A 57,671-nucleotide genomic window follows, 5' to 3' on the forward strand; every position below is an offset into this window, starting at 1 on the left:
AGTTCCTGCAGTACCTGCGGCACAGTGCCGGCAGCCCGCTGCAGGCCATCCGCGAGTCGAAGGTCCTCTCGTCGGATTCCGAGAATGCGCTGAAGACGGCGCTGGCCGAGTTCGCCGACACCTTCACCACCTCCGAGGGCACCATCCTGGGTCGCGAGGCGAAGGCGGCACAGGTACGCGTGCTGCGCCAGCGGGTGAAGTCGGTCAAGTCGACCCAGAAGATCACCAAGGCGCAGGAGATGATCGCCACCTCCCGCATCGCCAAGGCGCAGGCCAAGGTGGCGGCGGCGGCGCCGTACTCGCGGCAGATCACCGACGTGCTGACCGCGCTGGCGTCGGCCGCCACGTTGGATCACCCGCTGCTCAACGAGCGGGAACAGGCCAAGCGGGCCGGCATTCTGCTGATCACCGCCGACCGCGGTCTGTGCGGGGGCTACAACGCCGCCGCGATCAAGGCGGCCGAAGAGCTTGCCGCGCTACTGCGCTCGCAGGGCAAGGAATCGGTGCTGTACGTGATCGGCCGCAAGGGCGTCGGTTACTACACGTTCCGCAGCCGCCCGATCGAGGCGTCCTGGACCGGTTTCTCGGAGCGGCCGACCTACGCGCACGCGGAGGCGGCCACCGAGGCGATCCTGCCCGCGTTCCTGGTCGGCTCGGCCGGGCAGACGGCCGAAGGACACCCCGGGATCGACGAGATCCACCTGGTGTCGACCCATTTCGTCTCCATGATCACCCAGCGGCCGCAGGCCCGGCGGATGGCGCCGATGGAGATCGAGTACGTCGATCGGGACCCGTCGGCGACCTCGCTACTGCCGTCGTACGAGTTCGAGCCGTCGTCGGATCAACTTCTGGACGAGATGCTGCCCAAGTACCTCAAGACGCGGATCTACGCGGCGCTGCTGGACGCGGCCGCCTCGGAGTCCGCGGCACGACGGGCGGCCTGCAAGGCGGCGACCGACAACGCCAACGACATCATCAAGAAGCTGAGCCGGGAGGCCAACCAGGCCCGGCAGGCGCAGATCACCCAGGAACTGACCGAGATCGTCGGCGGCGCAGACGCTCTGGCCGCACTTGGCAACGAAGAGGACTGAGGACCTATGACAGTGGCCGAACCCACCCTCCGCGCCCCGGCGCCCGCCACCACCGGCCGCGTGGTCCGAGTCATCGGACCCGTCGTCGACGTCGAGTTCCCCCGCGGCCAGGTGCCGGCGCTGCTCAATGCCCTGCACGTCGAGGTGACCCAGGGTGGTCCCGCGCGGACGCTGACCCTGGAGATCGGGCTGCATCTGGGCGACGACATCGTGCGCTGCATCTCCATGCAACCCACCGACGGTCTGGTTCGCGGCACGTCCGTCACCGATACCGGCGCGCCGATCTCCGTGCCCGTGGGTGACGTGGTCAAGGGTCACGTGTTCAACGCGCTCGGCCGTTGCATGGACGAGCCCGGCGTCGGCGAGAACGCCGAGCACTGGCCGATCTACCGCAAGCCCCCGCCCTTCGACCAGCTCGAGGGCAGGACCACCCAGCTCGTCACCGGCATCAAGGTCATCGACCTGCTGACCCCGTACGTGCAGGGCGGCAAGATCGGCCTGTTCGGTGGCGCCGGCGTGGGCAAGACGGTGCTCATCCAGGAGATGATCACCCGGGTGGCCAAGAACTTCGGTGGCACCTCGGTGTTCGCCGGGGTGGGGGAGCGCACCCGCGAGGGCAACGACCTGTTCGTGGAAATGACCGAGTCGGGCGTTATCCACGACACCGCGCTGGTGTTCGGCCAGATGGACGAGCCGCCGGGGACCCGCATGCGGGTCGCGCTCTCCGCGCTGACGATGGCGGAGTACTTCCGGGATGTGCAGAACCAGGACGTGCTGCTGTTCATCGACAACATCTTCCGGTTCACCCAGGCCGGCTCCGAGGTCTCCACGCTGCTCGGCCGGATGCCGTCCGCGGTGGGCTACCAGCCGACCCTGGCCGACGAGATGGGCGAGCTGCAGGAGCGGATCACCTCCACCAAGGGGCGGTCCATCACCTCGCTGCAGGCCATCTACGTGCCCGCCGACGACTACACCGACCCGGCGCCGGCCACCACCTTCGCGCACCTGGACGCCACCACCGAGCTCGACCGGGCGATCACCGAGAAGGGCATCTACCCGGCGGTGAACCCGCTGTCGTCGACCTCCCGGATCCTGGACCCGCAGTTCGTCGGTGACGAGCACTACCGGGTCGCTCAGGAGGTCATCCGGATCCTGCAGAAGTACAAGGAACTGCAGGACATCATCGCCATCCTCGGCATGGACGAGCTCGGCGAGGAGGACAAGCTCCTCGTCGGCCGCGCCCGCCGGATGGAGCGGTACCTGGGCCAGAACTTCTTCGTCGCCAAGCAGTTCACCGGCATGGACGGCTCCTACGTCGAGATGGAAGAGACCATCGCCTCGTTCGACGCCATCGCCAAGGGCGAGTACGACAACGTGCCCGAGCAGGCGTTCCTCAACGTCGGTGGGATCGACGACGTGCTGGCCAAGGCCAAGACGCTGTAGTCCTGCGGTTGTGCGGCGGCGGTCGACCCGGGTGTCCGGGTCGGCCGCCGTTTCGCGTCCGTGACGACCGGGCGGACAGGCCTGCGCGGACCGGTCCTGCGGGGGTGGGTTCGGGGACGTTCGGCGCCGCCGAGAACAGCCGGGCCGGGCGATGGCCCGGCCCGGCTGCGCGGCGGCCGACCTCGGGCGGCGGGCGGTGGGTCGCCGACCTCAGGCGGCGGGAATGGACGCGATCACCGACGCGATGTCGGGTATCCGCCAGGCCTGGGAGACGTTGGTCGAACTCGACAGCACGGTGACGTCGTCGCCGTCCACGTGGACCATCAGCGATCCGTCCGGCTCGACGACGGGAACCGGCAGCCAGGTCCAGCGAGTCCCGTCGGCGGTCAGCCAGAGCACGCGGCCGGTGTACTCCACGGTGTCCAGGCGTCCGGTGGCCAGATATCCACCCGGCACCGCGGCCGTGTCCCCCAGCTGGAACGGTTCGGCCGCGCCGCCGCGCGGCGTGGCGGGTGCATCGACCACCGGCGGGTCGGCCGGCTGGAACGCGCCGGCGGCGTCGATCGTCCAGCGTCCGGTGGCGCCATCCAGATCGCCCTTGATGACCAGCCGGCCAGCCACGGTGCCGCAGTTCGAGAACGAGGACGTGACGTCCGGCCCGGTCGGCAGGGGGGAGCGCTGCCAGCGGCCGTCCTGCTCGATCCAGCCGGTCGCCGTCGAGTGGCCATCGGTCAGGTAGATCCAGCCGACCGCAACCGCGCGACCGGCCGGATCGAGGCAGACCTCGCCGATCCCGGACGAGCGGTCCCCGTCGCCGAAGTCGCCATCGGCCCGCGACCACCCGACACCGTCCGTCGAGGTCCACAGCATGGCCTGGCTCGGGCCGGCGGTGTCGCCGGCGTGACGCCCCCAGAGCACCCAGCGATCCCCGAGATGCCGCACATCGCTGAGGCTTTCGAATGCATCCGCGCCGAAACCGGCGGTCGGTTGCCACGGCTGATCGGGTGCCGAGCGGAACCATCCGGTGACCTGCTGGCTCCGGTCGTCGCCCGACATCCGGGTGGACAGCAGCACCTGCGCGGTGCCGTCGACGCCGATCTCGACATCCTGCGCCTCGGCCGCATCGGTGGGGTCCCACGGCAGGACCGCGAGCGCATCCCCGGCCAGCCCGACGAGCGCCGGTTCGTTGATCGTGCGGAAGCCGCCGTCGCGGAACGGAAGGAACTGACGCTGCCGGATGACGGCGAGCCGGCCGGACACCAGCTCGGAGAAGGTCGGCGGATCCCGGTAGGCGGCGGGCGCGACGTCGGTAGTCCAGACACCGGATGCCGCGCGGCCGACCACCGTGCCGTGTGCTCCGCCGATGGTCACCACCATTGCCCCCGGCCCGTCGGTGCCGGACGGTTGCACGATGGGCGCCACCCGGCCGAGCCGGCCGACGGCGTCGGCGACCTGGTCGGACTCCCCGACGGCGATCCACTCACCCGAGGGTTGCCGTTGGAACAACCGGGACGAGCGGCTGTTGCTGCTCCCGGCTACCGCGACGACGTAGTCGCCCGCGGCGGTCGGGACGCCCAGGGCTGCGTCCTGCTTCGACCACCGGAAGTCCTGGGGCTCGGGGACGGACTCGGCGCTCCAGGTGCCGCCGTCGGGCGAGAACCACGCCGTCATCTGCCGGCTCTGCGCCGGATCGTCCGGGATCAGATCGGTGCCGGTGACCACGAATCCGGCGGCCAGGTGCGTCACCCCCCAGGCCGTGGCCTGCTCATTCGGCGAGATGGTGACCGGCGCGGCCCAGGTGCGGCCGGCATCTGTCGACCGGAAGGCCAGCAGCGGGCCCCCCTCGGTCGGGCCCTGCCGCCCGGTCAGCAGGACGGTGTCGCCGGCGACGGCCAGGCCGTCGAGGGTGCGACGCTGACCGTCGGGTGCCGCCGGCAGGGGCGTGATCGTCGGCTCGCCGTTCGTCGTCGGATCGAGCACGATCGTGGCCGCCGCACGTTCCTCGCCCTGGGCGAGCGCGACCACCCGGCCGCCGTCGACGGCGACGCCGGTCACCGCTGCGGAGGTCAGCGACTCGGGAAGCTGGACCGGAGTCCAGGTGGCCCGGTCCGTCGAGGTCAGCAGGAACGGCCAGCTGGCGCCGGCCTCCCAGGTCCAACCGCCGATGGCGGCGACGCGGTCGCTGCCGCCCAGCCAGGCGGCCTGCGGTTCACCGGGCACGCCCGGTCCCACATCGGAAGGTCGCCAGGAGGTCCCGTCCCAGCTCGAGACCTGGAGGCGATGACGACCGTCCGGGGACGTGCGGATCATGGCGCTCAGTGCGGGCAGATTCGGCTCGCCGGCGATCACCTCGCCGCCGTCGAGGCGGTCGGCCTTGGCGACCATCTCGGCAGGGACGGTCAACGGCTGGATCGGCACCGACCGCCGCCATTGCTCGGTGGTCGGTGGGCCGGGGCTGACCTGGGCCGGAGGCTGGGTCGACCCGCCGTCCGGGGCACTGGGATCGGCCGATGGGCCCGCCGAACCAGTGCACGCGCCGAGGCCGAGGGTGACCGAGGCCAGCAGCGCCAGGAGCCGGACGCGGCGGCGGGCGGCTGCGGGCCCGGTGGCCCGGTTCGGCGAGGTCATGGGTGCAGACGGTAGTGCCCTTCGCCGACACCGACCGGCAGTTGTCCACAATCGGCTGGTCGGACGGGTAGCACCCGGCCCGGGCGGGCGGCTGTGGCGAAGATCGCTCCCGGCGCGACAGGAGGTGTCGGTCGGCTAGACTTCGGTTGTCGGGCCCGTCGAGGCCGGGCTTCATGCATCCCGCATGCGTCACTCGGGGCATGACGTCGAGCGGACACAGCAGATCGAGCGGAAGGCCGAGCGTTCGTGGCAGAGATTCAGGTCCATCTGGTCGCCGTCGAGCGGGAGCTCTGGTCGGGTCAGGCCCAACTCGTGGTGGCGCGGACCGTCGACGGCGACATCGGTGTGATGGCCGGGCATTCCCCGCTGCTGGCTCAGCTCCGCGAAGGCTACGCGGCCCGGATCGTCGAGCCGAGCGGCAACGTCCTCGGGGTGGCCGTGCACGGCGGATTCCTGTCGGTGACCAAGGAGGGCGTCTCGATCCTGGCCGAGGACGCCCAGCTGTCCGACGAGATCGATGTGACGAAGGCCCGGGCGGCCTACGAGCGGGCCCGGTCCAGCGGCGGCGATTCGGCCGACACCGAGGCCGATCTGCGCCGGGCGCAGGCGCAGCTCCTCGCCACCGGCAACGAGATCTGACCGGCGCCGATCCGGTCGAACAATCGAGATGGATCTTGCATCGCTGGCCCAGCTTCTCGGTCTGGCGGTGCTCGTTGTCGTCATCCTGTCCATCTCCGTGATCGCTCTGCGACGGTCCGTTCTCATCCGATCCGGCGCCGTCGACGTCAGCTGGCGATCGAACCTGCGGTCGGACGGCGGCGGCTGGATCCTCGGGCAGGGTCGCTACCGCGGCACCGAACTGTTGCTCTACCGGGCGTTCTCGCCGCTGCCCGGGGCCGCCAAGCGGCTGCGCCGCGAGTCGCTCAAGCTGGGTTCGCGACGCGCCGCCGTCGGCACCGAGCCGGATCTGCTGCCGCTGAACGCGGTGATCGTCCGATGTACCGACGGCGGTGGCGACATCGAGCTGGCCCTGGCCGAGGAGGCGCTGACCGGGCTACGGTCCTGGCTCGAATCGATACCGCCGGCCACTCGTTCCGTGCGCCTTTTCCACCGCGGGGTCCGCAAGCACTGACGCGAATCCGCTAGTCGCGTTGCCCGCCGGGCACCCACAGCACGTCACCATCCGGATTCGCTGCCCGGGCCAGGATGAACAGCAGGTCCGACAACCGGTTCAGGTAGGCCGCGGCGAGCGGGTTGCTGCCGTCCGGATCGACGGACCGGAGCGCCCAGGCGCTGCGTTCGGCCCGGCGCGCCACCGTCCGGGACACGTGCAGCAGGGCAGCGGCGCCGGTCCCGCCGGGCAGGATGAATGACTTGAGCGGCCGCAGGTCGGCATTGAAGGTGTCGCAGTCCCGCTCGAGACGGTCGATGTAGTCCTGGGTGATCCGCAGTTCGTGCGGCGCCGCGGGACGATCCGGGTGCATCGGGGTGGCCAGGTCGGCGCCGAGGTCGAAGAGTTCGTTCTGCACGCGGCGGACCACGGTGGCGACGGCCTCGGCCGGTTGGCCGATGGCGATCACCAGCCCGAGGGCGGCGTTCGTCTCGTCGCAATCCGCGTAGGCGACCAGCCGCGGGTCGGTCTTGGGCACCCGGCTGAAGTCAGCCAGGCCGGTGGTGCCGTCATCACCCGTTCGGGTGTAGATGCGGGTGAGGTGCACGGCCATGGGTCCACACTACGGCGGCCCGGGGCTCGGCCAGGGCGAGGCCCGGGCACGTCACTGTGCTGATGTCGGTGCAATGCCGGTCGCCCGGTTACAGTGCCTGGCGTGGAACGCTTCCTGGTGACCGGGGGATCGCGCCTGGCCGGCACGGTCCGGGTCGCCGGTGCCAAGAACAGCGTGCTCAAGCTGATGGCTGCGGCGCTGCTGGCCGAGGGCACCACCGAGATTTCCAACTGTCCGGAAATCCTCGACGTGCCCCTGATGGCCGACGTGCTGCGCGGGCTGGGCGCCGAGGTGGCGCTGCACGGCGACACCGTGGCCATCACCACCCCGGCCGATCTGTCCTTCCGGGCCGACTTTCCGGCGGTCGGCCGGCTGCGCGCGTCGGTGTGCGTGCTGGGACCGCTGATGGGGCGGTGCCGTCAGGCCCAGGTGGCGCTACCGGGTGGCGATGCCATCGGATCGCGGCCGCTGGACATGCACCAGTCTGGCCTGCGCGCGTTGGGCGCCACGATGAGCATCGAACACGGCAAGGTGGTCGGTTCCGCCGCTGAGCTGACCGGGGCGGTGATCGGTCTGGACTTTCCGAGCGTCGGGGCGACCGAGAACATCCTGATGGCGGCCGTCCTGGCCCGGGGCACGACGTTGATCGACAACGCCGCCCGGGAACCGGAGATCATCGACCTCGCCCAGCTCCTGGTGCAGATGGGCGCCCGGATCGAGGGCGCCGGCACGGCGACCATCACCATCGAGGGCGTCGACGAACTGCACCCGACGAGCCACCGCACGGTCGGGGATCGGGTGGTCGGTGGCACCTGGGCGTACGCGGCGGCCATCACCCGCGGCTCGGTGCGGGTCGAGGGGGTCGATCCCGCGTTCCTGACGGCCCCGCTGGAACGGCTGGCCAGCGCCGGCGGGCGGATCGAGACCGAGCCCGACGCGGTCACCGTGACGATGGCCGAGCGGGCCAAGGCCGTCGACTTCATCACGATGCCCTACCCCGGGTTTCCGACCGACCTGCAGCCGATGGCCCTGGCCCTGGCCGCGGTGGCCGACGGCCATTCGCTGATCACCGAGAATGTCTTCGAGGCCCGCTTCCGGTTCGTGGACGAGCTCATCAGGATGGGCGCGGATGCCCGGACCGACGGCCATCACGCGTCCCTGCGCGGACGGGATCAGCTGTCCAGTGCACCGGTGTGGGCGACCGACATCCGGGCCGGAGCGGGCCTGGTGCTGGCCGGGCTGGCCGCCGACGGCGTGACCGAGGTGCACGAGGTATTTCACATCGACCGGGGTTACCCGCATTTCGTGCAGGACATGCAACAGCTGGGTGGCCAGATCGAGCGGGTCGACTCCGAACCGGACGGCTGACCGTGCGGCTGGTGGTGGCCCGTTGCTCGGTGGACTACGTCGGTCGGTTGACGGCTCATCTGGACCCCGCGGTCCGGCTGCTGATGGTCAAGGCGGACGGTTCGGTCCTGGTGCACGCCGACGGCGGGTCGTACAAGCCGCTCAACTGGATGTCGCCGCCGTGCCGCCTTTCCGAGGCCGACGGCCGGTGGACCGTCGAGAACAAGGCCGGCGAACGGCTGTTGATCACCCTCGACGAGGTGCTGCACGATTCCTCGCACGACCTGGGGGCCGATCCGGGCCTGATCAAGGACGGGGTGGAGGCGCACCTGCAGGCGCTGCTCGCCGAGCACGTCGGCACGTTGGGTGAGGGTTGGACCCTGGTCCGCCGCGAGTACCCGACGCCGATCGGTCCGGTCGATCTGATGTGCCGGGACGGCGGTCCGACGATCGAGGTCGGGCCGGCGCCGACCGGTGACGGGTCGCCCATCGCCCGGGCCGGGTACGTCGCCGTCGAGGTCAAACGGCGGGCCTCCATCGATGCGGTGGAGCAGCTGACCCGGTACCTGGATTACCTCAACCGCGATCCACTGCTGTTTCCGGTAGCCGGCGTACTGGCCGCCCAGAACATCGCCCCGCAGGCCCGGACCCTGGCGCAGACCCGCGGGATCCGCTGCGTCGTCCTGGACTACGACCGGTTGCGCGGCATCGAGGTCGACGGCACGTTGTTCTGAATCCACTGAGCCCGGGCCGGCGGACGGGCCGCGGCTCCCTGTTCGCGGTCGGCGGACGGGGGTCGGCCGGAATCGTCGGACGACTGCACTAGCCTGAAACCAAGCCCGATCCCGGGAAACGTCCGGTGTGCGGGCGGGAGATCATCGCGACACAGCGTTGGAGGATTTGCGTGGACGTCAAGATCGGTGTCACGGACACCGGGCGCGAGCTGGTGGTCAGTTCGGCTTCCGACCCCGACGAGATCGAGACGCAGGTCGCCGAGTCGCTCAAGGATCCCAAGGGCACGCTGGTCCTGGTGGACGAGAAGGGCCGCCGGGTGATCGTCCCGTCCGCCCGGATCGGGTACGTGGAGATCGCCCCTGCGGACAGCCGCAAGGTTGGGTTCAGCTATTCGCCGTGACCGGCCGGCCCCGGCCGGGGCTGGTCGTGGGCGGGTTGGTCATGCCGGGGAAACCTGGAGATGCCCCGCCACATCAGGGTGGACAGCAACTCGACCGCCTCGGCGCGGGACACGTTCGGTGATTGCTGGATCCAGTACCGGGCGCTGACCTGGGACAGGCCGACCATGCCCGAGGCGAGCAACCGCGCGCGTTCCACGTCCACGCCGGTATCGGTCGTGATCGTCTCGGTGATGGCCGAGATGCACTTGTCGAACGCTCGCTCCACGATCCGCTCGACCTCATGCTGCCCGCGCAGATCCGACTCGAAGATCAGCCGGTACGCCTGACCGTTGTCCGCGACGAAGCTGAAGTAGGCGGCGACCGCGTTGTCCACCCGGATGTGGTTGTCACTGGACGCGCGCAACGCCTCCCGGACCAACCGCACCATCTCGTCCGCCGACTCGCCGAGCAACGCCAGGTACAGCTCCAGCTTCGACGGGAAGTGCTGGTAGAGCACCGGTTTGCTGACGCCGGCGGCCACCGCGATGTCGTCCATGGCGGCCGCGTGGTAGCCCTGGATGACAAAAACGGCCTTCGCCGCGGCCAGCAACTGCGCCCGCCGGGCGGACTTGCTCAGCCGCGGCGTCACCCTGGTCGCGTCCGTCATCGCTGTCCGCATCCTCCTCACCGGCCCGCGCTCACCCTACGCGGACAGGGGCGCAGACCGAGGCCCGCCGCCGCCGGCCGGTTCAGCGGCCCGGGCGGATCGGGACGTCCTCGTATCGGCCGACCACGATGGCGGCGGTGGCGTCGAGCGAGGCTCCGGCCAGGTAGTTGCCGCCGCTGTGGTGCAGGTGCAGGGCGTTGACCTCGTTGGTGACGAAGTCGGTGAGCCCGCCGAGCAGACCGCCGGTGTGCACCCGGACGTCGGGTGCGTTCGACGGCACGTCGATCAGGTTGGCGCCGAACTCGGCCGCGGCCGGATCAGGTCCGTACGGGGTCGGCTGCATCAGGGGGCCGAACGGGGTCACGCCGGACAGACTGCCGGCCAGCGCGTCGGTGATCCCGGTGGTGATCGGATCCAGGTCGAGGCTGTTCACCCAGACGTGCCCGGGGGTCATGCCGGGGTAGTCGGCGACCGAATCGACGTCCACGCTCGCGCCGGGCGATCCCGCCAGGATCACATCGTCGAACGCCGCCCCGCGGGCGGCGGCGGCCGAGATGACGGTGGACCCCATCGAATGGCCGTAGCCGACGATGCGGGCCCCGGTCGGCGCGAGTGACCGGAAGCCGACGAGGTCGTCGACGAGTTGCTGGCCGCCGATCCGGGCAGAGACGTCATCGACCGCGGCGATGACGTTCTCGACGGAAGCCGCCGGGCTCATGGGGGTGCCGCCGTCCACCGCCAACGGCGTCTCGTAGCCGTACCAGGAAACGACTGCCGTCCGGCCGCCCGGGTCGAGATCGGCGGTCCGGCCGGCCAGGGTCAGTGCGTCGTGCACACCGTCGCCCATCTCGACCAGCGAACTCGACACCCCCGGGGCCATGGTGACCACGGTGTCGGCACTGGTGATGTCGCCGACACTGATCGCCGCCCGGCCCTGGCTGTTCGAACCGGCCGATTCGTAGATCAGCAGCTGGGCGGTCTGCCCGTCGGCCCGGACACGCTCGAGCGCGGACTGCACTCCCTGCGCGGCGCCGCGAACGGCGTCGTCATCGGACTGCAGGTCGGCGGCCAGCCGATCGAGATTGGCCAGATCGATCGGAGGCGCCGGCGGGACCGGCGGCTGCGCTGCCACGCGGGGAAACGCCGCGGACGACGCGATCGCCGGCAGGGCGTCCACCGGCCCCGCCGGGTCGTCCCGCAACGCCGATTGCAGGGCCTGCAACGCAGCGTCGTTGCGGCTACGGAACCGCCGGACCGCGTCGGCCAGCCCGCCGACCGCGGCCGCCACCACCGGCAGCCGGCCGTTGGCGGTCGCCCAGGCGATCAGGTCCTCGCCGGGCGGCCAGCCGATCGCGAGGACGCTGTCCTCGGCGCGGGCCAGCTCGGCTTGGGCCGACATCCGGGTGGAGTCGAGGGTGCCGATGGTGTCCATGGCCGCGGCCAGGTGGCGATCGACCACGTCGCGGGCCGACAGTCCGGCCTCGCGGTGATGCCGGACGGCTTCCCGCGGAGCCGGGCTGGACCACCCTTGCGCCATCACCGGCAGCGCGTTCCCCAGCTGCTCACTGCCGTCGGACAGCGACCGGCGCACCGCGTCGGCGCAGGCGCGCCAGCTCCGCAGCGCCCCGACGTCAACCCCCGTCAGTTCGTCGACCGCCACGACCGGATCCTCGTGGCCCAGTCGCCGGGCGGCATCGGCAATGGCGGTCCTCGCGATCGACCCGGTCATTTCGCCACCGTCCCGGGCCGCCTCGCAGGCTCGGCCGTCCCGGGCCGGGTGCCGCACTGACGACGTGGTCGGGTCGCTCGGCAAGCCTCGCTCATTTGCGCCACCGTCCCGGGCCGCCTCGCAGGCTCGGCCGTCCCGGGCCGGGTGCCGCACTGACGACGTGGTCGGGTCGCTCGGTCACCCGGGCTCATCGACCCGCGCCGATCACCGAATCCACCAGATCGAACATCACCGCCGTCGTCTGCATCGCGCCGGCCATCGTGTGGCTGCGTTCGGCCAACCCGCGGGCGGCGTCCTGCGCACGGGACAGACCCTGGGCGGCCGCGGTGATCGCGGCCTGCCCGGCGGCGGACGGTCCCAGGCTGCCGCCGGCCATGGGTACCGGATCCGGCCGGCCGGACCCGCCGAACGCGGCCGCGGCCTGCTCGACCACCTCGGCCGCCCGCCTGATCGCCCCGCTGTCGACTTCGAGCGTCTGTCCGCTCACATTTCCTCCCGGTGCTCGTCCCTTCGGTCAGCCTGCCGTCGACATCCCCACGCCGGCCCGGTCGGCGCAGCAATGTGCATGAAACTCGGACATGTGAACAAACCGCAGGGCCAGTGCCGATCGACCGCTCGCCGGCGTGCCGGGGGGAGACGGCGAGGCACCATGATGAGGTGACTTCGCCCCCGTCCTGGCATGTGGCCGGACCGCCGCCCCGCGACGAGCTCGCCGCGTGGACCACCATCGAGCCGGCCGACGCCGAATTGGGCGCAGTTCCGCCGCTGTCCCGGCCGGCTCCACCCGGCCGGATCGAACTCGTGCATGGCGGTGGGGTCAACGTGCGCCGCCATCCCGGTCCGGTCAACGCCGTCCCCGCGGTGTACGTGCATGGGCTGGGCGGGGCCTCCACCGATTGGACCCGGCTCGCGGCGGTGCTCGCGCCGCACGCGACCGGGTACAGCCTGGACCTGCCGGGCAGCGGCCGATCGGACCCGCCACCCGCCGGGCGCTACTCGCCGGCGGTGGACGCTCGGGTCGTCGCCCGGACCATCGAGCAGGTCGCCGATGGCCCGATCCATCTGGTCGGCAACTCCTACGGGGGCATCGTGGCGACCCGGGTGGCGGCCGGCTGGCCGCACCTCGTGCGCACGTTGACGGTGCTGGCGCCGGCCGTGCCGGACCTGCGACCGACCGCCGACCGGGGCGCCGACCCCCGGCTGGGGGCGCTGCTGGTGCCCGGTACGGCCGCCCTGGCCTATCGCCGATTGGCCTCGATTCCACCCATGGCGCGGGCCCGAAGCATGGGGGAGCTGTGCTTCGGCCGACCCGAGGCGGTCACCGAGCGGGACTACGCGCTGGCTGCCCGGGAGCATGCCTGGCGGGCCCGCCTGCCCTGGGTGTTCGAGGCAACCGTCGGCTCCCTGCGCGGGCTGATGAACGACTACCTGCGGCCGGGGGTGCAATCGTTCGCGGCGCTGGCCGGCCGGGTGCAGGTGCCGACACTGGTGGTGTGGGGAACCCGGGACCGCCTGGTCGATGTGCGCCTGTCGCGTCGCGCCGCGGCGGCCTACCCCGACTCGCGCCTCCTGGTGCTGGCCGGCTGCGGTCACGTCCCGCAGATGGAGGAACCCGAGGCGACCGCGCGCGGGATGATCGCGCACTGGCGGGACGCGGCGGCGGAGCGACCCGGACCCGCCGGGGTCAAGATCGACCCGGGCGCGCCGCCGCAGCTGATCAGTACCCCTATGGCAACCTCGTAGCGTGACGTGGGAATCCGGCGGATACCGCCGGCCGGGAGCTGGTGAAGGTCAAGAACCGGTCGACCCTCGAACGTCGCGAGACCCCTCGGACCCGTACGGCCGCCAGTCGTCTGGCCCGTCGGATCCGCGCGGCCGTTCGACCTCCAGCCGATCCGGGCGAGGCGCCCCCGACGGCACCCGGTCCGGAACGCCACGCGGACGGCAGGATTCGGGCTCGTGGGACGTCGATCCCAATCCGGCCCTCCGTGGTCGGTCCGCATCGCTGTCGCGCTCCGCACTGTGGGACGACCGTGATTCCCCGTCGATCCACGCGGAGGCACCCCGGCGTCCGGGATCCCGGCCGGACGCCGACGGACCGGCGTCTCGCGCCCGCCGCGGCACCACGGACGGATACCGAACGCCCGCAGCGGCGTCCGGTTCCCCGCGGCGCTCCGGCGACTCGGCGCCATCGTCGCGCGGTCGGGAAGGAGCCGAACGGCCCCGCGGGGAATCCCGCGCCGGCGGCTCGTCCGCGAAGCGCTCATCGGCCTCGTCGTCCTCGCGAACGACACCCGGGCGATCCTCGACGCGCCCCGCGGCCCGGTCGCGCGAGCAACAGAGCGCGGGGGGTCGCTCCGGTGGCCGCAGTCGGTGGCGGTTGGTGTCCATCAGCGTCCTCGCGGTGCTGACCGTTCTGGTGCTGATCCAGACGGCGGGCCGGAACTCACCGGCCGAGCCCGCGGCGGCGCAGGGGGCGACGACCGGATCGACGACGCTGAACGGATCGACCGCCCGGGCGGCGGCCACCCCGGGGACGGCGGCCGCCCCCACGATCACCGACTCGGCCGCCGCGCTGCTGCCGGACCCCAACAACACCGATGCCCAGGGCCACACCGCCGCGTCGGTCGCCGCGGGCGCGTTGCCGGCCGGAGATCCGTTCACCCCGACCGGCGCCGGCACCTGGCACGTGGTGCCCGGAACCTCGCCCACCGTCGGCACCGGACAGCGCGCGCTCACCTATACCGTCGAGGTCGAGGACGGTCTCCCCGCCGACCTGGACCAGCAGTTCGCCCAGAAGGTCGACGCGACGCTGGCCGACCCGCGGTCGTGGATCGGCGACGGGCAGGTCAGCCTCACCCGGATCGACAACGGGGACCCGGACATCCGGATCTCACTGACCAGCCAGCAGACCGTCCGCGCGCCCGCCAACTGCGGCTGGGACATCCCGCTGGAGGCGTCCTGCTTCAACGGCTGGATGGACCGGGTGTTGATCAACGACGCCCGGTGGGCCCGCGGCGCGATGTCGTACAACGGTGATCTCGACGCGTACCGCGCTTACGCGGTCAACCACGAGGTGGGACATGCCCTGGGCAACCGGCATCAGCCGTGCCCGGCGAACGGGGCCCCGGCGCCGATCATGATGCAGCAGTCCTGGAGCACCTCCGACGACGACCTGGCCATGCTGGACCCGCAGACGATCCCCGCCGACGGCAACGTCTGCGCCGCCAATCCGTATCCGTTCCCGGACAACACCGCCGTCCCGGCCCAATCGCCGTCACCCGCCGGCTGACACCGCCGAGCGGGTCTGGGAAGATTCCCCGGCCGTTCGGGGTTGCCCAAGAGGCAGATTGTGGTTCGTGCGCGAGGAGAAGAACGTGACATTGCCACCGCTGGTGGAGCCGGCCGAGTCGCTGACCAAGGCCGAGGTGGAGCGGTACTCGCGCCACCTGATCATTCCCGATGTCGGAATGATCGGTCAGAAGCGACTGAAAAACGCGAAGGTGCTGGTCGTCGGCGCCGGCGGGCTGGGATCACCGGCCCTGCTCTATCTGGCTGCGGCCGGGGTCGGCACGCTGGGAATCCTGGACTTCGACACGGTCGACGAGTCGAACCTGCAGCGGCAGATCATCCACGGGCAGTCGGATGTCGGCAAGCCCAAGGCGGTGTCCGCCGCGGAGTCCATCGCGGAGGTCAACCCGTACGTCACCGTGATCCTGCACACCGAACGGCTCGACTCGGGCAACGCCCTGGAGATTTTCGAGCCGTACGACCTGATCCTCGACGGCACCGACAACTTCGCCACCCGGTACCTGGTCAACGACGCCTGCGTGCTGCTGGGCAAGCCGTACGTGTGGGGGTCCATCTTCCGGTTCGAAGGCCAGGTCAGTGTGTTCTGGGCCGAGTACGGTCCGCAGTACCGGGACCTGTATCCGGAACCGCCCCCTCCCGGCATGGTGCCGTCCTGCGCCGAGGGCGGCGTGCTCGGGGTGCTGTGCGCGTCGATCGGCTCGGTCATGGTGACCGAGGCGATCAAGTTGATCACCGGCATCGGTGAACCGTTGCTCGGCCGGCTGATGGTGTACGACGCGTTGGAGATGACGTACCGCACCGTCAAGATCCGCAAGGATCCGGCGGGCGAACCGATCACCGGGCTGATCGACTACGACGCGTTCTGCGGCACGCTGACCGACGAGGCGGCCGAGGCCGCCGCCAACCACACCATCTCGGCCCGGGACCTCAAGGCCAAGATGGATGCCGGTGACGACTTCCTGCTGGTGGACGTCCGCGAGCAGAACGAGTACGAGATCGTTTCCATCCCCGGATCGGTCCTGATCCCCAAGGGCGACATCATCTCGGGCGAGGCACTGTCCTCGCTGCCGATGGACCGGCCGCTGGTGCTGCACTGCAAGTCGGGGGCCCGGTCCGCGGAGGCGCTGGCCGTGCTGCACAAGGCCGGATTCGGCGATGCGGTGCATGTCGGCGGTGGGGTGCTCGCCTGGATCAAACAGGTGGATTCGAGCCTGCCCACGTACTGACGCGGTGACCGCCGGGCCCACGATCGGGGTAGGCAGTGGGTCCCCGACCGGCGCGCGGTGCATCGATGGACGCGGCGGGCCCGGTACGGTCGGTTGGTGACCGCACGACCGGATGAGCGGGTGGCGGGCGGTGTCGCGGCGGACGCCGACCAGCACCGTCTCGACGCGGTGCTGCCCCCAGGATCCGGCCGCCCGCCGGACCACGTGTTGACCGCATTCAACGCAGCCGGTGACGAACTCGACCGGTTGACCGGCGGGCGGGGCCGAACCTGGCGGGCCGGTAATACCGTGATCAAAGCGGTCGACGAGCCGGTCGAGGCGAGTTGGCTGGCCTCCGTCCTCGAGCAGCGTCCGGTGACCGGCGTGCGCATCGCCCGGCCGATCCGTTCGACCGACGGACGATGGGTGGTCTCCGGCTGGACGGCCCACCGTTATGTCGCCGGCCGCACCGCCCCGCGTTTCGACGAGATCCGGGTGGCCGGACAGGCGCTGCACAAGGCGATGGCCGATGTTCCCGAGCCGCGCTTCCTGCGCGAGCGCAACGACCTGGCCAGTTGGGCGGACCGGTTGGCCTGGGGTGAGGTGCTCGACACCGAGGAGCGACTCGGGCACGGGCACGGGGCGACCGTCTACCGCGAGTTGGCGGCCCTTCGCCGTCCGGTGGTCTCGCCGAGCCAGGTCGCCCACGGCGACCTGTTCGGCACGGTCCTGTTCGCCGGGGACGCCGATCCGGCCGTCGTCGACGTCAGCCCGTTCTGGCGTCCCGCCGGATGGGCCGTCGCGGTGCTCGCGATCGACGCGATCGCCCACGGCGATGCGCCGATCGAGGTGGTCGGGGACTGGGCGGACGGTGCCGACTGGCCGCAACTGGTGCGGCGAGCCGCGCTCTTCCGGCTGGCCGTCAGCCTGGCCCACCCACGGACGCCGGCCGACGATCTGGTCACCATGCTGTCGACCGTGGAGCGGGTCGACCGGTTCCTGCGTTGACCGGTCCGACGATCGCCCGGGTTCGTCAGGCCACCGCATCATCGTCGTCGTCCCGCCTGGTCGGGAATCCGCGGTCGGGAGCCGCCTCCGTCGCCGGACCGAGCCGGCCGGAGCCGTCCAGCCCGAACTCGTCCGGGCCGAAGCCGAACCCGTCCGGGCCGACGGCGTGGGGTTCGCGATCGGCCGGAACCAGCAGCTGGTCCAGCACATCGGGCGGCAGCCCGGCCGCCATGGTGTCCAGCAGGAGGTGGGTCAGCCGGTTGTCCGGTTCGGCCGCCAGGCATCGGTCCACGCTGACCTGGGCCAGCCCGCCGTCGCCGTGCCGGTAGGCGACGGTCGCCAGCACCGAGCAGAGGCCCGCGGCCAGGTCGTCGGTCGTCCACGCGGCGCAGGAGATCAGCATGGCCAACCAGATCCGGTCGAGTTCGAAAAGCCCGCGGACCAGCACACCGTCGCGCGTCGCCCGATCCAGGCAGGCGATCGCCAATTCGGCGGCAATCTTGACCTCCACCGTGCCGCTCGCCGACACCTGGGCCAGGGCGCAATCGACGAGCCGGTTCACCCGGCCGGGCAGGGGAGCGACCTTCGTCGGCGAGCGCCGGCGCTCCGGGCCGGCGCTCGATCCCCACGGTGCTCCGCCGGCCCCGTCGGTCAGGTCGGCCGGGTGCCCCGAGATCACCTCGGCGACGGCCTGGAGGGCCAGCCGACGACGATCGCCGTGCGGCCCGGCGATGGACGCGCGCAGTTGCGCACGGTCGGCCAGCACCACCCGGCCGGTCATCGCGTTCGCCGCCGCGAATGCGCGCGCCGCGGGATGGTGGTCACCCGGCACCGGCCGGCTGTCGGCGAGCCGGAGCGATCTGGGGGTGGGTGCCTCCCATACCCGCCCGGCGTGCACGACCAGCGCGGCGAGCACGTCGATTCCGGCGCGGGTCAGCGCGTCGAGGAGATCACCCAGGATGGCCGGACGCCGCCGGCGGCAGGGGTAGCAGACCAGCGCGACACGGTCGGCGTGGGTGAGGGCGGTTCCGATCAGATGGCCGACGAGGTCACGGTCGCGACCGCGTGGCAGGTCGACCCGAGCGACCGGACCGAGGGCATTCCGTTCGCCGGACATGCACATCATCACGATGCTGTCGGTCGGGTGAAACCCCAACATGTTGGGCACGGCCGCCAGCAATCCGGCTGAGCCGCTGATCTTGATGCGGGCCGGCCCGCCGAGTTCGTCCATGCCGGACACGGTTGTCGGGTCGCCGGGCCCGTTCCATGGGAAAACGCCGGCTGGGGATGGAATCCGGACATGTGCACTAAGGGCCGGGTCAGTGGCCGACGGTCAGTCCGACCAGCGGTACCGGCGCAGGTCGACCCGGCCGTCGACGGCCAGCACGCCTTCGACGCGCAGCCGGGCGAGCTGTTCGGCGGCCAGCTGGGGTGCCGGGGTGCCGTTGCTGCGCAGCACGCGGTGCCACGGGGTGGCCTCGTCGGCCAGGTTGGCCAGCACGAAACCGGCCAGCCGCGGCGAGCGGCTGCCGGCCCGGGCCGCGACATCGCCGTAGGTGGTCACCCGGCCGGACGGGACCGCTGCGACGACGTCGAGCATGCGCTGGGCCAGTTCCATGTCCATCGGGACAGTGTGACCGCACAGCGGCCGGCGCAGAGGTGGGTCCATGTCGCAGGGTGGCACTGTCGGAGGTCCGTGATGAGATCGTGAGCATGACGTCGAGCCAGCTGCTCAGCGCGCCCGAGGCGGGGTCCGGATCGGTGGACCTGCGGCTCCGGCGGCCGGTGCCGGCCGCGACGGTCCGGCCGACCGCCGAGCAGCGGTCCGTCCTCGAGAACACCGACCGACGGGTGCGGGTGCTCGCGGGACCGGGAACGGGGAAGACCGCCACGCTCGTCGAGGCGGTCGCCCAGCGCATCACCGATCGCGGCGTCCCCCCGGAGCAAGTTCTGGTGCTCACCTTCTCCCGTCGGGCGGCAGCCGAGCTGACCACTCGGATCACCCAGCGGCTCGGGGTGACCACCCGTGAGCCCATCGTGCGAACCCTGCACGGGTACGCCTTCGCCCTGCTGCGTCGGCAGGCGGCCGTCGCCGGGGATTCGGTGCCGCGGCTGCTCGCGGCCGGCGAGTCGGACCAGGTCGTACGTGAGCTGCTGGCCGGTCACCTGGCCGACGGTGGTGGCCGGTGGCCGGAGCCACTCCGGCCGGCGCTGGCCTCGCCGACCTTCGCCGCGGAACTGCGCGACCTGATGTTGCGGACGGCCGAGCGTGGCATCACCCCGGGTCGATTGGCCGAGCTCGGCCGGCGTCGGCGACGCCCCGAATGGCAGGCCGCCGCCCGCTTCGCCCGGGAGTACCAGGACGTCGCCGACCTGCGGCAGGGCACCGCCGGCCTGGGCCCGGCATTGGATCAGGCGGAGCTGACCCGGGCGGCCCTGGCCCTGCTCGCCGACGACCGGGTCCTGGCCCAGGAGCAGGGCCGGGTGCGGCGATTGTTCGTGGACGAGTACCAGGACGTCGACCCGGCCCAGGCCAGGCTGGTCGAACGACTGGCGTCCGGGGCGGACGAGCTGGTCGTCTTCGGCGACCCGGACCAGGCGATCTACGCGTTTCGGGGTTCGCAGCCGGGTGCGATGCGCCGGATCGAGGTGGATGCCACGATCTCGCTGACCGTGTCGCACCGGCTGGCGCCGGTGGTGCTGGGGGCCACCCGGCACGTCGCCGCGGCGCTCCCCGGCGGATGGCCGCACCGGGAGTTGACGGTGGCCGTCGCGCCGGTCGGCGACGCCGGCCCGGACGCGAACGGTCGCCCGACGTCCGCCGGTCATGACGAACCGGGCACCGATTCAGCGCAGGGCGTGGTCGTCCGCACCTTCCCGACGGCGGCCGGCGAAGCCGCCTTCGTCGCCGACGAACTGCGGCGGGCGCACCTGCGCGGCGGTGTCGCCTGGTCGCGGATGGCGGTGCTGGTGCGCTCGCCCGCTCGCGACCTGCCGCCGATCCGGCGGGCGCTGGCCGCGGCCGGAGTGCCCTGCGCCGCGGGCGCGGTGGACCCCTGCGCCGACGATCCGGTGGTGCGCGCGATGCTCGCCGTGCTGCAGTTCGGGCTCGAGCCCCAGCGGCTGACCGGCGAGCAGGCGGTGGCTCTGCTGACCGCCCCCGGCATCGGCCTGGACAGCGACGCCGTCCGGCGGTTGCGCCGGCGGTTGCGGGTGGCCCACGCGACCGCGGGACCGACCGCCGACCTGGTGGCCGCCGCCCTCCTCGGCGCCCCGCTGCCCGACGACCTACCCGCGGATCTGCGCGAACCGGTCCTGACCGCGCGGGCCCTGCTCGACCTCGTCGGGTCCGTGGCCGACGAGCCGGATCCTCGGGTACCGCTCTGGATGGTCTGGCAGCGGCTCGGCCTGGCCGATGAACTGCTGACCGCCAGCCTGCGTGGAGGTCGGGGTGGTCAGCGCGCCGACCGGAGCCTGGATGCGGTGATGGTGCTGTTCGACCTCGCCGGTGAGCTGGCGGAACGGTTGCCGTACGCGGGCATCCGGGCGTTCCTGGATCAGGCCGTCGACCGGCGGATCGCCGTGGACCCGACGGCCGCTGACGGCCGGCCGGTGCCGGGGGTCGCCCTGCTGTCCGCCCACGCCGCCAAGGGGCTGGAATGGGACGTCGTCTGCCTGGCCGGGGTCAGCGAGGGGTGCTGGCCGGTGCTGCGTCGGCCGCAGAGTCTGCTCGGCCTCGACGAGCTGCTCGACGCCGAGGACGACGTCACCGCCGGCCCCCCCGGCGGCGGGCCGGGGGAGTCGCTGCAGGAAGAACGCCGGTTGTTCTACGTGGCCGCCACCCGGGCGCGGGGTCGGCTGGTTGCCACCAGCGTCAGCGATCAGGACACCGTGCCCAGTCGGTTCCTGACGGAGCTGGCCGGATCCGCCGAGCTGCCGCACGGCTGGCCCGCCCGTCCCGACGGGGTGCCGCGCCGCAGCCTGCAGCTGTCCCATCTGGTCGCGGACCTGCGGCGGGCGATCACCGATCCGTCGGTGCCGGCGCCCGTCATGGAGCTGGCCGGCCGGCAGCTGGCCCGGCTGGCCGCCGCCGGCGTCGACGGCGCCCATCCGCGGGACTGGTTCGGCCTGGCCGGGCCGTCCACCACGGCACCGCCCGTGGCCGCGCACGCTCCGGTCACGCTCTCCCCGTCCGCCGTGGAGTCGGTGCTCCGGTGCCCCCTGCGGGCCGTGCTGGAACGCCGCGGCGGACGGTCGGCGACGAGCCAGCAGCAGATCGAGGGGGTCGTGATGCACGCGCTGGTCGACGGGCTGGCCCGCGGCGTCTCGCGGGCCGATCTGGAGGCCGAGATGGAGCGATTCCTGGGCCGGCCGACCGGGTTGCCGCCGTGGCTGATCGCGCGGACCCGCCGGGCGCTCCAGGCCATGCTGACGGCGGCGCAGGCGTGGATCGCGGATCTTCCCGCCGACCGCCGAGCGGTGGCCACCGAGGCGGCGCTGTCCGCATGGCTGCCCCGTGCTACCGCCCCGGCCTTCGTCGTACCCACCGCCGACCCGACCACTGCCGACCCGATCACCGCCGACCCGATCACCGCCGACCCGATCACCGCCGAACCGACCACCGCCGAACCGACCACCGCCGACCCGGCCACCGCCGACCCGGCCACCGCCGACCCGGCCGGCGCCGACCCCACCACCGCCGACCCGGCCACCGCCGACCCGCGCCGTGTCGCCCGCGCCGACCCCGGGTCGCCCACCCGCCCGGTGGGGGTGCGCGGGCGGGCCGACCGCATCGACCGCTCACCGGACGGCAGCCTGATCATCGTCGACTTCAAGACCGGCGCGACGGTGCCGTCCCGGGCCGCCGTCGAGGAGAACGCGCAGCTCGCGGTGTACCAGCTCGCCCTGCACCTGGGCGCTGGTCGCGCGCTGACCGACGACGATCCGGCCGGCGGCGGGCCCGGTGGCGCGGAACTGGTGTACCTGCGTTCCGGGACGCCGACCGTCCGGCAGCAGCCTGCCCTCGACCAGGAAGCTGCGGAATTCTGGATCCGGCAGCTTCGCGCCGCCGCCGAATTCCTGGCCGCCCCGTCGAGTGTCGCGGTGGAGAACCGGAGCTGCGAGCGGTGCCCGGTCCGTTCGAGCTGCCCGCTGCAGCCGTCCGGGCGTCAGGTGACGCGATGATCTCCGCGACCGAGTTGGCCCGCGACCTCGGACTGCCGGCCCCCACCCCCGAACAGGCCGCCGTCATCGAGGCGCCGCTGGAACCGGGTCTGGTCGTGGCCGGTGCCGGGTCCGGCAAGACCGAGACGATGGCCGGTCGTGTCGTCTATCTGGTTGCCACCGGCCAGGTGTGGCCCGAGCAGGTCCTCGGATTGACCTTCACCCGCAAGGCCGCGGCGGCTCTGTCCCAACGGATTCGACGGCGGCTGGCGATGCTGCCGTCCACGCGGCCCGGCGGGGCTGCCCCGGACGGTCGACAGACGGCCGGGGACCCCGAGGTGAGTACCTACCACGCCTTCGGCGGGCGGTTGATCGCAGACTTCGGCCCGCTGGCCGGCGTCGAACCCGCCGCTCGGGTGCTGACCCCGACCGGTGCTTGGCAGCTGGCCCGGCGGGTCGTCGGCCGGTGGGATGCGGATCTGCTCACCGACCTCGGCCCGGACCAGGTCACCGAGCGACTGCTGGCCATTTCCTCCGCACTGGCCGATCACCTCACCGACGTCGACTCACTGTCCGACGAACTGGCCACCGTCCTGGAGCGGCTGCGGTCGGCCCCGCCCGGACCGCGGCAACGTCAGGCGTTGCACAGCGGCCTGTCCGGACCGGTCAAGCGGTTGCAGGATCGACAGTGGATCTTGCCGCTGGTCCAGGCCTACGTGCGGGCCAAACGTGAGCACGGCGTGGTCGACTTCGCCGACCAGATGCAGATCGCCGCCGCCCTGGTCCGCGACCACCCGCAGATCGGCGCGGCCCTTCGCGACCGGTACCGCGTCGTCCTGCTGGACGAGTACCAGGACACCGGGCACGCGCAGCGGGTCATCCTGCGTGGCCTGTTCGGTGTGGGAACCGTCGATCAGGGGCCGGGCGGTCCGGACTCGAATGGGCGTTCGGAGAGGCGGCGCCGCGGTCATCCTGTCACCGCGGTGGGCGATCCGGTTCAGTCGATCTACTCCTGGCGCGGCGCCTCGGCCTCCAACCTGCCGCGGTTCGTCACGGATTTCCCGCTCGCGTCGGGACGGCCGTCGGGGGTGCGTCCGCTGTTGACCAGCTTCCGCAATCCGGCGGCGGTCCTGACGCTCGCCAACGAGATCTCCGCGCCGGTGCGGCACGACGGGCGGGTGGAGGTCGGCGAGCTTCGCCCGGCCCCCGGTGCGCGGGCCGGCGGGGTTCGTTACGGACTGTTCGGTACGGCGGCGCAGGAGAACGCCTGGTTGGCCGGCACGATCGCCGGCTACTGGCGGGACGCGCTGGAGGCGGCCGGGCCGTCGGCCGAGCCGCCCACCACCGCCGTCCTCGTCCGGCGACGCAGCGATATGGCCGACACGGCGGACGCGCTCCGCGCCGCGGGCCTGCCGGTGGAGGTGGTCGGCCTCGGCGGGCTCCTCGACGAGCCCGAGGTCGCGGATCTGGTCGCCACCCTGCGGGTCTTGGTGGATCCCACCGCCGGCACCGCGGCCATCCGCCTGCTGACCGGTGCCCGCTGGCGGCTGGGAGCCGCCGATCTGGAGGCGCTGGCGAACCGGGCGCGGGAGCTGGCCGGGCCGGTGGGTCAGCGGACGGGCGATTCGACCACGGGCGATCCGGCGGCCGATGCGGCCGCCACGGTGCGCGCCGCGGTCGTCGCCGCGTTGCCGGTGGAGGACATCGACACCTGGTCGCTGATCGACGCCGCCGCCGATCCCGGACCGGCGGAGGCATACTCGGGCCCGGGTTACCGCCGGCTGCAGCGGTTCGCCGGTCAGCTCGCCCGGATGCGGGCGCGAATGGCGCAGCCCCTGCCCGACCTGATTGCCGACCTGGAACGGACCTGCCTGCTGGAGGTGGAGACCCTGGTCTCGGGAACGGCGGGCCGGGCTCATCTCGACGCCTTCGCGGCGGTGGTGGCCGAGGTGGCGGCGACCGGCGCGGGCCCGGCCGAGTTGCTCGAGTATCTGGATGCCGCCGCGGAACGCGAGGACGGCCTGACCCCCGGCGAGGTTCCGCAACCGTCCGGCCGGGTCCAGGTGTTGACGGTGCACGCGGCCAAGGGCCTCGAGTGGGAGATCGTCGCCGTGCCGCACCTGACCGACGGGGTGTTCCCGATCACCCGAGGCAGCACCTGGTTGGGCGACCCGGCGCAGTTGCCCCCCCAGATCCGGGGGGACCGCGTCGACCTGCCCCAGCTGGTGCTGCCCGTCGACGGGACGCAGAAAGATCTGGCCGATGCACTGGTCGCGCATACCGCCGAGTTCGCCGACCTGCGCCTGACCGAGGAGCGGCGGCTGCTCTACGTCGCCCTGACCAGGACCGAACGCACGCTGCTGTTCTCCGGGCACCACTGGGGGCCGGGTACGGCCAAACCGGCCGGACCCAGTGAGTTCCTGCTCGAATGCGCGAAGTGGGCGCAGCCATTCGGCGCGCCCGACGAATGGGCCGACCCGCCCGATCCGCAGGACGGTCAGGTGATGGCCGCGCGGACGGCGGCGTGGCCGGTCGACCCACTGGGCGAGCGCCGCGACCTGGTGCAGGCCGGCGCCGATCGAGTGCTGGCCGCGCTGGCCGCGCTGGCCGCGCTGGCTGAGCCGGCTGAGCCGGCTGAGCCGGTCGAGCCGGTTGGCCCCGCCGGCCGGCCGCCCGGCACGCCCGGCACGCCCGCCGGCCGGCCGCCCGGCACGCCCGGCACGCTCGGACCGGTCGCGGCCGGACCGGTCGCGGCCGGGCCCCACGCGGCCGGGCCGGACGGGGCCGGGCCGGAGGCGGACCCGTTCGGCTGGGTCGCCGACGTCAGCACGCTGCTGGCCGAGCGGTCCGCCCGCTCCGGGCGGGCGCTGGACGTCGAGCTGCCCGGCACCATTTCCGTGACCTCGCTGGTCGAGTTGGCCGAGGACCCGGCCGAGCTGGCCCGGCGGCTCAGCCGTCCGGTGCCCACCGAGCCGGCCGGTCGGCTCCGCCGCGGAACGGACTTCCATGCCTGGCTCGAGCGCCGCCTCCGGGGCGACGCGCTGCTGGAACTGCGCGACCTGCCCGGCGCCGGTGACGCCTGGGTGGGCGATGACCCCGAGTTGGAGGATCTCAAGCAACGCTTCCTGACGTCGACCTGGGGCGACCGGGTGCCGGTCGACGTCGAGGTGCCGTTCGCCACCCGGATCGCCGGCATGGGGGTCCGTGGTCGGGTGGACGCCATCTTCGCCGACGACGACGGCGGCGTGACCGTCGTGGACTGGAAGACCGGCCGGCCGCCGCTTCGCGACGGGCCGGCCGCGGTCCAGCTCGCCTGCTACCGGTTGGCCATCGCCGAGTTGCTCGGCCTGCCCCTGAGCCGGGTGCGAGCCGCCTTCCACTACGTCCGGGCCGGAATCACGGTGGCCCCGGCCAACCTGCTCGATGCCGCCGGCATCGAGGGGCTCATCTCGGCGAACACCGTCGCCCCGGCCCCGCGGTCATGACGGCGCCCACGGCCGGGCGGGCCCATCCGCCGGTGGTCCTGCGCGGTCGCCCGCTGCCCGCCGAACGGGCGGCGGTCATGGCGATCATCAACCGCACCCCCGACTCGTTCTTCGATGCGGGCGCGACCTTCGCGGAGCACGCGGCCATGGACGCGGTGCGCCGGGCCGTCGACGACGGCGCGGACCTGGTGGACATCGGCGGGGTGAAGGCGGGGGTCGGCCCCGAGGTCACCGAGTCGGAGGAGATCCGACGCGTCGTGCCGTTCGTCGCGCGGGTGCGCGACAGCTTCCCCGAGCTGGCGATCAGCGTCGACACGTGGCGGTCCGGCGTCGCGGTGGCCGCCTGCGAGGCCGGGGCCGACCTGATCAACGACACCTGGGCGGGGGCCGACCCGGAGGTCGGCGAGGTGGCCGCCCGGTTCGGCGCCGGCATCGTCTGCTCGCACACCGGGGGAGCGGCCCCGCGGACCAATCCGTACCGGGTCGGCTACCCGGACGTGGTCGCCGCGGTGATCGAGCAGACCACGGCGGCCGCCCGGCGGATGATCGAGATCGGCGTGCCGCGGGCCGGCGTGCTGATCGATCCGACGCACGACTTCGGCAAGAACACCTGGCACAGCCTGGAGCTCGTGCACCGGACCGGCGAGCTCACGGCGACGGGGTGGCCGGTGCTGATGGCGTTGAGCAACAAGGACTTCGTGGGGGAGACCCTCGATCTACCGGTCGACGAGCGGCTGGAGGGGACGCTGGCCGCGACCGCGATCGCTGCCTGGCTCGGGGCCGCGGTCGTCCGTGCCCATCACGTCCGGGCGACCCGCCGAGTGGTCGAGATGGCCGCGAGCGTGGCGGGCACCCGGCCGCCGGCGGCGCCGCGCCGGGGACTGGTCTGAGCGTGTCCCGCCGGCGGCGGGGCACTGTCGGTGCGCCGTGGCACCATCGTCCCAGCGAACGACAACCGTGGGGTGCGCCCGCGGGGTGCCCCGGGAGGACGTCAGCGTGACCACGGTTCTGCAGTACCTCGTGATCGCCGCGGTGATCGGTGGAGTCATCTTCGCGATCGCGGTGTTCGTCTTCGGTCGCGGTGAGCAGATGGCCCCGCTGCCTCCGCGCACCTCGCCCACCGAGCTGCCCGACGAGGGGATCACCGGTCAGGACGTGCGGTCGGTCCGGTTCGCGATGGCGCTGCGCGGTTACCGGATGAGCGACGTGGACTGGGCTCTGGAACGGATGGCGACCGAGCTGGACGGGCTGCGGGCCCAACTGGGCGAACGGTCGGCAGCCCTCGAACCCGTCACGGTGCCGGTCGACGATCTCGCGCAGCGCCGCCAGTCGACCGCCGACCGCAGTGGTGACCAGTGGAGCGAAGGGAACGATCAGCCATGAAGGCCGTCGTCAACGCATCGGTCGAGCTACCCGGAATCGAGCCGTCCGCGGCCTTCGCGGCGATGGTCGACCTCGCCGCTCAGCAGCGATGGATGATCGCGACCAGGCTCTATCCACTGGAGGCGGACGCACCGGTGCCGCGGGTCGGGTCGCGGGTGGCGGCGTTCACCGGCGTCGGTGGGTTGGGCTTCCTGGACACCATGACGGTCACCGCCTACGAGCCGCCTCACCGCTGGGTGGTCGACAAGGACGGGCAACTGCTTCGCGGCATCGGCACGATGCAGGTGACGCCGGTCGCGGGCGGCTGCCGGGCGTCCTGGACCAACGAGCTGACGCTGCCGTTCGGCATCCTCGGTCGCCTGGCGTTCCCGGTGATCAGGCCGGTCGCCGAGCTGGCGTTGCGGGCCTGCCTGCAGCGGATGGCGCGGATGCTGCGGACCGGGGAGCTGCCCGGAGATCATCAACCGTCCGGTGACGAGCGGAAGGTGCTGCGGTGACGGCGGAGGCGCTGGAGGCCGGCGATCTGGCCGTCGGCGAGGACGGCCGCGCCCGATGCCGATGGGGGGCGAGCGCGCCCGAGTACATCGGCTACCACGACACCGAATGGGGTGTGCCGCTGCACGGCGACGACGCGCTGTACGAGCGGCTGTGCCTGGAGGCGTTCCAGTCCGGCCTGAGCTGGCTGACGATCCTGCGCAAGCGGCCGGGGTTTCGCCGGGCCTTCGCCGACTTCCGGATCGGGGCGGTGGCCGACTTCGACGAGAGTGACGTCGAACGGCTGCTCGGCGACGCGTCGATCGTGCGCAACCGGGCCAAGATCGAGGCCTCGATCCACAACGCCCGGGTGGCGGCCGAGCTGGATGGCGGGCTTGATCGGTTGCTCTGGTCGTTCGCCCCGGCGTCGCGGCCGCGCCCGGCGTCGATGGCCGATGTCGTCCCGATCACCCCCGAATCGACCGCCATGGCCAAGGATCTCAAGCGCCGCGGGTTCAAGTTCTTCGGCCCGACGACGGCTCACGCGCTGATGCAGGCCACCGGGATGGTCGACGACCACCTGGCCGGCTGCTGGCGGTCCACCACCGGCTGATGGAACCGTCGCCGACCGGACGCGAGGCCGGCCGGGGGTCAGCGACGAGTTGCGGTCATCGCTCGTTTGCCGCGCGGGCGCAGCGGCGCCGGATTCGACTCCTCGGGCGCTCCCGCCTCGGCGTCGGCCGGTCCCGCCTCGGCGTCGGGCGCTCCAGCCTCGGTTTCGGCAGATCCCGCCTCGGTCAACGAGCCGGCGACATCCGCGCCACCCGGTTCGGCCGCACCAGCTTCTGTCGCCCCGGAGTCGGCCCCGGCGGCATCCGACGGACCGGATCGAGTGCTCGGCGAGCCGGCCGGGTCGCTCTCATCCTCATCCTGTGAGTTGATGATCGCGACCCCGGAATCCAGGTCGATCCGTAAGTCACCGTCGCGGGCGTTGCCCTCCTCCTCGCGGCGTGCGGCGCGGGCCCGACGTTCCTCGAGTTCGTGGCGCATGCCGGGGTTGAACAGCGCGCCCAGTTCTCCCATCGGTCCCACCAGGCAAGGTTACGCCGGGCGGGTCCGGTCAGCGCCCGGTGAACCGCGGTGGTCGCTTCCCGACGAACGCGGCGACCGCCTCCCGGTGATCGTCGGAGGCGAAACAGGCGGTTTGCGCCCGGTCCTCGACGTCCAGCGTGGACTCCAGGCCGGCCGACGCGGCGTGTTGCAGGGAGGCCTTGATCCAGCCATAGGCCTGGGTCGGCCCGGCGGCCAGCCGGTCGGCCAGCCCCGCAACGGTGCCGGCCAGGTCGGCGTCGTCCACCACCCGATCGACCAGCCCGATGCGCAACGCCTCGGCGGCGTCGATCTTCTCGCCGAGCAGCATCATCGCCGACGCCCGCCCGTATCCGACATACCTGGGCAGTAGATACGAGGCCCCGGTATCGGCCGAGAGACCCACCCCCGCGAAGGCCATCGAGAACGTCGCGGTGGCCGCCGCCACCCGCAGATCGCAGGCAAGCGCCAGCCCGGTCCCGGCCCCGGCGGCCGGCCCGTTGACGGCGGCGATCACCGGTTTGCGAAGGCCGAGCAGCATCCGCACCACCGGGTTGTAGAACTCGCGCACCGTGCGGCCGACCCGCTCGTCATTCGCAGCCACCAGCGCGAGGTGCTCCTTCAGGTCCTGTCCGGCGCAGAACGCACGGCCGGCCCCGGTGATCACCACTGCCCGCACCGATCGATCCGCGGCCGCCTCCAGCGCGTCCAGCAGGCCGCGCTTGAGCGCCAGGTCGAAGGAGTTGAAGGCGGTCGGCCGGTTCAACGTCACCGTGCGGATGGCGCCGCGATCGGTCACCAGTACCGGCGGGTCGGCGGTCGGCTGGGTCATCGGTGTCCCTTCGGGGTCATGTCCTGGTGTGGTCCCGGGTCGAACCCGCGGGCGGGCGAGACGACCTGGATTCGGCGCACCACCGATCATGGGGGAGAATGGACCGTCCGCGAATATCGCGGAAGGTCGGCGGGCCGTGCGGTCCGACCCGGCCGCAGATTTCTGGTGAGTGTTGGAGGGAGTCGCACATGGCGGCCATGAAGCCCCGGACCGGGGATGGTCCCCTCGAAGTGACCAAGGAGGGCCGCGGGATCGTCATGCGCGTTCCGCTGGAGGGCGGCGGACGTCTGGTTGTGGAGATTTCGGCCGATGAGGCGTCGGCGCTGGGTGATGCGCTGAAGGCCGTGGTCAAGTAGCGGGTCGTTTCGCGAGCCGCCTTTGTCGGGCCGCCCGGGTTGCCATCACGGCACCCGGGCGGTCCGCTTTACCGGGATTCGAGCGGACCGACCGGACTCAGCCGGCCAGCACCCGGCGATACAGGTCCACCGTCTGCTCGGCGATCGCCGTCCAGGAGAACTCGTTGACCGCGCGGTCCCGGCCGGCCTGGCCGTAGGCCGCGGCCCGCGCAGGGTCGCGCACCAGATCGTTCACCGCGGTGGCCAGGTCGTGTTCGAAGGCCTCGCCCTGGTCGGCGTCGTAGTGCACCAGCAGGCCCGTCTCGCCGTTGTTGACCACCTCGGGGATGCCGCCGACGTCGCTGGCCACCACCGCCGCGCCGCACGCCATGGCCTCCAGGTTGACAATGCCCAGCGGTTCGTACACCGACGGGCAGACGAACACCGTCGACGCGGACAGCACCTGCTTGACCTCGGGCAGGGTCAGCATCCCGTCGAACCAGAACACCCCGGGGCGCTGTGCCTGCAGCTTGCCGATCGCCTCGGCGGTCTCGGCGGCGATCTCCGGGGTGTCGGGGGCGCCCGCGCACAGCACCAACTGCACGCCCGGGTCCAAATGGTGGGTCGCGGCGACCAGGTGCCCGACGCCCTTCTGCCGGGTGATCCGACCGACGAAGGACGCGATTGGCGCGTCGAGGTCCACGCCCTTGTCCGTCAGCAGCGACCGCTCGTCCGTCGCGCTGTAGATCTCGGTGTCGATGCCGTTGCGGATGACGTGCACCTTGGCCGGGTCGAGGGCCGGGTAGCTCTCCAGGATCCCGCCGCGCATCCCGCTGGACACCGAGATGATCGCGTCGGCGGCTTCGTAGGCGGTCTTCTCCGCCCACGAGGACAGCCGGTAGCCGCCGCCGAGTTGCTCGGCCTTCCAGGGCCGGTGCGGCTCGAGCGAGTGAGCGGTCACCACGTGCGGGATGCCGTGCAGCAGTTTGCCGATGTGTCCGGCCATGTTCGCGTACCAGGTGTGCGAGTGCAGCAACTCGACGTCACCGGTGGCCGCGACCATCGACAGGTCGACCGACAGGGTGGTCAGGGCGGCGTTCGCGCCGGCCAGGTCGGGCGCGGGTCGGTGCCCGGTCGCGCCCGGGCGGTCGTCCCCGAAGCAGTGCACATCGACATCGATGAGCTTGCGCAATTCGCGGACCAGGTACTCGACGTGGACACCGGCGCCGCCGTAGACGTCGGGGGGAAACTCGCGGGTCAGGATGGCGGTATGCACGCCCGGGAATCTACTCACGCCCACCGGTCACCGCAGGGTGGGAACACCTCTACGCCGATCGGGTGCGTCCCACGCGCGAAAGCCGCCGGCCGCGGCTAGTGTCAGCGCCATGCCCAAGCCCAAGGTTCTCGGCATCGTGTTGGCGGGTGGCGAAGGAAAACGGTTGTGGCCGTTGACGGCCGACCGGGCCAAACCGGCCGTGCCGTTCGGCGGAAACTTCCGCCTGGTTGACTTCGTCCTGTCCAATATGGTGAACGCGGGATACTTCCGGATCTGCGTGTTGACGCAGTACAAATCCCATTCCCTCGACCGGCACATCACGCAGACCTGGCGGATGAGCACCATGGTCGGGAACTACGTGACCCCGGTGCCGGCGCAGCAACGCCTCGGCCCCCGGTGGTACACCGGCAGCGCGGATGCGATCCTGCAGTCGCTGAACCTGGTGTACGACGAAAAGCCCGACTACCTGGTCGTTTTCGGTGCCGACCACGTGTACCGGATGGATCCGTCGCAGATGGTGGCGGACCACATCGATTCCGGCGCGGACGCCACCGTGGCCGGCATCCGGGTGCCCCGCCGGGAGGCGACCGCCTTCGGGGTGATCAAGACCGCCGCCGACGGACGCCATATCGCGGAGTTCATGGAGAAGCCCGCCGACCCGCCCGCCGTGCCCGACGATCCGGACGTGGCCTACGCGTCCATGGGCAACTATGTCTTCTCCACCGGCGCGCTGATCGAGGCGCTGAAGATCGATGCGGCCGATGAAGCCTCCGTGCACGACATGGGCGGCAACATCATTCCCTACTTCGTCAACAAGGGATCGGCGAACGTCTACGACTTCGCCCGCAACAACGTGCCCGGCTCCACCGAGCGGGACCGTGGCTACTGGCGGGACGTTGGCACCCTGGACGCGTTCATGGACGCCCACATGGATCTGATCTCGGTCGAGCCGATCTTCAACCTGTACAACCACGACTGGCCGATCCTGAGCTACCCGCCGCCACTGCCGCCCGCCAAGTTCGTCGAGAACGGGACCGCCCGCGATTCGATGATCGGCACCGGCACGATCATCTCCGGGGCGACGGTGTCCCGGTCGGTGGTCGCCGAGGACGTGCACATCAACAGCGGGAGCCGGGTCGAGGGCTCGGTGATCATGCCGGGTGTGCGGATCGGGCGAAACGCGGTGGTGCGGCACAGCATTCTGGACAAGAACGTCGTCGTTCCGGACGGGGCGAAGGTCGGCGTCGACGTCGAGTTGGACAGCGATCTGTACACGGTCAGCCCCGGCGGTATCACCGTCGTCGGCAAGGGCGTGACGATCGGCAAGTGATCTCGACCGAAGGGCCGGCTCCCATGGGTGGGGGCCGGCCCTTTCGGTGACCCGGGGCCGTTACCCGGGCGGGGCCGTTACCCGGACGGTGTCGTCGCGGTCGCCGGTGCGGTGGCTCCCGGGTACGGCAGCAGGGCCGGGCAGCCGGTCGTCGCGAACGACGGGTCGAACTCGAAGTGCCAGGCCTCGTTGCCGTAGCGCCGGCAGAAGTTGAAGGCGCCGTCCGTGCTCTCGAGCCAGGTGTACGCCTGGTACGGCTGCACATCGATGGCCAGACCCAGGACATGCGCGGACTTGTCCGGGGGCAGCACATACTGGTCGGCCATGGCCTGCCCGAACTGCTTGACGTAGTCGTCGTAGGTCTGCTGCTGCTGCGCCCGGCTGCGCTTGCCGTCGGCCAGGCACATGGTCAGACCCTGGGCTTCACCGGCCGCCCGAACCGCGAGCCAGCCGGCCGCGGCGTCCGCCTGCATGCCGAGCGGCTCCTCATCGGCGTACTGCTCGAAGCCGGCGCATTTGGTGGTGTCGCCTTCCGGTCCCGGCGTGTCGGGGTCGGCCGGCGGTGCGCCGGCGGCGATCGCCGCGGCCGCTGCGACCGCGGCCGCGGAGGCCGCCGCATCGAGTGCCGACTGCGCGGCCGAGCTCGCCGCGACCGACGCCGACGACGCGGCCTGGGCCGCCGACGATGCCGCGGCCGACGCCCGGGACTGCTGGGCCGCCTTGGCCGCGACCGATGCCGACGATGCCGCCGCAACGGCGGCGGACGACGAGGCCGCGGCGGCGGATCGGGCCGATGCCGCCGACGATGCGGCGGCCACGGCGGACGACGACGCGGCGGCCGAGGATGACGACGCGGCCGCCGCCGACGCCATCGATGCGGCCGCCTGGCGTTCCTCCTCCGACTGCCCACAGGCGGCCAGGGTCAGGACAGCCGCCGTCACGACCCCGATCGCGGCGACCGAGGCGCGGGATCGCCGCGTCACCCGCGCTTGACGGCCGCCAACAGCCCGTCACCCAACGGAACCAGCATCGAGGTCAGCGTCTCATCGTCCCGCACCAGCCGACCGGCGTCCCGGACGGCGACGGTGTCCGCGTCCCGTTGCGTCGGGTCGGCCACCTTGTCGCCGGCCAGGGCACCGTCCACGATCAGAACCCCGCCCGGTCGCAGCAGGCGTAGTGCCTCGGCCACGTACTGCGGGTATTCGGTGCGGGCGCCGTCGACCAGGACCAGGTCGTAGGCACCGTCGGTCAGCCGTGGGAGCACATCGAGGGCGCGGCCGTTGATCAGCCGGGTCCGGGTGGGCGCGATCCCCGCCTCGATGAACGCCTTCTTGGCCGCGCGCTGGTACTCGGCCTCGATGTCGATGGTGGTGAGGATCCCGTCGGGGGCCATCCCGGCGAACAGATGCAGCCCGCTGACGCCGGTGCCGGTGCCGATCTCGACGACCGACCGTGCGACGACGGCGGCGGCCAGGAAGGTCAGGGCGGCGGCCGTGCCCGATCCGGTCGGCGCGGCGCCGAGGTCGGCGGCCCGCGCCCGTGCGGACAGCACGACTTCGGACTCGGGTACGAAAAAGTCGGCATAGGACCGGCTCGTGGTCACCGGAAACCTCCTGAATTCACATCACGTCGGCGGGTTCCGGCACCGCGGCGCGAGGCCGCGGGACGCAGTGGGACCCGGTCGCCACGCGGTTCGACCGCAGGCTCACGGCCGAACCTACCGGCCGGCGCGCTCCCGTTGACACAGGCGCACCGTCGGCCGGTAGGCCTGAGCCGCGCTGCCCACCCATCAGTCACTCCTGTCCCGGCCGTCACGGGCTGGGGTCGCGCGCCGGACGGCCCAGCACCCGGGCTACCGGCGTCAGGTCGCCCGCGGCCCCCTCACATATCGCTCACACCTGGGCCGGGAACAATGATCGAACGCCGGCCGTTGCCGGTGTCAAGAACCCGGAGGTGGTTTTCCTGTCCAGCGTCCCCGCACCGCCCGGCCCCGCGTGGACCCCGCCGGCCTGGGACGAGATCGTTCGAGATCATGGCGACCGGGTCTACCGCCTGGCGTACCGGCTCTCCGGCAACGCCCACGACGCCGAGGACATCACCCAGGAGACCTTCATCCGCGTGTTCCGTTCGCTGGACACCTTCCAGCCGGGCTCGTTCGAAGGCTGGCTCCACCGGATCACCACCAACGTCTTCCTGGACCTGGTGCGGCGCCGGCAGCGTATTCGGATGGAGGCCTTGCCGGAGGAGACGGACCGGATCGCCGGCCGGGAGCCCTCGCCGGAGCAGGCGTTCCACGATGCCCACCTGGATCCCGACCTGCAGGCCGCCCTCGACGATCTCCTGCCCGAGTTCCGCGCCGCGGTCGTACTGTGCGATGTGGAGGGCCTGACCTACGAAGAGATCGGCGCCACCCTCGGGGTCAAGCTCGGGACGGTGCGGTCGCGCATCCACCGTGGCCGGCTGGCGCTGCGGGCCGGCCTGGAACGACGGCGCGCCGTGCGTGGTGAGACGACCGGCACGAACGGACGCGACGAGGTGGAGGCGGTGGCGTGAGCGCAAGGCGGGCGAGCGGGTTGCGGGTCGGTGCGCACCACGAGCGCCGACGCCCGCACGCGGCCGGATTCGTCATGCCGGCCGGGCAGCCGGGGGAGGTGCGGGCGTGACGGCCGGTCCGATCGATCATCTGACGCTCGACGCCGTCGTCGCCTACGCCGACGGCGAGATGTCGATGGTGTCCTACCAGCGGGCCGCGGCGCACATCGCGCTGTGCCCGCAGTGCGACGCCGAGGTGCGGGCCCAGCTGACGGCCAGGTCGTGGTTGCGCGCGGCACACGCACCGGCCATGCCCACCACCCTGCTCGACACCCTGCGCTCGATCCCGGTGGCCCTCCCCTCGACCGGGCCCGATGTGCATCCCGCACCGGATCGGGTGCGCAGCGACCGGCTGGCCGGCCCGTCGCCGGCCCATCAACGCGCGGTCGCGCGGAGCCGCCGGTTTCGCTTCCTGGGCGCGGGGGCGCTCGTCGCGGGGCTGACGGTCGGTGCCCTGGTCGGAAGCGAGCCCCCCGGTGACCCCGACACGCGTCCGGACAGCCCGCAGGTCGCCCACGTCAGCCCGGCGAACGGTCCGCAGATCGCCACCGCCGGGTGGGGCAATCCGTAGCGGTGCCTGACCACGACAATCGGTCCGTGACGAACGGATCGCCCGATGCTTCGACGACGAACGGTCGGCCGCACCGACCGCCGGCCCCGGCACCTGCGTCCGGTCGAGCACCAGCCGCGGACCTTGCTCAGGTGGGTGCGTACGCGCGACCGGGCGGCGTCAACGGCTCGTTCGGACCCCGGCCGCACCGCACCGCGGTGGCGTTGGGCGCACCGCCCGTCCCGGAATACCTCGCCGACGCGTTCGGACGCGCCCGGGGCGAGTCGAGCATCGGACGGCCGCCGGAGTCGGCCGCACCGGCGTCGTCCGAGCCGCCGGCCCAGGACCCGTGGCGGGACCCGTCCGCGGCCGCGCAACTGGGCCCGCCGGCAATCGCGACCGACGAGAAGGAACCCGTCGTCCGTCCGCCGGCCGAGCGTTTCACCCTGCGTCAGGCGTTGTTCGATCGGCGGTTGCGACCGTCCGCGATCATCGGGGTGCTGGTCAGCGCGCTGGTGATCGGCGCGGTCGGCGCGGTGATCGGGGTGTTCGCGGCCGGCCGGTTGCCCGCCCCGGTCACCGATCCGTCGTTCGAGCTCGCGCCCGTCTCGCCGGGCGTGACCCGGGAGCCCGGATCGGTCGCCGAGATCGCCGCCAAGGTGCTGCCCGCGGTCGTCTCCCTGGAGGTCCGTACCGGTGACGTCGGTGAGACCGGCTCGGGCGTCGTCATCGACGGGAACGGCTACATCCTGACCAACAACCACGTCGTATCCACCGCGGCCACGGACCCGTCGGCGTCGTTGACGGTGATCTTCGACGACGGCCAGCAGAGCCGCGTGCCGGCGACGATCGTCGGTCGCGATCCGCTGACCGACCTCGCCGTGCTCAAGGTGGACGTCGACAACGCGACCGTGGCCCAGATCGGCGACTCCGGCGCGCTGGCCGTCGGCGACCCGGTGATCGCCATCGGCTCGCCGCTGGGCCTGGCCGGCACCGTCACCACCGGCATCGTCTCCGCGAAGGACCGACCGGTGCGCCTGCAGGGTGGCGGCTCGGACACCGACGCGGTCATCGATGCCATCCAGACGGACGCCGCGGTCAACCCGGGCAACTCCGGCGGCCCGCTGGTCGACGCGTCCGGCGCGGTCGTCGGCATCAACTCCGCGATCCGGACGCTGGGCGGTGATTCCAGCGGGTCCATCGGCCTCGGGTTCGCCATCCCGATCGACACGGCCAAGAGCGTGGCCGAACAGATCATCCGGTCCGGCAGCGTGCAGCATTCGACGATCGGCGTGAACGCCCGGTCGGCGACCGACGGGGTCACCGACGGCGCCCAGGTCCAGAACGTCCAGGCGGGTGGCCCGGCCGCGGCGGCCGGCATTGCCGAGGGTGACGTGATCACCAAGGTCGGTGATCGGCAGGTCGGCAACGCCGACGAACTGGTCGTCGCGGTCCGGCAAAACCCGGTCGGCGCCACCGTGCCGGTGGTGCTGGTGCGGGACGGGCGGGAGATGACCGTCTCGGTGACCCTCGGCTCCGAATAGTCGCCGAACGGCGCCGATATCCTGGGGTCCGACGGCCGGCGGCACCGCCCGGGCGATTTCTGAGCTTCAAGGGAGGCGGCGACGTTGTTCGGCCTCTCCTGGGGTCAGATCACCATCATCGTGCTGGTGGGTGTCTTCGTCCTGGGGCCGGAACGCATCCCGACCGCGGTCCGCTGGGTGACCGACGGGCTGCGCAAGCTGCGGACGATGGCCGCGGGCGCGCAGGCTCAGCTGAACCAGGAGATCGGTCCCGAACTCGACGAGCTCCGGCGACAGATCGCCGACCTGCAGTCGCTCAAGGAGATCCAGGACCTGCGGGACTTGCGTGATCTGCACCCCAAACGGCTCATCGGCAACACCATCCTCGGCGAGGAGTTCGCCGGTGGCGGGATCGGTGGGTTCCTGGGCCTGCACGGTGCGCCGACCGCCACGGGCGCGGCGACCTCGGGGCCGCCGCCGGTGAAGCCGGTCTCCGCCACTCCACCGAGCGCTCCCGTCGCCGCGCCGGTGATGCCGGCTCCGGGGGTGGAGACGTCCGGGGAAGCCGGAACGGCGGCCCGGCCCCGTGTCGAACCGGCACCGGCGGTGCGACCCTCGGCGAGCGCGCCGACCGCATCCGCGCCGCCTGGATCCGCGCCGCCCGCATCTCACGGCGCGCCGGCCGGCCGGTTGGCCGCACCCAAGGTGGTCGGCGCCCCCCGCCGGACGCCGGCCGCGCCCCGACCCGCGGAACCCGTCACCGGGTTCGACGTCGACGCGACGTAGGAAGCAGTGAACAAGCCGGCCCGGCGAACAACTCGCGGTGACGGCTCGGACGTCGACGTCAGACGCCGGCGTTCTGCCGCGGGCCGGTCGGGGAGATGCCCAGGGGCACCCGGGTCAACGGCTTCGACTTCGCCCCGAGCGCGGCGGCCACCGCCCGCAGGGACTGGGCCGCGGGGCTCTGCCCGTCGCCGAGCACCAGCGGTGTTCCGGCGTCACCGGCGGCTCGCAGGCCGACCTCCAGGGGCACCTGGCCCAACAACGGGACGGTGGTCCCGGTGAGCCGGCTCAGGGACGCCGCCACGGACTCGCCGCCACCCGCGCCGAACAACTCGAGCCGGCTGCCGTCCGGCAGGACCATCGCGCTCATGTTCTCCACCACGCCGGCGATCCGCTGGCGGGTCTGGCTGACGATCGCGCCGGCCCGTTCCGCGACCTCGGCCGCCGCCGCCTGCGGGGTCGTGACGACCAGGATCTCCGCGGTCGGCACCAACTGGGCGGTGGAGATCGCGATGTCGCCGGTGCCCGGCGGCAGGTCCAGCAGCAGCACGTCCAGGTCACCCCAGTACACGTCGGCCAGGAACTGCTGCAGCGCGCGATGCAGCATCGGGCCGCGCCAGACCACCGGCACGTTGCCGTCGACGAACATGCCGACGCTGATCACCTTCACCCGATGCGCCACCGGGGGCAGGATCATGTCGCCGACCCGGGTCGGCCGCGCGGACACACCGAGCATCCGCGGCACCGAAAAGCCGTAGACATCGGCGTCCAATACACCGACCGACAGCCCGCTCGCGGCCATCGCCGCGGCCAGGTTGACGGTCACCGTCGACTTGCCCACCCCGCCCTTGCCCGAGGCGATGGCGTATACCCGGGTGCGGGAGTCGGGCCGGGAAAATTGGATTTCGTTGCCCGGACCGCCGCGCAGCTTCTCGCGCAACGCGCCCCGTTGCTCGTCGGTCATCACGCCGAGGTCCAACCGCAGGTCGCTCACCCCGGGGACAGCGCGGACGGCGGCGTTGACGTCGTTGACCAGGGTGTCGCGCATCGGACAGCCGGCGATGGTCAACAGCAGGGTGAACTCGACCACCCCGGCCGGGTCCACGGACAGGCCCGTCACCATGTCCAGGTCGGTGATCGGCCGGCGGATCTCCGGGTCCTTGACGGTGGCCAATGCGGCCCGCACGGCCTCGACGGTGACGCTCATGATCTCCTTCCGATCCCGGCCAGAACGGGCCGAGCCACTGTCAGGGTACGGCGACCGGGATCCCCGCCCGTCCCGGACGTGTCGCCACCGGCACTCCCATCGCTTGCACATCTGCGTGTGTCAGCATGGACCCGGTCGAAGTGGAGGTCATTGCATGACGTCGCCCATCGGATTCCGCAACGTCGGGTCGGTGCCCAACCTGCCGACCCCGCCGACCGGCTTCGCGGTGGCCGCGTACCCGACCTACGCCAACGCGCAGGCCGCGGTCGAGCACCTGATCAAGAACGACTTCTCGATCCAGGACGTCACCATCGTCGGCTCCGATCTCCAGCTGGTCGAGCGGGTGACCGGGCGGCTGACCGCCGGCAAGCTCGCCGCCGCCGCCGCCGCGTCCGGTGCGTGGATGGGCCTGTTCGTCGGCCTGTTGATGTTCGTCTTCTCGCCCGTGCAGAGCGGGGTCGCGCTGTTGATCCTGGCCGCCGTGGCGATCGGTGCCGCCTTCGGCGCCGTCATGGGCTACCTCGGCTACTCCGTGGCCAAGGGTCGCCGGGACTTCACCTCGGCCTCCCAGGTCGTCGCCCGACGTTACGACGTGCTCTGCGAACCGCGCACCGCCGAGCAGGCTCGCGACATCCTGGCTCGCATGGAGCTGGGACGGCGCTAGCCGGCCCGGATCCTTCGTCACCGAGCCGGCCGCGCGCCGTCCCAGCTCGTGCCCAACTGGCGGCCTCGCCAGCTCGGCCGACCCGGGGACGCCGCTAGCGCGCCGTCCCAGCTCGTGCCCAACTGGCGGCCTCGCCAGCTCGGCCGACCCGGGGACGCCGCCAGCCCCCGCCGGCCTGGAGACGGCAACGGCCCGGCGGAGGCGAACCCCGCCGGGCCGTTCAGTGAATCAATCCGATGTCAGGCGAGCGCCTTGGACTTCAGCTGCTCGAACTCCTGCTGGTTGATGGCGCCGCTGTCGAGCAACGCCTTGGCGTCGGCGATGTGCTCGGCCGGCGACTTGGTGCCGGCGACGTCCCGGATGTAGGCGTCCGTCTGCGTCCTGGCCTCGCGCACGTACGCCTGCTGGCGCTCGGCCATGCCCTTGCCCCGGGCGATCACGTACACCAGCGCGGTGAGGTACGGGGCGAAGATCAGGAAGATGATCCAGAGCGCCTTCCACCAACCGCTGAGCTGATGATCGCGGAACAGGTCCGTCAGGATGTAGAAGAGCACGAACAGGTACGCGACGAAGACAAAGCTCCAGATCACGACCCAGATGATGCTCCAGAAGTTTTCCACCGATACCTCCAGTTCGCGGCCGGTGTCGTCCGGCCAGCCCTCGAGCGGCCGCGATGCGCGCTCTTGATGTGCGTGGTTCCGGGTGTGCCCGGGATACCGCGCAAATCCTGGCACACCGGACGGACGGGCTTGCTCACCCAGATCGGAGGGTCGGCCACAATTCGGTGACGGACGGGTGTCGAATTGCCCCGGAGGCGGCCGGCTATTCCCAATGGTGCGTTGTCACAACCAGCCGCGGCGGCGCAACACGACATACAGCGTGACGCACAGCCCGACGATGATGCCGATGGCCATGGGATATCCGTAAGCCCAGCTCAGCTCGGGCATGTTCGCGAAATTCATGCCGTAGATGCCGGCGATCGCGGTCGGCACCAAGGCGATCGCGGCCCACGCCGAGATCTTGCGCATGTCCTCGTTCTGCCTGGTGGTCACTTCGGCCAATGCGGCGTTGACCAGTGTGGTGAGCATCTCGTCGAACGTGGAGACCCGGTCGGCCACGACGGAGAGGTGGTCCTCCACGTCCCGCACGTACGAGCGGATTTTCTTGGGCAGCAGGTCGGTCGATGTGCCGGCCAGCGACCGCATGGCCGGCATCAATGGGGAAACGGCCCGGCGCAAACCGAGGATCTCCCGCTTGAGCAGATAGATCTGCTCGATGTCGACCGGGCGGTTCGGCGTGAAGACCAGGTTCTCCATCTCGTCGATGTCGTCCTCCACGGCCTCGACGACGCTCAGGTACTCGTCCACGATGTGGTCGGCGATCGCGTGCATGACGGCGGCCGGACCGATGGCCAACTTGTCCGGGTCGGCCTCCAGCGCCGCCCGTACCGTGCGCAGCTGGGAGTGCGCACCGTGCCGGACGGTCACGATGTAGTCCGGCCCGAGAAAGATCATGATCTCGCCGTCCTGGACGATCTGCACCGCGTTGCCCGCCGTGTGTTCGACGTACGCGACCGTCTTCAGGATCAGGAACAGCGAGTTGTCGTAAGCCTCGAGCTTGGGCCGCTGATAGGCCTGCACGGCGTCCTCGACGGCCAGTTCGTGCAACCCGAAGAGCTTGGCCAGGAACGCCATCTCCCGTTGGTCCGGCTCGTGCAGGCCGATCCAGACGAAGCCGCGGCCCTCCGCCCGAACCCGGTCGATCGCGGTGGCCGGGTCGCCGCACTCCCGGACGCGTTCGCCGTTGAGGTAGGCGGCGCAGTCGACGATCGCCAGCGATGGGTCGGCCGCCTGGTCGGCACCTGCGCCGGACGAGTCGGGCCCGGACCGTTGGCGTGGGTGTCGCAACGAGGGCAAGGACGGCAGGACGGGCATGGCCACCTCCTCGTGGGCTGGACCTCTGGGCGGATCGGTGCAGGTCAGGACCGCTGCGTCGGGCACCACCTGGTCTGCCCGACGACTGTACCCGCGCGGGACAGGGCGGGTGGGCCGCCGAGCCCGCCGGCCGGCGACGCCCGGGTGAACCGATGGTGCCTACTCGGTGAACATCGGCACGACCGAGCCGCCGCTCGGCTGCGCGCGGGCACCCGGCAGGATGGGGCGCGTGCTCATCGACCTGCACGCGCATTCCACCGCGTCCGACGGGACGGACAGCCCGGCCGAACTGATGCAGGCCGCGGCGACCGCCGGTCTGGACGTCGTCGCGATCACCGACCACGACAACACGATGGGCTGGGCCCCGGCGCTGGCCGCTCGGCCGCCCGGGCTGACCGTGATCCGGGGTGCCGAGTTCTCCACCTCGGTCCCGATGGGCGAGCGAAGGGTGAGCGTCCACCTGCTCGGCTACCTGTTCGATCCGGCGCACCCCGCGATCGTGCAGGAGCAGGCCCGGCTGCGTGCGGAACGGCTGCACCGCGGGCTGGCCATCGTCGACCGGATGGTCACCGCCGGGGTGCCGATCACCGCGGACCGGGTGCTGGAGATCGCCGACGGGGCGCCGGTCGGCCGCCCGCACATCGGCCGGGCCCTGGTGGAGGCCGGGGTGGTCGAGTCGGTGGACCAGGCGTTCGCGATGCACCTGTCCGGCCGCGGTCCGTACTACGTGCCCAAGGCCGACACGGATCTGCCCACCGCGATCGGGATGATCACGTCGGCCGGCGGGGTCAGCGTGATCGCGCATCCCCGCGGGCGAGGCGAGCGGCGGGTGCTGACCGGTGACTACCTCGCCGAACTCACCCGGCTCGGGCTCGGCGGGTTGGAGGTCGACCACCCGGACCACGATTTGTCGGCACGGGCCGAGTTGCGGGCCATCGCCGACGATCTCGGTCTGCTCACGACCGGCTCGTCCGACTACCACGGCACCAACAAGGTTCTGCGACTCGGCCAGGAAACGACCGCTCCGGCGACGTTGACCAGGATCATCCAGGCGAGCAACGGCATCACCGAACCGGTCGGTCCCGGCGGGTGATGCCGGACGCGCCGGACGCGCCGGACGCGTCGTCGGGGCAGCGGCCGCCCGAGCATCCGCCCGGCGGCCGTGCCGGACCGGTGGTGCGGGTGCTCGACGCGCTCACCGGCCTGTTCGCCGGCGGAATGGTCGTCCTCGGCGCCGGGCTGCTGCTCGCCCAACTCCTCGCGCCGGCGCTCCTGTCGGCGGCCGGCTGGGGCGTCGCCACCGGGCCGGGCTGGATCCGCGTGCTCGTCCATCTGCTGGTGGGCGGGATCGGCGAGGCGGTCTACCGGACGCGGCAGCGCCGGACCGGACCGGTCCGGGTGGTCGCCGACGTCGTGGTCGTCGTGGCCGCGGTGGCCGTCATCGGCTGGGCCTGGTGGCCCTGACCGGCGGAGGGGTCCAGCCGTGAATCAGCCCAGCGGGAATCAGCCCAGCCCGACGACCAGGTCGCCGCGGGTTTCGATGATCATCGATCCCACCGCGGCGGCGTCGACGCGTCCGTCGTAGCCGGCCCGGTCGACGGGGATGACGTCCGGCACGATGCCCGGATTGCCGTTTCCGGCGGCCACGGCGGCCAGGCCGCCGGGAACCGGGAGCAGGACCTGGTCACCGATGACCGCGGGCAGGCCGAGCAGCCCCTGCCGGGTCCAGCCCACCGACAGGTCCTGGATCCGTTCGGTGACCGGCTCGGCCGGGCCGTCGGAGGCCAGCACCCCCGGGGTCGGTGGTTCGGTTCCCAGTTGCGCCAGGCTGGGCGTCGGGGTGGTCTGCACGGATGCCGATTCCTCGGTGATGGCGATCAGCGTGTCGCCGACCACCGAGAAGCGGGTCAAGCCGTCCCGCACCGCCGGGGTGGGTCGGGTGCCACCGGTGTCGGTCAGCCGGTCGGCGTCGACGATGGACTGGGCGGGCACGTCGACCGGTGTCCGGCCCACCTCGTTGCCGCTGGTGTCGAACAGCACCACGGCCGGCACCGGATCCGCCACCAGCACCGCCACCCGGTCGGAGGTGATACCGAGCAACCGGGCGGCCGACGAGCCCGTGTCGATGGTGGCCCGCGGGTCGTGTTTGAACACGTCCTGGTCGTCGGGCTTGTTCGGGGCCGAGTCCGGGGTGGTCCAGTTCAGCACCACCTGCGCGGTCCCGGCGTCCGCGCAATGCTCGACCGTGGCGAACTGCTGGTCGTCGATGATCATGTCGGTGAACGAGCAGCCGGTGTGCGTGGCGTGTGGCTTGGGCGGGGCCGGCTCGTCGCCGTACTGGATGGTCCGGACCAGGTCGTCCCGCCACAGCTCGACCAGGCCGGCGCCGAGCCAGCCGGCGTACGGACCACCGAAGGCCAGGGTCCCGCCGGCCTGGTTCGGGCTGGTCCGGTAGTAGTGGCGCTCCCCGGTGACCGGGTCGAGCAGCATCATCTGCGAGCAATAGCCGTTCTTGCCCGACACGACCAGCACGCCGCGGACCTTGCCCCGGACGGTGACGCCCGGCGCGTCCGTGTCACCGGAGCCGATGGCGCACAGCTGCTCGGTGCCGCGGTCGTACGACCAGCGCCGTTCGCCGGTGAGCGCGTCGACGGCGACGGCCGCGGTGCCCTGCGCGGTGACCACCACGCCGTACGGGGAGGCGACCGCACCGATGGCCGGATCGGTGGCGACGGACCACTTCTCGGTCAGCGAGGTCGGCACCGAATCGGCGGCCGATGGCGCCGGGACCGCGGGCCCGGTGGCGTCGGTGGTGGCCCGCACGTCGCTGGTCAGGTAGACGACCGCGGCGAGCGCCAGCACGGCCAGCGCGATGACGCCGGCGACGATCCGGTCGATGCGGCGTCGGCGGGCCGGGCTGAGCGTCACGTGGGGGAGCCTACGGGGCAAGCCTGTGCCGCCCGTCCCGGCCGCGCCGACCGGACCGCAGGTGGATCGCCGAGCCCGCCTCACCGGCCTTCAAGGCGTCGAAAAGCCTACGGCCCGGCCAGGTGTCGTGAGCCGACGATCGGTACGCCCGGGGGCGCCGGCTCAGACCGTCGCCGCTTCGGCGACCGGCGCAGTCTCGGCGACCGTCTCCCCACTGCGGGTCCGCCGACGCGGACGCCGACGGCGGGTGGGTGCGTCGGCGGCGGCGGCCGGGCCGGTGCCGGACGAATCGCCCGGCCCGTCCCCGGCCGGCTGGGCCGACGGGGCGGCATCGGTGTGTCCGCCGCGGGTCCGGCGGCGTCGGCGACCCTCCCCGGCGGGAGCGTCAGAAGAGGTGGAGGAGGCCGTGGGTGACTCGGGTGCGTCGTCGCGGGCGCCGTGGCCGGGCTTGCGGGGGGTGCGTGTGCGGGATCGCTTCCCACCGGTCTCACCCAGGTCCTCGACCTGCTCGGCATCCAGACCGGCCCGGGTGCGGGCCTGCCGGGGTAGCCGCCCGGTCACGCCGTCGGGGATGTCCAGTTCGGCGAACAGGTGCGCCGACGTGGAGTAGGTTTCCGCGGGATCGGCGAAATCCAGGCCGAGCGCCTCGTTGATGAGCTGCCACCGCGGCAGGTCGTCCCAGTCGATGAAGGCCACCGCGATACCGGTCTTGCCGGCGCGCCCGGTCCGCCCGATCCGGTGGACGTAGATCTTCTCGTCCTCCGGGCACTGGAAATTGATCACGTGGGTGACGTCCTCCACGTCGATGCCGCGGGCCGCGACATCGGTGGCGACCAGCACGTCCACCTTGCCGGCCCGGAACGCGCGCAGCGCCTGCTCGCGGGCTCCCTGACCCAGGTCGCCGTGCACCGCGGCCGCGGCGAACCCGCGTTCCACGAGCTCGTCGGCCACCTTGGCGGCGGTCCGCTTGGTCCGGGTGAAGACCATGGTCAGGCCGCGACCACGGGCCTGCAGCACCCGGGCGAGCATCTCCACCTTGTCCATCGCGTGCGCCCGGAAGACGAACTGCCGGGTGGAGGTGTGGGTGGCTCCCTCGGCCGCGGCTTCGGCCCGGATGTGCACCGGCCGGGACATGAAAGTCCGGGCCAGGGTGAGGATCGGGCCGGGCATCGTGGCCGAGAACAACATCGTCTGCTTCGCCCGGGGAACCAGGTCCAGCACCTTCTCCATGTCCGGCAGGAAGCCCAGATCCAGCATCTCGTCGGCCTCGTCCAGCACCAGGACCTTGACCCCGCCGAGCACCAGGTGCCCACTGTTGGCCAGGTCCAGCAACCGGCCCGGAGTGCCGACGACCAGATCGACGCCGGCACGCAGGGCGTTGATCTGCGGCTCGTAGGCCCGTCCGCCGTAGACGGCGGTGACCGCCAGGCCGACCGCCTTGCCGATGGCGTGCAGATCCCGGGTGACCTGCACGCACAGCTCGCGGGTCGGCACCATCACCACGGCCCGGGGGGCCCGGCCGACCGGCAGTTTGCCCTGAGCGTCCGGCGCCATCAGGGCGTCATGGGCCAGCCGGTGCAGCAGCGGCACGCCGAAGCCGAGGGTCTTGCCCATCCCGGTGCGGGCCTGCCCGATGAGGTCGGAACCGGTCAGCGCGATGGGCAGGGTGAGCGCCTGGATGGCGAAGGTGTGCTCGATGCCGGCATCGGTCAGCGACCGGACGATCCGCTCGTCGACGCCGAACTCGGCGAACGTGGGGGATTCCGGTCGGACGTCCGCATCACCGGTCAGCGGGTGGGTCAGCGCGGCGTCCGCCGGGTCGATCGCGGCGTCCGCGACCACGCCGTCCGGGTCCGCGAGCCCGGTCAGGTCCGCAGGTTCAGCCGGCGTCACGAGGTCCGCGGCGACCGGGGCGCCGTTCGGGTTCGGGGGATCGATGTGGTTGTCGTGGGTCATGCGGGCGTGCCTTCCGTGTCGTCCGCGCGCGTTCACGTGGCACAGATCAGGCGCTCCCGGCGATCGACAGTGCTTCGATCCCCAGGGCCGTCCCGCTGTCCGTCCCGCCCGGGCGGCGAACCATGGTCGTCGAGCTGCCCGTGTCGTTCGATCCGGGCCCGCCTGAGCGGGTCCCCGGGGCGCGTTCACACTGGCGCGCCGCAATGCCTGGTCGACCGGTCGTCGTCTCCGACAACGCGGTCGGTCCGACGGGCAGTCGGTCCGATTCGGCCGTCCGCGCGAGTGACGCGCGCACAATACCGCGGTGCGAAGGTCGCACCGTCTGCACCAGCGTACCCGCTGCGACTGCCGGAACGGGCGATCGCCGGACGGCGCTGCCGGGCGCGGCGTTAGGCTCGTCGCTCAGCGGTTCGCCGATCGTGGGTCAGCCGATCGTGGTCAAGGGCGTGGGAGTGGACATGGGCACAACGCATCCGGCCGAGCCGGCGCAGGCTGCGTCGCTGCCGGCGCCGGACCCCGCGGTGGTCGATCTGCTCGGCGTGCTCGCCTACGGCGAGCTGTCCGCGTTCGATCGGATGGCCGCCGATGCCCGGTGGGCGCCGACGCTGGCCGGCCGGGTGCAGCTGTCCGCCATGGCGACCGCCGAGATGGGCCACTTCACGGCGTTGGCCCGGCACCTGGCCGCCCGCGGGGTGTCCGTCGAGGACGCGATGAAACCGTTCATCGCCCCGTTCGATGCCTTCCACGATTCGACGGCCCCGCATTCCTGGCTGGAATCGCTGGTCAAGGCGCACGTCGGGGACGGGCTGGCGGCCGACTTCTACCGCGAGATCGCGGAGTGGCTGGACCCGGTCACCCGCGATCTGGTGTTCGAGGTGCTGGCCGACTCGGGGCATTCGGCCTTCGCGGTCCGGGAGGTGCGCAAGGCCTGCCAGATCGACCCCCGGGTGGCCGGACCGCTCGCCCTGTGGGGTCGCCGGCTGCTCGGCGAGGCCATCACCCAGGCCCAGTACGTGGTCGCCGACCGGGACACGCTGGCCGAACTGATCGTCACCGGTTCCGGCGACCTGGCCGGCATCGCCGCCCTGTTCCGCCGGCTGCAGCAGGGCCACACCGAGCGGATGAAGTCGCTCGGCCTGGCCTGAGCTCCGGACCGCCGGCATGACGGACTTCGTCAAGCGCCGGGCCGATGCCCCACCCGGCTTCTTCGCCTGGGAGGCGGCCGGCCTGGCCTGGTTGGCCGCCACCGGGGGCACGGCGGTCGTCGGGGTGCAGGAGGTCGGGCCGACGTCCATCGGGCTCGCCCGGATCCGGACCGTCGCGGCGACCCGCGAGGCGGCGCAGGCCTTCGGTCGCTCGCTGGCCGTCACCCACGCGGCCGGCGCATCCGCGTTCGGCGCGGCTCCGCCCGGCTGGACCGGGGACGGGTGGATCGGCCGGCAACCGCTGCCGATCCGGCCGTTCGCGCGGTGGGGTGAGTTCTACGCGACCGACCGGCTGCTGCCGTACGCCCGGGCGGCCCACCGGATCGGGAACCTGTCCGGCGCGGCGCGGCGCAGCGTCGACCGGGTGATCGACCGGCTGGTCGCCGGCGAGTTCGACGACGACACGCCGCCGGCCCGCATCCACGGCGACCTGTGGGGCGGCAACGTCCTCTACCGGTCGGACGGCGGCGCTCTGACCGATGCCGTGACCGCGGTGCTGATCGACCCGGCCGCGCACGGCGGGCACGGGCTGACCGACCTGGCGATGCTCGCCCTGTTCGGCACCGAGCACCTCGACCAGGTGGCGCCGGCCTACGCCGAGGCCGCGGGCGTTCGCCCCGACTGGCGCGATTTGATCGGCCTGCACCAACTCCATCCGCTGCTCGTACACGCGGTCACGCACGGCCCCGGATACGGTCTACAGGCCGGGCAGGTGGCCACCCGCTACACCTGATCCGCGACGAATATGGGCGACCGAGTTGTTTGACGCCCGAAGAGTGACGTTGGGAGAGCGCAAGCGGCCCGAACAGGCCAGGATGAAGCGGGCACATAGCAGTGCATGCGTCGACCGCTTTCCGGCGACCGGGAACCCGTCGCGCGCCCACCTGGAGCAGCGGGCGCGGCGGGACCGACCGGAGTCGAGGGCGGGACGCACTTGGTCGAAGTGGATGGAGGAGCACCAGGCATGTTTTCGCGCATTGCGGTGATCAACAGGGGTGAGCCGGCGGTCCGGCTGATTCGGGCGGTCCGCGAGTTGAACGCGGAGTTCGGCTACGGGATCAAGGTCGTTGCCCTGCACACCGAGTCCGAGCGTGGTGCGTTGTTCGTGCGGCTCGCCGACGAGGGCGTGGTGATCCGGGAGAAGGGCGAGCTGAGCAGCCCGTACCTGGACCACGAGGTGCTGCGTAAGGCGCTCGTGGAGTCCAAGGCGGACGCCGCCTGGGTCGGCTGGGGATTCGTGGCCGAGGACCCGGTGTTCGCGGAGCTGTGTGCCGAGGTGGGCGTGACGTTCATCGGCCCGCCGCCGGACGCCATGCGCAAGCTCGGTGACAAGGTTCAGGCCAAGTACATGGCCGAGGCGACCAAGGTGCCGGTGGCGCCGTGGTCGGGCGGCCCGGTCGAGACGATGGAAGAGGCGCTCGAGCACGCCAAGAGCATCGGTTACCCGATGATCCTCAAGGCCCGCAGCGGTGGTGGCGGCCGCGGTATCCGGATGGTGTTCGACCCGGCGGAACTGGAAGAGGCCATCGAGCGCACCCAGTCCGAGGCGCAGAAGGCATTCAACGACCACGTCATCTTCATGGAGCACCTGGTGCAGGGCGGCCGGCACATCGAGGTGCAGGTCATCGCCGACAACTACGGCAACGCCTGGGCACCCGGTGTCCGTGACTGCTCGATCCAGCGGCGCAACCAGAAGCTGATCGAGGAATCGTTCTCGCCGGCGCTGACCAAGGAGCAGGCCGACGATCTGGCCGCCCGGGCGATCGACCTGGTGCTGGCCGTGGGCTATCGCGGCGCCGGCACGGTCGAATTCCTGTACCAGCCGGAGAAGAAGACCTTCGCGTTCCTCGAGGTCAACACCCGGCTGCAGGTGGAGCACCCGATCACCGAGGCCTCGACCGGAATCGACCTGGTCAAGCTGCAGATCCTGATCGCCGACGGACACGAGCTGGTGGGCGAGTGCCCGCCGGTGTTCGGGCACTCGGTGGAGGCCCGGCTCAACGCCGAGGACGCCGACAACGGGTTCGCGCCGTCGCCGGGCAAGGTCGAGCTGCTGAACCTGCCGGTCGGCCCGGGCATCCGGGTGGACACCGGTATCGCCACCGGCGACGCGATCTCCCCGGACTACGACTCGATGGTCGCCAAGATCATCGCCTGGGGTCGGGACCGGGACGAGGCGCTCGCCCGGCTACGGGTCGCCCTGCGCGAGACCACCGTGGTGGTCAAGGGCGGTACCACCACCAAGTCCTTCCTGCTCAAGCTGCTGGACCGGCCCGAGGTCATCGACGGCACCGCCGACACCGGCTGGCTGGACCGGGCGAACCTGCACGAGGACCCGGAACTGGCGGCCGGTGCGGACGCCGCGCTGCTGTACGTGGCCGCCGACGTCTACGAGTCCGAGGAGCAGCTGGAGCGCGACGCGTTCCTGCGCGCCGCCCGGGGCGGCCGGCCCAAGGCGTCGCACGACGTGGGCCGGGAGATCGAACTGGGCTACCGCGGGCAGACCTATGCGCTGAACATCGCGCAGATCAGCCCCCGCCGGTACCGGGTCGAGGTGCCCGGCGGCGGTGTCGTCGAGCTGGACCTGGAACGGCAGTCGCAGTTCGAGAGCCGGCTGACCATCGGCAACCGCCGGCACCAGATCGTCGCGTCGACCAGCGCGGCCGGTCACCTGGTCGAGGTGGACAGCGTCAGCCACCGGGTCAGCCGGGACGAGGGCGGCATGGTCCGCTCGCCCGCGCCGGCCGTCGTGGTCGCGTTGCGGGCCGCGCCCGGTGACGAGGTCGAGGCCGGCGACACGATCATGATCCTCGAGGCCATGAAGATGGAGACCCCGGTCAAGGCCCCGTATTCGGGCCGGGTCCGGGAGATCCTGGCGTCGGTCAACTCCCAGGTCGATGCCGGCGGCGCGCTGCTGCGGCTGGACAAGATCGAGGAGGAGGGTGCCGTCTCGACCGCGCCGATGGTCGAGTTCTCGCCCGACACCGTGGTCGACCGGACCGACCTGCGGGTCAAGGCGTTCCGTGACCTGCGCGCGCTGCGGGCGCTGGTGATGGGCTACGACGTGTCCGCCCAGCGGGCGCGCACGCTGTGGGCCGAGTACGACCAGGAACGCGAGCAGATCCCGCTGGACGACGACGAGCTGCTCGGCGCCGCCCTGGACGTCATGGAGACCTTCGCCGATCTGGCCGAACTCTCCCGGAACCGGCCGGCCGGCGAGGAGGAGTCCGGCGACGAGCAGGTGCACAGCCCGCGCGAGTACTTCCACTCCTACCTGCAGTCGCTGGATCTGGAGGTGGCCGGTCTGCCGGAGGGCTTCCGGTCCCGGCTGGCCAAGGCGCTGGCCCACTACGGCGTCACCGACCTGGAGCCGAGCCCGGGGCTGGAGGAGGCCGTCTACCGCGTCTTCCTGGCCCAGGAGCGGGTGGGCGATCAGATCCCGATCATCGCCGGACTGCTGGAGCGGTGGCGCACCCGGGCCTCGCTGCTGTCCGAGGAGATGCGGCAGCGGGTCGGCGGTGTCGTGGAGCGGCTCGTCGTCGCCACTCGGTCGCGGTACCCGCTGATCGGCGACCTGGCCCGGTCCATCCGGTTCGAGGTGTACGAGCGGCCGGTCATCGATGCGGCCCGCACCTCGCTCTACGAAGAGGTTCGGGCCGACGTCCGGACGCTGGCCGAGAACCCGGCCGCGGCGAATCGCGCGGAGCTGATGGACACCCTGGTGGCCAGCTCGGAGCCGGTCGTCCGGCTGATGGCCGAGGAGCTGCTCGGTCGCTCGTCCGGCGTGCCGGCGATGCTCGAGGTGATGAACCGTCGGTATTACAAGATCCGCGAGCTGGAGGACCTACAGGTCACCGAGATCGACGGCCGCCCGTCCCTGACCGGCAACTACGAGCTGGGCGGCAACCGGCTGTACCTGATCTCCACCACGGCCACCCACGACGAGCTGCCGGCGGCGCTGGCCGCGGTCGATGCCGAGGCCAACCGGGTCGCCGACCCGAGCAACCTGGTCACGGACCTGTACGTGGCGTGGGCCGACGCACCGGAGGACCCGGACGCGATCTCCGCGGAACTGGCCGCGACCCTGCAGGACTACGGCACCATCGCCGGCGGTCGCCGGGTGACGGTGACCGTGGCGTTCAATACCGAGGCGCCCGACGTCCTGCAGTTCACCTTCCGGCCCGGATCGCACGGGCTGGCCGAGGAGCGGGTCATCCGGGGCATGCACCCGCTGACCGGTCAGCGGCTGGACCTGTGGCGGCTGAAGAACTTCAACGGCACCCGGGTGCCGGCCGCCGAGGGCACCTACGTGTTCCACCTGGTCGCGCCGAACAACAACGCCGACGAGCGGCTGGTCGCGTTGGCCGAGGTCAGGGACGTCACCCCGGTGCGCGACGCCGACGGCAACGTCGTGTCGTTCCCGGCCGCCGAGCGCGTGCTGGCCGCCTGTCTGGAATCCATCCGGCGCGCGCAGGCCGGACACAGCGGGCGGAACAAGCTGCAGAACAACGCGATCTTCCTGCACGTGTGGCCGCCGGTCGAGGTGCCGGTGTCCGACCTGGGCCGGTTCGCGCAGGACACCGCGCCGCTCACGTTGGGCACCGGCCTGTCCGAGATCACCGTGCTGGCCCGGCTGCGGCAGGCCGACGGCTCGCTACGGGACGTCGCCCTGCGGTTCATCTTCCAGGCCGGTGCCGGGGTGCAGGTCACGGTCAGCGATCCGCCCACCGAGCCGCTGGCGGTGCTGGACGACTACTCGCTGAAGGTGCAGCGGTCCGGTGCCCGCGGCGCGGCCTACCCGTACGAGATCATCCCGTTGCTGACCGGCCCGAACGGCTCGTTCACCGAGTACGACTTCGGGGACGACAACACGTTCGGACCGGTGGAGCGGGCGGCCGGGCAGAACAAGGCCGGCGTCATCGTCGGTCTGGTCACCACCCCGTCCGAGCGGTACCCGGAGGGTATGACCCGGGTACTGATGATGGGCGACCCGACCAAGGCGCTGGGCACCGTCGCGGTGGCCGAGTGCAACCTCATCGCCGAGGCGGTGAAGCTGGCCGGTGAGAAGGACCTGCCGGTCGAGTGGTTCACCCTGTCCTCGGGCGCCAAGATCTCCATGGACTCCGGCACGGAGAACATGGACGGCGTGGCCAAGGCGCTGCGGGAGATCGTGCTGTTCACCCAGGGCGGCGGCGAGATCAACATCATCGTGTCCGGGATCAACGTGGGCGCCCAGCCGTACTGGAACGCCGAAGCGACCATGCTGATGCACACCAAGGGCATCCTGGTCATGACGCCCGACTCGGCGATGGTGCTCACCGGCAAGCTGTCGCTGGACTACTCCGGCGGCGTGTCGGCCGAGGACAACTTCGGCATCGGCGGCTACGACCGGGTCATGGGCCCCAACGGCGAGGCGCAGTACTGGGCGCCGAACCTGTCGGGTGCGGTGGACATCCTGTTCCAGCACTACGAGCACGCCTACCACGCGCCGGGGGAGAAGTACCCGCGGCGGGCGGTGACCAGCGATCCGCTGGACCGCGACGTCCGGTCGGCGCCACACGTGCACCCGGACAGCCCGTTCACCACGGTCGGCGAGATCTTCGGCGAGGAGACCAACAAGGACCGCAAGAAGCCGTTCGACATCCGCGCGGTGATCAACGCGATCGCCGACGCCGACCACCCGACCCTGGAACGGTGGGCCGGCATGGCGGAGGCGGACACCGCGGTCGTCGTGGACGCGCACCTGGGCGGCTACCCGGTGGCGATCCTGGGCATCGAGTCCCGGCCGGTGGCCCGGCGCGGGTTCCTGCCCACCGATGGTCCGGACTCGTTCTCCGGCGGCACGCTGTTCCCCAAGTCGAGCAAGAAGGCCGCCCGAGCCATCAACTCGGCCTCCGGGTCGCGTCCGCTGGTCGTGCTGGCCAACCTGTCCGGGTTCGACGGCTCACCGGAGTCGCTGCGCAACATCCAGCTGGAGTACGGCGCCGAGATCGGCCGGGCCATCGTCAACTTCGACGGTCCGATCATCTTCACCGTCATCTCCCGCTACCACGGTGGTGCGTTCGTGGTGTTCTCCGGTGCACTCAACGACAACATGGAGGTCATCGCGATCGAGGGCTCGTACGCCTCGGTCATCGGTGGCGCGCCGGCCGCGGCGGTCGTGTTCACCCGTGACGTGAACACCCGGACGGCCAACGACAGCCGGGTCACGGCGTTGGAGGCGGCGATCGCGGACGCCACCGACGACGCCGAGCGCAGCCGGCTGCGGGTCGAGCTGGCCGAGACCCGGGCCGCGGTGCGGTCCGAGAAGCTCGGTGAGGTGGCCGTGGAGTTCGAGCAGATCCACAACATCGAGCGGGCCCGTGAGGTCGGCTCGGTGCACACGATCATCCCGGCCGTGGACATGCGGCCGTACCTGATCGACGCGGTCGCCCGGGGCATGGCCCGGACCGGCGGTCCCTCGGTGGACACAGCCGACTGACCGCTGCCGTCACGCGCCAGGCCCGGCCGGGGATCTCCCCGGCCGGGCCTGGCGCGTTTCCATCCCCCTACACCCGCATCGCTCCCCGGTGATCATGGCGAACTCTGCTCGACACGCCGACGACACGCCGACACCCGAGCAGACAACGCCATGATCAACTCACAGGGGGCGCGGGTCGCCCCGGGGCAGCCGGTGGGCGCCGAGCACGAGCGGCACCGCGGCCAGCACGATCGCCGCGGACAACGCGTTCAACCCGCCGAATCCGATCAGGCCGAGCAGCGGCCCGGAGCCGGCGGCGCCGATCGCCGCCGACACATTCATCGCCGCGTCCGAGCCGCCCTGCACCCGGGTGCGGTCGGCGGCCGGCACCGACTCGGTCAGCAGGGTCGACGCGGGCACCAGGACCAACGACCAGCCGACGCCCAGCAGGAACAACCCCGCGGTGACCTGACCCATCGACGAACCGGCGGTCCCGGCGACCAGGGTCGCCAGCAGCAGGGTGCCGCCGCCGGCCACGATGACGGGGGAGCGGCCGAGCCGGTCGGCGGCGATGCCGACCAGCGGCGAGAACGCGAACATGCCCAGGACATGGATGCTGATCGTCAGGCCGACGACGGTGATCGATGCACCGTGGTGATCCATGTGCACCGGGGTCATCGTCATCACCCCGACCATCACCGTGTGCGCCGCGCACATCGAGACCAGGGCGAACCGGGCACCGCCGATCCGCCACGCCCGGGCCATCGCCGCCCGGGTGCCGGAGGTCCGCCCGTGCGGGTCGACGTGCGTATGGGTGGCCGCCAGCAACAACGGGTCGGGCCGCAGCAGCAGGATCGTCACCGTGGCCAGGGTGAGCATGGCGGCAGCGATGACGAAAGGTCCGGCCATCGCCGTCAGACCCAGCGACTCCGCCAGGGCCTCGCCCGGCGCCCCGAGGTTCGGGCCGAGGACGGTGCCGATCGTGGTGGCCCAGACGACCAGCGACAGTTGCCGGGAACGGTGCTCGGGTGGCGCCAGATCGGTCGCGGCGTACCGACTTTGCAGTGAGGCGGCGCTCCCGGCGCCGGAGATGCCCAGGCCGTAGATCAGCAGCGCGGAGGCGAACAATCGGTTCGAGTCGGCCAGCTGGGCGGCCGCGACCAGCGCGACGGAACCGGTGGTGGCCATCGCCCAGGCCAGGCCGAGCGAGATCCGGCGGCCGGACCGGGCGGCGAGCACCGCCAGCGGAACCGCCACCAGGGCCGCGACCACCGTCGACGACGTGCGGGCGACGCCGGCCCAGCCCTCGGAACGGGTGACCTGGGCCGCCAACAGAATGCCGACCGAGAGCCCGGCGCCGAAGCCGATCCCGCCCAGCACCTGGGCCCCGGCAAGCAGCCGCAGCGTCCGCCGCTGCGCGGCGACGACGTCCGGGCGGTGCTGCCACGCACGCTGCTCGGCCGGTTGCATAGCTGCACGCTAACGGTCGGCCAAGGGTCCGCGGCGGGGGATGGCGATGATTCCCGGACCCGGTTGGTGAACGTCCTCGGTCGTACCGTCTGACCGGTTTCCCAGCCGTCCGCCGCCGACGTCACAGCTCCCGGACAGCATCAGGCGCGACCATCCAGGCGTGGATGTGGTGGCGACGAACGGGGATACCCGCGATCGGCGGTCGCCCGGTCGGCCTTCCCGACCGCGCTGGTGGCACCGGGCCGCCGGGGTGGCGGTGGCGGTCGCGGTGATAGTCGTCGGCTCCACGGCCACGGCCACGGCCACGGCCACCGCCACCGCCACCGCGGCCGGGGTCACGCCTCGCAAACCGACGCCGGCCGAGATCGACGTCGTCGCCGCCGAACCGGCGGACGGACCGGTGCATGGCGAGTTCAAGGTCGTGGCCGCCGACGGCACCGTGCACTTGCAGCGCTGGCAGTGGGGCGAGGTGGTCGCGGTGCGGCCGGCCGCGGACCGGGCCGAGCCGGCCAGCATCACCGTGGCCAGCGAGGACGGGTACGCCAGCGACTACCGGGTCGATGCAGACCAGGCGGCCGCGCTGACCGTCGGCGACCTCGTGACGGTGGTGGGGATGGTGCCGGCGGGCTGAGCACCCGGCCGACGAGCGGGGGCGACGGCAAAGGCGGGGCCGCGACCGAAGTCGCGACCCCGCCCTGGCCAGCGGTCCGCACGAACTACAGCGCCATCAGCACCTCGGGATCGACCAGGCCCTCCACGGCCGCCCGGGCGCCCGCGGCGTCGATCGCCGCGCGGGCGGCGGCGGCCATCTCCTGGCACTGCGCGTACGTGGTGCGGGCCAGTGCATACCGCACGGCCGGCACCCCATTGGGCGCCATCGACAGGCTGGAGATGCCCAGCCCGACCAGGACCAGGGCCAGCAGCGGGTCGCGGGCGGCCTCGCCGCAGACGCCGACCGGCTTGTCGGCGGCCTGGCCGGCCGCGCCGGCCAGCGCGATCAGATCCAGCACGGCCGGCTGCCACGGATCGAGCAGCTCGGCCAGCTCGCCGGCCATCCGGTCGGTGGCCATGGCGTACTGGGTCAGGTCGTTGGTGCCGATGGAGAAGAAGTCGACCTTCTCGATCAGGTGCGGGCCGCGCAGGGCGGCCGCCGGCACCTCGATCATGATGCCGCCGACCGGCAGCCCGTGCGACTTCACCCGCTGTTCGAACGCGGCCGCCTCGTGCACGGTGGAGACCATCGGGGCCATCACCCAGACCTTGGCCTCGGTGGCCTTGGCCGCGGCTGCGATCGCCGTCAGCTGGTCGTCCAGCAGCTGCGGGAAGCGCTTGTCCATCCGCAGACCGCGCACACCCAGGGCCGGGTTCTCCTCCTCCTCGGAGGGCGCGAAGGCGAGCGGCTTGTCGGCGCCGGCGTCCAGCGTGCGGATGACCACCTTGCGGTCGCCGAACGCCTGGAACACCTCGGTGTAGGACTTGGTCTGCTCCGCGACGGTCGGTGCGGTCTTGCGCTCCAGGAACAGCACCTCGGTCCGGAACAGTCCGACGCCCTCGACGTCCTCCTTGGCCGCCTTCACGGCGTCCTCGACCTTGCCGACGTTGGCCAGCAGCTGGACGCCCCTGCCGTCCTTGGTCGTGCCGGGACCGCCGCCGGACTCCTTCAGGGCGGCCCGCGCCTTGGCCCGGGAGACGATGGCTTCGCGGAGCGAGTCGTCGGGGTCGGTGTTCACGGTGCCGTGCGCGGCGTCGACCGCGATCTCATC

49 protein-coding genes and 1 pseudogene (2 of these 50 running past the window's edge) are annotated in these 57,671 nt (G+C 72.0%); 31 read left to right on the forward strand and 19 right to left on the reverse strand.

From position 1 onward, the window contains the following. From atpA to atpD, 3 genes and pseudogenes are all read left to right on the forward strand, one after another. Positions 1–87 (forward strand): annotated as a pseudogene (atpA, locus tag ACILSK_RS03000) (F0F1 ATP synthase subunit alpha); its annotated part reaches 1,408 nt to the left of the window's first position; the annotation flags it as partial. 107 nt (positions 88–194) lie between these two features. Further along, on the forward strand, positions 195–1,091 hold the full coding sequence (locus ACILSK_RS03005; protein WP_395725832.1) for a F0F1 ATP synthase subunit gamma: 897 nt from the start codon (positions 195–197) through the stop codon (positions 1,089–1,091). 6 nt (positions 1,092–1,097) lie between these two features. Then, entirely contained in the window at positions 1,098–2,534 is a 1,437-nt protein-coding gene (atpD, locus tag ACILSK_RS03010) for a F0F1 ATP synthase subunit beta (RefSeq protein WP_395725633.1), read from the forward strand. Between the two features lie 210 nt (positions 2,535–2,744). Here atpD and ACILSK_RS03015 read toward each other — a convergent pair whose 3' ends face one another. Next, positions 2,745–5,162 (reverse strand): hypothetical protein, encoded by a 2,418-nt coding sequence (locus tag ACILSK_RS03015; RefSeq protein WP_395725634.1) that lies wholly within the window; start codon positions 5,160–5,162, stop codon positions 2,745–2,747. 246 nt (positions 5,163–5,408) lie between these two features. Between ACILSK_RS03015 and ACILSK_RS03020 the strand changes: the two genes are divergently transcribed. Together ACILSK_RS03020 and ACILSK_RS03025 are read left to right on the forward strand one after the other, a co-directional pair. Continuing rightward, a complete protein-coding gene (locus ACILSK_RS03020; RefSeq protein ID WP_395725635.1) occupies positions 5,409–5,801 on the forward strand; it encodes a F0F1 ATP synthase subunit epsilon in 393 nt (130 codons plus the stop codon). A 28-nt stretch (positions 5,802–5,829) separates the two neighbouring features. Then, positions 5,830–6,294 (forward strand): DUF2550 domain-containing protein, encoded by a 465-nt coding sequence (locus ACILSK_RS03025; protein ID WP_395725636.1) that lies wholly within the window; start codon positions 5,830–5,832, stop codon positions 6,292–6,294. 10 nt (positions 6,295–6,304) lie between these two features. Here the strand turns inward: ACILSK_RS03025 and ACILSK_RS03030 are convergent, their stop codons facing one another. After that, the gene (locus tag ACILSK_RS03030; protein ID WP_395725637.1) at positions 6,305–6,886 is read right to left on the reverse strand and encodes a cob(I)yrinic acid a,c-diamide adenosyltransferase; all 582 of its coding nucleotides are present in this window, start codon (positions 6,884–6,886) and stop codon (positions 6,305–6,307) included. A gap of 102 nt (positions 6,887–6,988) precedes the next feature. Here ACILSK_RS03030 and murA point away from each other — a divergent pair, with 102 nt between their 5' ends. The 3 genes from murA to ACILSK_RS03045 all read left to right on the forward strand — a co-directional run bounded on the left by murA (position 6,989) and on the right by ACILSK_RS03045 (position 9,368). Continuing rightward, complete coding sequence (gene murA / locus ACILSK_RS03035; protein ID WP_395725638.1) at positions 6,989–8,254, forward strand: UDP-N-acetylglucosamine 1-carboxyvinyltransferase; 1,266 nt, start codon at positions 6,989–6,991, stop codon at positions 8,252–8,254. Positions 8,255–8,256: 2 nt separating this feature from the next. Beyond that, positions 8,257–8,967, forward strand: a complete 711-nt coding sequence (nucS, locus tag ACILSK_RS03040; protein WP_395725639.1) for an endonuclease NucS — start codon at positions 8,257–8,259, stop codon at positions 8,965–8,967. A gap of 170 nt (positions 8,968–9,137) precedes the next feature. Beyond that, positions 9,138–9,368 carry a DUF3107 domain-containing protein gene (locus ACILSK_RS03045; RefSeq protein WP_395725640.1) on the forward strand — a complete coding sequence of 77 codons (231 nt, stop codon included), beginning with the start codon at positions 9,138–9,140 and terminating at the stop codon, positions 9,366–9,368. Here the strand turns inward: ACILSK_RS03045 and ACILSK_RS03050 are convergent. From ACILSK_RS03050 to ACILSK_RS03060, 3 genes are all read right to left on the reverse strand, one after another. Beyond that, entirely contained in the window at positions 9,356–10,015 is a 660-nt protein-coding gene (locus tag ACILSK_RS03050; RefSeq protein ID WP_395725641.1) for a TetR/AcrR family transcriptional regulator, read from the reverse strand. The two genes, ACILSK_RS03045 and ACILSK_RS03050, sit on opposite strands and share 13 nt — an antisense overlap. A gap of 82 nt (positions 10,016–10,097) precedes the next feature. After that, a complete protein-coding gene (locus tag ACILSK_RS03055) occupies positions 10,098–11,744 on the reverse strand; it encodes an alpha/beta hydrolase (RefSeq protein WP_395725642.1) in 1,647 nt (548 codons plus the stop codon). A 187-nt stretch (positions 11,745–11,931) separates the two neighbouring features. Continuing rightward, complete coding sequence (locus ACILSK_RS03060) at positions 11,932–12,231, reverse strand: hypothetical protein (RefSeq protein WP_395725643.1); 300 nt, start codon at positions 12,229–12,231, stop codon at positions 11,932–11,934. 170 nt (positions 12,232–12,401) lie between these two features. Here ACILSK_RS03060 and ACILSK_RS03065 point away from each other — a divergent pair, with 170 nt between their 5' ends. From ACILSK_RS03065 to ACILSK_RS03080, 4 genes are all read left to right on the forward strand, one after another. Next, positions 12,402–13,487, forward strand: coding sequence for an alpha/beta fold hydrolase (locus ACILSK_RS03065; RefSeq protein ID WP_395725644.1), 1,086 nt, complete (start codon positions 12,402–12,404; stop codon positions 13,485–13,487). 640 nt (positions 13,488–14,127) lie between these two features. Then, a complete protein-coding gene (locus tag ACILSK_RS03070; RefSeq protein WP_395725645.1) occupies positions 14,128–15,036 on the forward strand; it encodes a DUF3152 domain-containing protein in 909 nt (302 codons plus the stop codon). Between the two features lie 85 nt (positions 15,037–15,121). Next, positions 15,122–16,282, forward strand: a complete 1,161-nt coding sequence (moeZ, locus tag ACILSK_RS03075; RefSeq protein WP_395725646.1) for an adenylyltransferase/sulfurtransferase MoeZ — start codon at positions 15,122–15,124, stop codon at positions 16,280–16,282. Between the two features lie 96 nt (positions 16,283–16,378). Continuing rightward, positions 16,379–17,269 (forward strand): TIGR02569 family protein, encoded by an 891-nt coding sequence (locus tag ACILSK_RS03080; protein ID WP_395725647.1) that lies wholly within the window; start codon positions 16,379–16,381, stop codon positions 17,267–17,269. Positions 17,270–17,294: 25 nt separating this feature from the next. On the opposite strand, the gene ACILSK_RS03085 is transcribed toward ACILSK_RS03080, so the two are convergent. Both ACILSK_RS03085 and ACILSK_RS03090 read right to left on the reverse strand, forming a co-directional pair. Beyond that, complete coding sequence (locus ACILSK_RS03085; RefSeq protein WP_395725648.1) at positions 17,295–18,500, reverse strand: DUF4192 domain-containing protein; 1,206 nt, start codon at positions 18,498–18,500, stop codon at positions 17,295–17,297. A 102-nt stretch (positions 18,501–18,602) separates the two neighbouring features. Next, positions 18,603–18,893, reverse strand: coding sequence for an MGMT family protein (locus ACILSK_RS03090; protein WP_395725649.1), 291 nt, complete (start codon positions 18,891–18,893; stop codon positions 18,603–18,605). Between the two features lie 89 nt (positions 18,894–18,982). On the opposite strand from ACILSK_RS03090, the gene ACILSK_RS03095 reads away from it, so the two are divergent. The 6 genes from ACILSK_RS03095 to ACILSK_RS03120 all read left to right on the forward strand — a co-directional run bounded on the left by ACILSK_RS03095 (position 18,983) and on the right by ACILSK_RS03120 (position 28,387). After that, positions 18,983–22,453 (forward strand): UvrD-helicase domain-containing protein, encoded by a 3,471-nt coding sequence (locus ACILSK_RS03095; RefSeq protein ID WP_395725650.1) that lies wholly within the window; start codon positions 18,983–18,985, stop codon positions 22,451–22,453. Next, complete coding sequence (locus tag ACILSK_RS03100) at positions 22,450–25,917, forward strand: ATP-dependent helicase (RefSeq protein WP_395725651.1); 3,468 nt, start codon at positions 22,450–22,452, stop codon at positions 25,915–25,917. Before ACILSK_RS03095 ends, ACILSK_RS03100 begins: the two co-directional genes overlap by 4 nt. Then, positions 25,914–26,807 (forward strand): dihydropteroate synthase, encoded by an 894-nt coding sequence (gene folP / locus ACILSK_RS03105; RefSeq protein WP_395725652.1) that lies wholly within the window; start codon positions 25,914–25,916, stop codon positions 26,805–26,807. The genes ACILSK_RS03100 and folP overlap by 4 nt, the downstream gene beginning before the upstream one ends. A gap of 106 nt (positions 26,808–26,913) precedes the next feature. After that, positions 26,914–27,300, forward strand: a complete 387-nt coding sequence (locus tag ACILSK_RS03110; RefSeq protein ID WP_395725653.1) for a DivIVA domain-containing protein — start codon at positions 26,914–26,916, stop codon at positions 27,298–27,300. After that, on the forward strand, positions 27,297–27,797 hold the full coding sequence (locus ACILSK_RS03115; protein WP_395725654.1) for an SRPBCC family protein: 501 nt from the start codon (positions 27,297–27,299) through the stop codon (positions 27,795–27,797). The genes ACILSK_RS03110 and ACILSK_RS03115 overlap by 4 nt, the downstream gene beginning before the upstream one ends. Continuing rightward, positions 27,794–28,387 carry a DNA-3-methyladenine glycosylase I gene (locus tag ACILSK_RS03120; protein WP_395725655.1) on the forward strand — a complete coding sequence of 198 codons (594 nt, stop codon included), beginning with the start codon at positions 27,794–27,796 and terminating at the stop codon, positions 28,385–28,387. Before ACILSK_RS03115 ends, ACILSK_RS03120 begins: the two co-directional genes overlap by 4 nt. 38 nt (positions 28,388–28,425) lie before the next feature. Here ACILSK_RS03120 and ACILSK_RS03125 read toward each other — a convergent pair whose 3' ends face one another. Next, entirely contained in the window at positions 28,426–28,857 is a 432-nt protein-coding gene (locus ACILSK_RS03125) for a DUF6191 domain-containing protein (RefSeq protein WP_395725833.1), read from the reverse strand. A 37-nt stretch (positions 28,858–28,894) separates the two neighbouring features. Then, a complete protein-coding gene (locus tag ACILSK_RS03130; protein WP_395725656.1) occupies positions 28,895–29,695 on the reverse strand; it encodes an enoyl-CoA hydratase-related protein in 801 nt (266 codons plus the stop codon). Between the two features lie 188 nt (positions 29,696–29,883). Between ACILSK_RS03130 and ACILSK_RS03135 the strand changes: the two genes are divergently transcribed. Next, a complete protein-coding gene (locus tag ACILSK_RS03135) occupies positions 29,884–30,051 on the forward strand; it encodes a DUF3117 domain-containing protein (protein ID WP_395725657.1) in 168 nt (55 codons plus the stop codon). A gap of 97 nt (positions 30,052–30,148) precedes the next feature. Here the strand turns inward: ACILSK_RS03135 and glgA are convergent, their stop codons facing one another. Continuing rightward, positions 30,149–31,306 (reverse strand): glycogen synthase, encoded by a 1,158-nt coding sequence (gene glgA / locus ACILSK_RS03140; RefSeq protein ID WP_395725658.1) that lies wholly within the window; start codon positions 31,304–31,306, stop codon positions 30,149–30,151. A gap of 109 nt (positions 31,307–31,415) precedes the next feature. Between glgA and glgC the strand changes: the two genes are divergently transcribed. Beyond that, complete coding sequence (glgC, locus tag ACILSK_RS03145; RefSeq protein WP_395725659.1) at positions 31,416–32,636, forward strand: glucose-1-phosphate adenylyltransferase; 1,221 nt, start codon at positions 31,416–31,418, stop codon at positions 32,634–32,636. 77 nt (positions 32,637–32,713) lie between these two features. Here glgC and ACILSK_RS03150 read toward each other — a convergent pair whose 3' ends face one another. Then, on the reverse strand, positions 32,714–33,577 hold the full coding sequence (locus ACILSK_RS03150; RefSeq protein WP_395725660.1) for a D-alanyl-D-alanine carboxypeptidase family protein: 864 nt from the start codon (positions 33,575–33,577) through the stop codon (positions 32,714–32,716). A gap of 38 nt (positions 33,578–33,615) precedes the next feature. Next, the gene (locus ACILSK_RS03155) at positions 33,616–34,239 is read right to left on the reverse strand and encodes an O-methyltransferase (protein WP_395725661.1); all 624 of its coding nucleotides are present in this window, start codon (positions 34,237–34,239) and stop codon (positions 33,616–33,618) included. Positions 34,240–34,589: 350 nt separating this feature from the next. Here ACILSK_RS03155 and sigE point away from each other — a divergent pair, with 350 nt between their 5' ends. The 4 genes from sigE (at position 34,590) to tatB (ending at position 38,087) form a co-directional block, all read left to right on the forward strand. Then, the gene (gene sigE, locus ACILSK_RS03160) at positions 34,590–35,189 is read left to right on the forward strand and encodes an RNA polymerase sigma factor SigE (RefSeq protein WP_395725662.1); all 600 of its coding nucleotides are present in this window, start codon (positions 34,590–34,592) and stop codon (positions 35,187–35,189) included. Between the two features lie 106 nt (positions 35,190–35,295). Then, positions 35,296–35,799, forward strand: coding sequence for a zf-HC2 domain-containing protein (locus tag ACILSK_RS03165; RefSeq protein ID WP_395725663.1), 504 nt, complete (start codon positions 35,296–35,298; stop codon positions 35,797–35,799). Positions 35,800–35,930: 131 nt separating this feature from the next. Beyond that, a complete protein-coding gene (locus tag ACILSK_RS03170) occupies positions 35,931–37,322 on the forward strand; it encodes a S1C family serine protease (protein WP_395725664.1) in 1,392 nt (463 codons plus the stop codon). Positions 37,323–37,406: 84 nt separating this feature from the next. Next, positions 37,407–38,087 (forward strand): Sec-independent protein translocase protein TatB, encoded by a 681-nt coding sequence (gene tatB, locus ACILSK_RS03175; RefSeq protein WP_395725665.1) that lies wholly within the window; start codon positions 37,407–37,409, stop codon positions 38,085–38,087. Between the two features lie 58 nt (positions 38,088–38,145). On the opposite strand, the gene ACILSK_RS03180 is transcribed toward tatB, so the two are convergent. Next, positions 38,146–39,291, reverse strand: a complete 1,146-nt coding sequence (locus ACILSK_RS03180) for an Mrp/NBP35 family ATP-binding protein (protein ID WP_395725666.1) — start codon at positions 39,289–39,291, stop codon at positions 38,146–38,148. A gap of 154 nt (positions 39,292–39,445) precedes the next feature. Between ACILSK_RS03180 and ACILSK_RS03185 the strand changes: the two genes are divergently transcribed. Further along, complete coding sequence (locus ACILSK_RS03185) at positions 39,446–39,955, forward strand: general stress protein (RefSeq protein ID WP_395725667.1); 510 nt, start codon at positions 39,446–39,448, stop codon at positions 39,953–39,955. A 239-nt stretch (positions 39,956–40,194) separates the two neighbouring features. On the opposite strand, the gene ACILSK_RS03190 is transcribed toward ACILSK_RS03185, so the two are convergent. Beyond that, a complete protein-coding gene (locus ACILSK_RS03190) occupies positions 40,195–40,575 on the reverse strand; it encodes an SHOCT domain-containing protein (protein WP_395725668.1) in 381 nt (126 codons plus the stop codon). A gap of 222 nt (positions 40,576–40,797) precedes the next feature. Next, positions 40,798–41,889, reverse strand: coding sequence for a magnesium and cobalt transport protein CorA (locus ACILSK_RS03195; protein WP_395725669.1), 1,092 nt, complete (start codon positions 41,887–41,889; stop codon positions 40,798–40,800). Between the two features lie 220 nt (positions 41,890–42,109). Between ACILSK_RS03195 and ACILSK_RS03200 the strand changes: the two genes are divergently transcribed. Together ACILSK_RS03200 and ACILSK_RS03205 are read left to right on the forward strand one after the other, a co-directional pair. Then, positions 42,110–42,982: a PHP domain-containing protein gene (locus ACILSK_RS03200; RefSeq protein WP_395725834.1), complete on the forward strand. Its 873-nt coding sequence runs from the start codon at positions 42,110–42,112 to the stop codon at positions 42,980–42,982. Next, positions 42,982–43,353 (forward strand): hypothetical protein, encoded by a 372-nt coding sequence (locus ACILSK_RS03205; protein ID WP_395725670.1) that lies wholly within the window; start codon positions 42,982–42,984, stop codon positions 43,351–43,353. Before ACILSK_RS03200 ends, ACILSK_RS03205 begins: the two co-directional genes overlap by 1 nt. Before the next feature lie 39 nt (positions 43,354–43,392). Here ACILSK_RS03205 and ACILSK_RS03210 read toward each other — a convergent pair whose 3' ends face one another. Both ACILSK_RS03210 and ACILSK_RS03215 read right to left on the reverse strand, forming a co-directional pair. Further along, a complete protein-coding gene (locus tag ACILSK_RS03210) occupies positions 43,393–44,817 on the reverse strand; it encodes a hypothetical protein (RefSeq protein ID WP_395725671.1) in 1,425 nt (474 codons plus the stop codon). Between the two features lie 162 nt (positions 44,818–44,979). Beyond that, positions 44,980–46,773, reverse strand: a complete 1,794-nt coding sequence (locus ACILSK_RS03215; protein WP_395725672.1) for a DEAD/DEAH box helicase — start codon at positions 46,771–46,773, stop codon at positions 44,980–44,982. Between the two features lie 458 nt (positions 46,774–47,231). Here ACILSK_RS03215 and ACILSK_RS03220 point away from each other — a divergent pair, with 458 nt between their 5' ends. The 3 genes from ACILSK_RS03220 to ACILSK_RS03230 all read left to right on the forward strand — a co-directional run bounded on the left by ACILSK_RS03220 (position 47,232) and on the right by ACILSK_RS03230 (position 54,459). Then, positions 47,232–47,918: a ferritin-like fold-containing protein gene (locus tag ACILSK_RS03220; RefSeq protein ID WP_395725835.1), complete on the forward strand. Its 687-nt coding sequence runs from the start codon at positions 47,232–47,234 to the stop codon at positions 47,916–47,918. A gap of 16 nt (positions 47,919–47,934) precedes the next feature. Continuing rightward, a complete protein-coding gene (locus tag ACILSK_RS03225; protein ID WP_395725673.1) occupies positions 47,935–48,711 on the forward strand; it encodes a fructosamine kinase family protein in 777 nt (258 codons plus the stop codon). Between the two features lie 231 nt (positions 48,712–48,942). Beyond that, a complete protein-coding gene (locus ACILSK_RS03230) occupies positions 48,943–54,459 on the forward strand; it encodes a carboxyl transferase domain-containing protein (RefSeq protein WP_395725674.1) in 5,517 nt (1,838 codons plus the stop codon). 159 nt (positions 54,460–54,618) lie between these two features. On the opposite strand, the gene ACILSK_RS03235 is transcribed toward ACILSK_RS03230, so the two are convergent. Next, positions 54,619–55,908 carry an MFS transporter gene (locus ACILSK_RS03235; RefSeq protein WP_395725675.1) on the reverse strand — a complete coding sequence of 430 codons (1,290 nt, stop codon included), beginning with the start codon at positions 55,906–55,908 and terminating at the stop codon, positions 54,619–54,621. 160 nt (positions 55,909–56,068) lie between these two features. On the opposite strand from ACILSK_RS03235, the gene ACILSK_RS03240 reads away from it, so the two are divergent. Next, the gene (locus tag ACILSK_RS03240) at positions 56,069–56,539 is read left to right on the forward strand and encodes a hypothetical protein (RefSeq protein WP_395725676.1); all 471 of its coding nucleotides are present in this window, start codon (positions 56,069–56,071) and stop codon (positions 56,537–56,539) included. Positions 56,540–56,624: 85 nt separating this feature from the next. On the opposite strand, the gene ptsP is transcribed toward ACILSK_RS03240, so the two are convergent. Beyond that, positions 56,625–57,671, reverse strand: the 3' portion of a protein-coding gene (ptsP, locus tag ACILSK_RS03245; protein ID WP_395725677.1) for a phosphoenolpyruvate--protein phosphotransferase. The gene runs 663 nt beyond the window's last position; 1,047 of the gene's 1,710 nt are visible here — the last part of the coding sequence; the start codon falls outside the window, past its right edge; the stop codon is at positions 56,625–56,627.

This window comes from Nakamurella sp. (genome assembly GCF_044224575.1).
Taxonomy (GTDB): Bacteria; Actinomycetota; Actinomycetes; order Mycobacteriales; family Nakamurellaceae; genus Nakamurella.

Bases quoted from the DNA above. Each gene is read 5' to 3' on its own strand.
- atpD (WP_395725633.1), top strand. From the start codon at position 1,098: ATGACAGTGGCCGAACCCACCCTCCGCGCCCCGGCGCCCGCCACCACC.
- ACILSK_RS03015 (WP_395725634.1), bottom strand. From the start codon at position 5,162: ATGACCTCGCCGAACCGGGCCACCGGGCCCGCAGCCGCCCGCCGCCGC.
- ACILSK_RS03025 (WP_395725636.1), top strand. From the start codon at position 5,830: ATGGATCTTGCATCGCTGGCCCAGCTTCTCGGTCTGGCGGTGCTCGTT.
- ACILSK_RS03030 (WP_395725637.1), bottom strand. From the start codon at position 6,886: ATGGCCGTGCACCTCACCCGCATCTACACCCGAACGGGTGATGACGGC.
- ACILSK_RS03050 (WP_395725641.1), bottom strand. From the start codon at position 10,015: ATGACGGACGCGACCAGGGTGACGCCGCGGCTGAGCAAGTCCGCCCGG.
- ACILSK_RS03055 (WP_395725642.1), bottom strand. From the start codon at position 11,744: ATGACCGGGTCGATCGCGAGGACCGCCATTGCCGATGCCGCCCGGCGA.
- ACILSK_RS03085 (WP_395725648.1), bottom strand. From the start codon at position 18,500: ATGGACGAACTCGGCGGGCCGGCCCGCATCAAGATCAGCGGCTCAGCC.
- ACILSK_RS03090 (WP_395725649.1), bottom strand. From the start codon at position 18,893: ATGGACATGGAACTGGCCCAGCGCATGCTCGACGTCGTCGCAGCGGTC.
- ACILSK_RS03095 (WP_395725650.1), top strand. From the start codon at position 18,983: ATGACGTCGAGCCAGCTGCTCAGCGCGCCCGAGGCGGGGTCCGGATCG.
- ACILSK_RS03100 (WP_395725651.1), top strand. From the start codon at position 22,450: ATGATCTCCGCGACCGAGTTGGCCCGCGACCTCGGACTGCCGGCCCCC.
- folP (WP_395725652.1), top strand. From the start codon at position 25,914: ATGACGGCGCCCACGGCCGGGCGGGCCCATCCGCCGGTGGTCCTGCGC.
- ACILSK_RS03115 (WP_395725654.1), top strand. From the start codon at position 27,297: ATGAAGGCCGTCGTCAACGCATCGGTCGAGCTACCCGGAATCGAGCCG.
- ACILSK_RS03125 (WP_395725833.1), bottom strand. From the start codon at position 28,857: ATGGGAGAACTGGGCGCGCTGTTCAACCCCGGCATGCGCCACGAACTC.
- ACILSK_RS03130 (WP_395725656.1), bottom strand. From the start codon at position 29,695: ATGACCCAGCCGACCGCCGACCCGCCGGTACTGGTGACCGATCGCGGC.
- ACILSK_RS03135 (WP_395725657.1), top strand. From the start codon at position 29,884: ATGGCGGCCATGAAGCCCCGGACCGGGGATGGTCCCCTCGAAGTGACC.
- glgC (WP_395725659.1), top strand. From the start codon at position 31,416: ATGCCCAAGCCCAAGGTTCTCGGCATCGTGTTGGCGGGTGGCGAAGGA.
- ACILSK_RS03180 (WP_395725666.1), bottom strand. From the start codon at position 39,291: ATGAGCGTCACCGTCGAGGCCGTGCGGGCCGCATTGGCCACCGTCAAG.
- ACILSK_RS03185 (WP_395725667.1), top strand. From the start codon at position 39,446: ATGACGTCGCCCATCGGATTCCGCAACGTCGGGTCGGTGCCCAACCTG.
- ACILSK_RS03195 (WP_395725669.1), bottom strand. From the start codon at position 41,889: ATGCCCGTCCTGCCGTCCTTGCCCTCGTTGCGACACCCACGCCAACGG.
- ACILSK_RS03200 (WP_395725834.1), top strand. From the start codon at position 42,110: ATGGGGCGCGTGCTCATCGACCTGCACGCGCATTCCACCGCGTCCGAC.
- ACILSK_RS03205 (WP_395725670.1), top strand. From the start codon at position 42,982: ATGCCGGACGCGCCGGACGCGCCGGACGCGTCGTCGGGGCAGCGGCCG.
- ACILSK_RS03215 (WP_395725672.1), bottom strand. From the start codon at position 46,773: ATGACCCACGACAACCACATCGATCCCCCGAACCCGAACGGCGCCCCG.
- ACILSK_RS03220 (WP_395725835.1), top strand. From the start codon at position 47,232: ATGGGCACAACGCATCCGGCCGAGCCGGCGCAGGCTGCGTCGCTGCCG.
- ACILSK_RS03225 (WP_395725673.1), top strand. From the start codon at position 47,935: ATGACGGACTTCGTCAAGCGCCGGGCCGATGCCCCACCCGGCTTCTTC.
- ACILSK_RS03230 (WP_395725674.1), top strand. From the start codon at position 48,943: ATGTTTTCGCGCATTGCGGTGATCAACAGGGGTGAGCCGGCGGTCCGG.
- ACILSK_RS03235 (WP_395725675.1), bottom strand. From the start codon at position 55,908: ATGCAACCGGCCGAGCAGCGTGCGTGGCAGCACCGCCCGGACGTCGTC.